At 65.0% G+C, this 56,332-nt stretch carries 56 protein-coding genes (2 of these 56 running past the window's edge); 27 read left to right on the top strand and 29 right to left on the bottom strand.

Annotation, left to right across the window (positions count from 1 at the left end; genetic code table 11):
- Both F2P44_RS11800 and F2P44_RS11795 read right to left on the bottom strand, forming a co-directional pair.
- A protein-coding gene (locus tag F2P44_RS11800; RefSeq protein WP_229423505.1) for a DUF1289 domain-containing protein crosses the window boundary here: on the bottom strand, positions 1-130 show its 5' portion. 56 nt of this gene lie to the left of the window's left edge; only the first 130 of its 186 coding nucleotides appear in the window; it begins with the start codon at positions 128-130; the stop codon falls past the left edge of the window.
- Positions 131-137: 7 nt separating this feature from the next.
- Positions 138-707, bottom strand: coding sequence for a DUF1415 domain-containing protein (locus tag F2P44_RS11795; protein ID WP_167086887.1), 570 nt, complete (start codon positions 705-707; stop codon positions 138-140).
- A gap of 471 nt (positions 708-1,178) precedes the next feature.
- Between F2P44_RS11795 and F2P44_RS11790 the strand changes: the two genes are divergently transcribed.
- The 6 genes from F2P44_RS11790 (at position 1,179) to F2P44_RS11765 (ending at position 11,296) form a co-directional block, all read left to right on the top strand.
- A complete protein-coding gene (locus F2P44_RS11790; protein WP_167086886.1) occupies positions 1,179-2,546 on the top strand; it encodes a transglycosylase SLT domain-containing protein in 1,368 nt (455 codons plus the stop codon).
- A 415-nt stretch (positions 2,547-2,961) separates the two neighbouring features.
- Entirely contained in the window at positions 2,962-4,368 is a 1,407-nt protein-coding gene (locus F2P44_RS11785; RefSeq protein WP_167086885.1) for a DEAD/DEAH box helicase, read from the top strand.
- Between the two features lie 451 nt (positions 4,369-4,819).
- Positions 4,820-7,648, top strand: coding sequence for a PAS domain S-box protein (locus tag F2P44_RS35460; protein WP_229423504.1), 2,829 nt, complete (start codon positions 4,820-4,822; stop codon positions 7,646-7,648).
- Between the two features lie 12 nt (positions 7,649-7,660).
- Positions 7,661-8,038 (top strand): response regulator, encoded by a 378-nt coding sequence (locus F2P44_RS11775; protein WP_167086883.1) that lies wholly within the window; start codon positions 7,661-7,663, stop codon positions 8,036-8,038.
- Positions 8,035-10,545 (top strand): EAL domain-containing protein, encoded by a 2,511-nt coding sequence (locus tag F2P44_RS11770; RefSeq protein ID WP_167086882.1) that lies wholly within the window; start codon positions 8,035-8,037, stop codon positions 10,543-10,545. The genes F2P44_RS11775 and F2P44_RS11770 overlap by 4 nt, the downstream gene beginning before the upstream one ends.
- A gap of 202 nt (positions 10,546-10,747) precedes the next feature.
- Positions 10,748-11,296: a DUF2867 domain-containing protein gene (locus F2P44_RS11765; RefSeq protein WP_167086881.1), complete on the top strand. Its 549-nt coding sequence runs from the start codon at positions 10,748-10,750 to the stop codon at positions 11,294-11,296.
- On the opposite strand, the gene senA is transcribed toward F2P44_RS11765, so the two are convergent.
- Positions 11,290-12,486, bottom strand: coding sequence for a selenoneine synthase SenA (gene senA, locus F2P44_RS11760; protein ID WP_229423503.1), 1,197 nt, complete (start codon positions 12,484-12,486; stop codon positions 11,290-11,292). The genes F2P44_RS11765 and senA overlap by 7 nt on opposite strands.
- Positions 12,487-12,522: 36 nt before the next feature.
- Between senA and senB the strand changes: the two genes are divergently transcribed.
- Both senB and selD read left to right on the top strand, forming a co-directional pair.
- Complete coding sequence (gene senB / locus F2P44_RS11755) at positions 12,523-13,485, top strand: selenoneine biosynthesis selenosugar synthase SenB (protein ID WP_167086880.1); 963 nt, start codon at positions 12,523-12,525, stop codon at positions 13,483-13,485.
- A gap of 29 nt (positions 13,486-13,514) precedes the next feature.
- Positions 13,515-14,573, top strand: coding sequence for a selenide, water dikinase SelD (gene selD, locus F2P44_RS11750; protein ID WP_167086879.1), 1,059 nt, complete (start codon positions 13,515-13,517; stop codon positions 14,571-14,573).
- Between the two features lie 38 nt (positions 14,574-14,611).
- Here the strand turns inward: selD and F2P44_RS11745 are convergent, their stop codons facing one another.
- On the bottom strand, positions 14,612-15,337 hold the full coding sequence (locus F2P44_RS11745; protein WP_167086878.1) for a PEP-CTERM sorting domain-containing protein: 726 nt from the start codon (positions 15,335-15,337) through the stop codon (positions 14,612-14,614).
- Positions 15,338-15,631: 294 nt separating this feature from the next.
- On the opposite strand from F2P44_RS11745, the gene F2P44_RS11740 reads away from it, so the two are divergent.
- On the top strand, positions 15,632-15,994 hold the full coding sequence (locus F2P44_RS11740) for a DUF1428 domain-containing protein (RefSeq protein WP_223165024.1): 363 nt from the start codon (positions 15,632-15,634) through the stop codon (positions 15,992-15,994).
- A 385-nt stretch (positions 15,995-16,379) separates the two neighbouring features.
- A complete protein-coding gene (gene leuA / locus F2P44_RS11735; RefSeq protein WP_167086877.1) occupies positions 16,380-18,071 on the top strand; it encodes a 2-isopropylmalate synthase in 1,692 nt (563 codons plus the stop codon).
- An 81-nt stretch (positions 18,072-18,152) separates the two neighbouring features.
- Here the strand turns inward: leuA and F2P44_RS11730 are convergent, their stop codons facing one another.
- From F2P44_RS11730 to F2P44_RS11710, 5 genes are all read right to left on the bottom strand, one after another.
- On the bottom strand, positions 18,153-19,385 hold the full coding sequence (locus F2P44_RS11730; protein WP_167086876.1) for an ATP-binding protein: 1,233 nt from the start codon (positions 19,383-19,385) through the stop codon (positions 18,153-18,155).
- On the bottom strand, positions 19,385-20,278 hold the full coding sequence (locus tag F2P44_RS11725; RefSeq protein WP_167086875.1) for a tetratricopeptide repeat protein: 894 nt from the start codon (positions 20,276-20,278) through the stop codon (positions 19,385-19,387). The genes F2P44_RS11730 and F2P44_RS11725 overlap by 1 nt, the downstream gene beginning before the upstream one ends.
- Complete coding sequence (locus F2P44_RS11720) at positions 20,275-20,739, bottom strand: hypothetical protein (RefSeq protein ID WP_167086874.1); 465 nt, start codon at positions 20,737-20,739, stop codon at positions 20,275-20,277. Before F2P44_RS11720 ends, F2P44_RS11725 begins: the two co-directional genes overlap by 4 nt.
- Positions 20,740-20,839: 100 nt before the next feature.
- A complete protein-coding gene (locus tag F2P44_RS11715; RefSeq protein ID WP_167086873.1) occupies positions 20,840-21,520 on the bottom strand; it encodes a haloacid dehalogenase type II in 681 nt (226 codons plus the stop codon).
- A gap of 99 nt (positions 21,521-21,619) precedes the next feature.
- A complete protein-coding gene (locus F2P44_RS11710; protein WP_229423512.1) occupies positions 21,620-22,072 on the bottom strand; it encodes an SUKH-3 domain-containing protein in 453 nt (150 codons plus the stop codon).
- Between the two features lie 428 nt (positions 22,073-22,500).
- Here F2P44_RS11710 and F2P44_RS11705 point away from each other — a divergent pair, with 428 nt between their 5' ends.
- Both F2P44_RS11705 and F2P44_RS11700 read left to right on the top strand, forming a co-directional pair.
- On the top strand, positions 22,501-23,562 hold the full coding sequence (locus F2P44_RS11705; RefSeq protein WP_167086871.1) for a hypothetical protein: 1,062 nt from the start codon (positions 22,501-22,503) through the stop codon (positions 23,560-23,562).
- A gap of 91 nt (positions 23,563-23,653) precedes the next feature.
- A complete protein-coding gene (locus tag F2P44_RS11700; protein ID WP_167086870.1) occupies positions 23,654-24,547 on the top strand; it encodes a DUF6242 domain-containing protein in 894 nt (297 codons plus the stop codon).
- Here the strand turns inward: F2P44_RS11700 and F2P44_RS11695 are convergent.
- From F2P44_RS11695 to egtD, 6 genes are all read right to left on the bottom strand, one after another.
- On the bottom strand, positions 24,517-24,765 hold the full coding sequence (locus tag F2P44_RS11695) for a hypothetical protein (RefSeq protein ID WP_167086869.1): 249 nt from the start codon (positions 24,763-24,765) through the stop codon (positions 24,517-24,519). The two genes, F2P44_RS11700 and F2P44_RS11695, sit on opposite strands and share 31 nt — an antisense overlap.
- 286 nt (positions 24,766-25,051) lie before the next feature.
- Positions 25,052-25,213 (bottom strand): hypothetical protein, encoded by a 162-nt coding sequence (locus tag F2P44_RS11690; RefSeq protein WP_167086868.1) that lies wholly within the window; start codon positions 25,211-25,213, stop codon positions 25,052-25,054.
- Between the two features lie 37 nt (positions 25,214-25,250).
- A complete protein-coding gene (locus F2P44_RS11685; protein ID WP_167086867.1) occupies positions 25,251-25,511 on the bottom strand; it encodes a hypothetical protein in 261 nt (86 codons plus the stop codon).
- A 309-nt stretch (positions 25,512-25,820) separates the two neighbouring features.
- On the bottom strand, positions 25,821-26,756 hold the full coding sequence (locus F2P44_RS11680) for a YihY/virulence factor BrkB family protein (RefSeq protein WP_167086866.1): 936 nt from the start codon (positions 26,754-26,756) through the stop codon (positions 25,821-25,823).
- Positions 26,753-27,958: an ergothioneine biosynthesis protein EgtB gene (gene egtB / locus F2P44_RS11675; protein ID WP_370662677.1), complete on the bottom strand. Its 1,206-nt coding sequence runs from the start codon at positions 27,956-27,958 to the stop codon at positions 26,753-26,755. The genes F2P44_RS11680 and egtB overlap by 4 nt, the downstream gene beginning before the upstream one ends.
- 2 nt (positions 27,959-27,960) lie before the next feature.
- On the bottom strand, positions 27,961-28,926 hold the full coding sequence (gene egtD, locus F2P44_RS11670) for an L-histidine N(alpha)-methyltransferase (protein ID WP_167086864.1): 966 nt from the start codon (positions 28,924-28,926) through the stop codon (positions 27,961-27,963).
- Between the two features lie 132 nt (positions 28,927-29,058).
- Between egtD and F2P44_RS11665 the strand changes: the two genes are divergently transcribed.
- From F2P44_RS11665 to F2P44_RS11640, 6 genes are all read left to right on the top strand, one after another.
- A complete protein-coding gene (locus tag F2P44_RS11665; protein ID WP_167086863.1) occupies positions 29,059-29,943 on the top strand; it encodes a putative selenate ABC transporter substrate-binding protein in 885 nt (294 codons plus the stop codon).
- 14 nt (positions 29,944-29,957) lie between these two features.
- On the top strand, positions 29,958-30,773 hold the full coding sequence (locus tag F2P44_RS11660; RefSeq protein ID WP_167086862.1) for a phosphonate ABC transporter ATP-binding protein: 816 nt from the start codon (positions 29,958-29,960) through the stop codon (positions 30,771-30,773).
- Between the two features lie 3 nt (positions 30,774-30,776).
- Positions 30,777-31,607 carry a PhnE/PtxC family ABC transporter permease gene (locus F2P44_RS11655; protein WP_167086861.1) on the top strand — a complete coding sequence of 277 codons (831 nt, stop codon included), beginning with the start codon at positions 30,777-30,779 and terminating at the stop codon, positions 31,605-31,607.
- Positions 31,604-32,398 (top strand): phosphonate ABC transporter, permease protein PhnE, encoded by a 795-nt coding sequence (gene phnE, locus F2P44_RS11650; protein WP_167086860.1) that lies wholly within the window; start codon positions 31,604-31,606, stop codon positions 32,396-32,398. Before F2P44_RS11655 ends, phnE begins: the two co-directional genes overlap by 4 nt.
- 40 nt (positions 32,399-32,438) lie before the next feature.
- Positions 32,439-33,095 carry an ABC transporter ATP-binding protein gene (locus F2P44_RS11645; RefSeq protein ID WP_167086859.1) on the top strand — a complete coding sequence of 219 codons (657 nt, stop codon included), beginning with the start codon at positions 32,439-32,441 and terminating at the stop codon, positions 33,093-33,095.
- Positions 33,096-33,270: 175 nt separating this feature from the next.
- Positions 33,271-33,558 carry a hypothetical protein gene (locus F2P44_RS11640; RefSeq protein WP_054263205.1) on the top strand — a complete coding sequence of 96 codons (288 nt, stop codon included), beginning with the start codon at positions 33,271-33,273 and terminating at the stop codon, positions 33,556-33,558.
- 149 nt (positions 33,559-33,707) lie between these two features.
- Here the strand turns inward: F2P44_RS11640 and F2P44_RS11635 are convergent, their stop codons facing one another.
- The 6 genes from F2P44_RS11635 to F2P44_RS11610 form a co-directional block, all read right to left on the bottom strand.
- Positions 33,708-34,463, bottom strand: a complete 756-nt coding sequence (locus tag F2P44_RS11635) for a GNAT family N-acetyltransferase (protein WP_167086858.1) — start codon at positions 34,461-34,463, stop codon at positions 33,708-33,710.
- A gap of 97 nt (positions 34,464-34,560) precedes the next feature.
- On the bottom strand, positions 34,561-35,256 hold the full coding sequence (locus tag F2P44_RS11630) for a hypothetical protein (RefSeq protein ID WP_187363290.1): 696 nt from the start codon (positions 35,254-35,256) through the stop codon (positions 34,561-34,563).
- Positions 35,257-35,480: 224 nt separating this feature from the next.
- Complete coding sequence (locus F2P44_RS11625) at positions 35,481-39,194, bottom strand: ATP-binding protein (protein WP_167086857.1); 3,714 nt, start codon at positions 39,192-39,194, stop codon at positions 35,481-35,483.
- A 116-nt stretch (positions 39,195-39,310) separates the two neighbouring features.
- On the bottom strand, positions 39,311-40,768 hold the full coding sequence (locus tag F2P44_RS11620) for a Ppx/GppA phosphatase family protein (RefSeq protein WP_167086856.1): 1,458 nt from the start codon (positions 40,766-40,768) through the stop codon (positions 39,311-39,313).
- Positions 40,769-40,889: 121 nt separating this feature from the next.
- Positions 40,890-42,131 carry a GGDEF domain-containing protein gene (locus F2P44_RS11615; protein WP_167086855.1) on the bottom strand — a complete coding sequence of 414 codons (1,242 nt, stop codon included), beginning with the start codon at positions 42,129-42,131 and terminating at the stop codon, positions 40,890-40,892.
- 17 nt (positions 42,132-42,148) lie between these two features.
- Entirely contained in the window at positions 42,149-42,424 is a 276-nt protein-coding gene (locus F2P44_RS11610) for a hypothetical protein (protein WP_167086854.1), read from the bottom strand.
- Positions 42,425-42,594: 170 nt separating this feature from the next.
- Between F2P44_RS11610 and F2P44_RS11605 the strand changes: the two genes are divergently transcribed.
- Positions 42,595-43,407 (top strand): fused MFS/spermidine synthase, encoded by an 813-nt coding sequence (locus F2P44_RS11605; RefSeq protein WP_167086853.1) that lies wholly within the window; start codon positions 42,595-42,597, stop codon positions 43,405-43,407.
- A gap of 35 nt (positions 43,408-43,442) precedes the next feature.
- Here F2P44_RS11605 and F2P44_RS36865 read toward each other — a convergent pair whose 3' ends face one another.
- Positions 43,443-43,955 (bottom strand): hypothetical protein, encoded by a 513-nt coding sequence (locus F2P44_RS36865; protein ID WP_308610102.1) that lies wholly within the window; start codon positions 43,953-43,955, stop codon positions 43,443-43,445.
- Between the two features lie 25 nt (positions 43,956-43,980).
- On the opposite strand from F2P44_RS36865, the gene F2P44_RS11600 reads away from it, so the two are divergent.
- Both F2P44_RS11600 and F2P44_RS11595 read left to right on the top strand, forming a co-directional pair.
- Entirely contained in the window at positions 43,981-46,437 is a 2,457-nt protein-coding gene (locus F2P44_RS11600) for a bifunctional diguanylate cyclase/phosphodiesterase (protein ID WP_370662676.1), read from the top strand.
- A 91-nt stretch (positions 46,438-46,528) separates the two neighbouring features.
- On the top strand, positions 46,529-46,750 hold the full coding sequence (locus tag F2P44_RS11595; protein ID WP_167086852.1) for a hypothetical protein: 222 nt from the start codon (positions 46,529-46,531) through the stop codon (positions 46,748-46,750).
- Positions 46,751-47,070: 320 nt separating this feature from the next.
- Here the strand turns inward: F2P44_RS11595 and F2P44_RS11590 are convergent, their stop codons facing one another.
- Both F2P44_RS11590 and F2P44_RS11585 read right to left on the bottom strand, forming a co-directional pair.
- The gene (locus tag F2P44_RS11590; protein ID WP_167086851.1) at positions 47,071-47,436 is read right to left on the bottom strand and encodes a hypothetical protein; all 366 of its coding nucleotides are present in this window, start codon (positions 47,434-47,436) and stop codon (positions 47,071-47,073) included.
- An 82-nt stretch (positions 47,437-47,518) separates the two neighbouring features.
- Positions 47,519-47,656: a hypothetical protein gene (locus F2P44_RS11585; RefSeq protein WP_167086850.1), complete on the bottom strand. Its 138-nt coding sequence runs from the start codon at positions 47,654-47,656 to the stop codon at positions 47,519-47,521.
- Between the two features lie 222 nt (positions 47,657-47,878).
- Between F2P44_RS11585 and F2P44_RS11580 the strand changes: the two genes are divergently transcribed.
- Positions 47,879-48,181, top strand: coding sequence for a hypothetical protein (locus F2P44_RS11580; protein ID WP_167086849.1), 303 nt, complete (start codon positions 47,879-47,881; stop codon positions 48,179-48,181).
- Positions 48,182-48,208: 27 nt separating this feature from the next.
- On the opposite strand, the gene F2P44_RS11575 is transcribed toward F2P44_RS11580, so the two are convergent.
- On the bottom strand, positions 48,209-48,382 hold the full coding sequence (locus tag F2P44_RS11575) for a hypothetical protein (protein ID WP_167086848.1): 174 nt from the start codon (positions 48,380-48,382) through the stop codon (positions 48,209-48,211).
- Positions 48,383-48,535: 153 nt separating this feature from the next.
- Here F2P44_RS11575 and F2P44_RS11570 point away from each other — a divergent pair, with 153 nt between their 5' ends.
- Entirely contained in the window at positions 48,536-49,219 is a 684-nt protein-coding gene (locus F2P44_RS11570; protein ID WP_167086847.1) for an SOS response-associated peptidase family protein, read from the top strand.
- Between the two features lie 28 nt (positions 49,220-49,247).
- Here the strand turns inward: F2P44_RS11570 and F2P44_RS11565 are convergent, their stop codons facing one another.
- Positions 49,248-49,514, bottom strand: a complete 267-nt coding sequence (locus tag F2P44_RS11565) for a hypothetical protein (protein ID WP_167086846.1) — start codon at positions 49,512-49,514, stop codon at positions 49,248-49,250.
- Positions 49,515-49,654: 140 nt separating this feature from the next.
- Between F2P44_RS11565 and F2P44_RS11560 the strand changes: the two genes are divergently transcribed.
- Together F2P44_RS11560 and F2P44_RS36350 are read left to right on the top strand one after the other, a co-directional pair.
- The gene (locus F2P44_RS11560) at positions 49,655-50,563 is read left to right on the top strand and encodes an alpha/beta hydrolase family protein (protein ID WP_229423502.1); all 909 of its coding nucleotides are present in this window, start codon (positions 49,655-49,657) and stop codon (positions 50,561-50,563) included.
- Between the two features lie 224 nt (positions 50,564-50,787).
- Complete coding sequence (locus F2P44_RS36350; RefSeq protein ID WP_167086845.1) at positions 50,788-52,407, top strand: methyl-accepting chemotaxis protein; 1,620 nt, start codon at positions 50,788-50,790, stop codon at positions 52,405-52,407.
- On the opposite strand, the gene F2P44_RS11550 is transcribed toward F2P44_RS36350, so the two are convergent.
- Positions 52,397-52,690 (bottom strand): 2Fe-2S iron-sulfur cluster-binding protein, encoded by a 294-nt coding sequence (locus tag F2P44_RS11550; RefSeq protein WP_167086844.1) that lies wholly within the window; start codon positions 52,688-52,690, stop codon positions 52,397-52,399. The two genes, F2P44_RS36350 and F2P44_RS11550, sit on opposite strands and share 11 nt — an antisense overlap.
- A gap of 101 nt (positions 52,691-52,791) precedes the next feature.
- On the opposite strand from F2P44_RS11550, the gene F2P44_RS11545 reads away from it, so the two are divergent.
- Both F2P44_RS11545 and F2P44_RS11540 read left to right on the top strand, forming a co-directional pair.
- Entirely contained in the window at positions 52,792-53,808 is a 1,017-nt protein-coding gene (locus tag F2P44_RS11545; protein ID WP_229423501.1) for a L,D-transpeptidase family protein, read from the top strand.
- A gap of 52 nt (positions 53,809-53,860) precedes the next feature.
- The gene (locus F2P44_RS11540; RefSeq protein WP_167086843.1) at positions 53,861-54,592 is read left to right on the top strand and encodes a M23 family metallopeptidase; all 732 of its coding nucleotides are present in this window, start codon (positions 53,861-53,863) and stop codon (positions 54,590-54,592) included.
- On the opposite strand, the gene F2P44_RS11535 is transcribed toward F2P44_RS11540, so the two are convergent.
- On the bottom strand, positions 54,593-55,720 hold the full coding sequence (locus tag F2P44_RS11535; RefSeq protein WP_167086842.1) for an HAF repeat-containing protein: 1,128 nt from the start codon (positions 55,718-55,720) through the stop codon (positions 54,593-54,595).
- A gap of 140 nt (positions 55,721-55,860) precedes the next feature.
- Positions 55,861-56,332, bottom strand: partial view of a M4 family metallopeptidase gene (locus F2P44_RS11530; RefSeq protein WP_167086841.1) — the 3' portion only. It continues 1,277 nt past the right edge of the window; the window shows 472 of its 1,749 coding nt (coding positions 1,278-1,749); its start codon lies off the right edge, out of view; its stop codon occupies positions 55,861-55,863.

The raw sequence follows: 56,332 nt of genomic DNA, 5'->3' as shown, positions 1-56,332 counted from the left end.
TGTCGGCGTCGCTCATCGACACCCAGTGCGCCACTTCCACCACGCTGCGTCCGCAGCCGCGGCAAATCTCGTCGAAGGTGGTCGAGCAGACCGCGACACAGGGCGTGTCCGGCCGTTCAGGCGGCTTCATGGCATCCTCACTTGGCGGGGCCGACATCGAGCGCATCCCAGCCGTCATGGCCGAGTTTTTCCATGGTTTCAATATTCTTGTCGAAGATCTCAGATGCTTCCGGGAAAGCCTCGACCGCCCGTTCGATACTGTCTTCGCGCAGCAGGTGCAGGATGGGATAGGGTGCGCGGTTGGTAAAGTTGCTGATATCGTTGATATCGGTGTCCGCGAACTGGTATTGCGGATGGAAACTGGCCACCTGCAATTCGCCGTCGAGCTGCATGTCTTCCAGCGCGGCATCGGCGACGTCGAGAAATTCGTTGTAGTCGAGGAAATCGCCCAGCACGAAGGGATGGATCAGCAGGGTGGTGTCGACCTCTTCCGGGTCGGTATCGGACAGCAGTTGCAATTCATTCATCAGGGTTTCGAGCAAGACTTCCGGCGTGGTCGCGCTCGACACGACGTAGCGTACTTGCTTTTTCACATGAACGGCCTTGGCGAACGGGCACAGATTGAGCCCGATGACCGCTTTTTCCAGCCATTTTTGGGTAGCGGCAATGATCTGCTCATCGTCGGCGTTCAGATTGGGGGTGCTCATGGTGATGCTTTCACTAATAGAAGAAACGCGGAACGCGAAACCCAAATTGTACGCACTCTTTGCGCCACCTCATAGCTGCGCCCGCGCGCGGGCGTAGTTTAGAGGCCGGCACAAGGAACGCGGCCCACGCCGGCAGCGCCCCGGTTTTGGTATTGTTCCCGCGCCCGTCGCGCCCGCCCCTGCCGGCCGCGCGCGGCGCTCTCCGGCGTATCCCTGCCATAGGAGAAAATCATGCATACCCCCGGGGAGTACCTGAAGCAAACCCGTCCATACACTGATGGCATCCTGGCACTTTCAAGGCATACTCCCGGCAATTGGTCTTTTCCGATGCAACAATATTGGCCGAAAGTGTTATCAAGATATTTGCCGCGCACACAGACATTTGACTTGACTCAAACGATAAGTGGTACGTACACTCCGACCTTATCTATTCGTCTGTCCGGCTGTTTTCGGACCCAACAATGGAACGCTATGCAAAAAACGATACGCAATACCGCTTCACTTGCCACCCTCGTTCTGATGCTCGCGCCTGCGCTCAGCTACGCGGCCGACTCCGTCTCAAGCAACGTTGCGCCGCTCGCGCCGACGGTCAAGCCCGCGCCAGCCCCGCTCCAGCCCTTCCCCGCCGTCAAGGCAGATGAATACAAGGAAGCCGACGTCTGGGGCCGTATCCGCACCGGCTACGCCATTCCCGACATCGAAAACGAGCTGGTAAGCAAGCACGTCAAGTGGTACAGCACCCGTCCCGACTATATTGCCCGCACCTCGGCGCGCGCCTCGCGCTACCTGTTCCACGTGGTCCAGGAACTCGAGAAGCGCAATATGCCGACCGAGCTGGCCTTGCTGCCGATTATCGAATCGGCCTTCAATCCGCAAGCGTATTCCAAGGCCAACGCCGCCGGCATGTGGCAGTTCGTGCCCGGTACCGGCAAGGATTTCAATCTCAAGCAAGACATGTTCAAGGATGAGCGGCGCGGCGTGCTGGCCTCGACCGATGCCGCGCTGAGCTATCTGCAGCGCCTGTACGGCATGTTCGGCGACTGGCCGCTGGCCCTGGCCGCCTACAACTGGGGCGAAGGCAATGTCCAGCGCGCCATCAAGAAGAACCAGGCACTCGGCAAGCCGACCGACTACGAAAGCCTGTACGAACACATGCCGGCCGAAACGCGCGAATACGTGCCGAAACTGCAGGCGGTCAAGAACATCATCGCCAATCCAGCCCAGTACCACGTATCGCTGCCGATCATCAACAACACGCCCTACTTCACGACGGTCGACAAGACCAGCGACATCGACCTGACCATCGCGGCCCAGCTGGCCGAACTGTCGGTCGAGGAATTCAAGGCGCTCAATCCGCAATTCAACCGTCCGGTCATCACCGGCGGCGAGCAGACCAAGATTCTGTTGCCACAGGAGAATGCGGAAAAATTCCATCTGAACCTGGCGCAATGGGGCCGCGCCCTGTCGACCTGGACCACGCACAAGATTACCGGCGCCAAGGACAGCATCGCGTCGCTGGCCTCGCGCTTCGGCACCACGCCGGAAGTGATTCGCCAGGCTAACAATATTCCGGCGGCAACCCGCCTGAAGGCCGGTTCCACCATCCTGGTGCCGAAAATCTCGACCTCGGTGCAGTCCGATATCGCCGAGCACGTCGTCGACAACGCGGTGATGGCCTTTGAAGCCGAACGCGCCGGCCGCCGCGCCGGCCACGCCGAAAAGCAGACCAACGCCCAGCGCCTCAAGGGCAAGGTCGCCGAACTGAAAACGCGCGTCTCCGGCCGCAACGCCAAGAGCGCAGCCAACGACACCCCGCGCTACAAACGGCGCGGCGGCTGAGCCGCACTGGCGGGCGCCTGTGGTGCGCCCGCCATGCCGGTTTATCTACCAAGACTTCCCCGGTAAATCCAGCGTTTTGATACACACTATTCGGATTTACCTATACAACTACAGTGAAACTACTGTATAGTGTTGTTTGTGCGCTGCAATACGTTTCTCGCAATCAGTCTGAAGCGATGGCCCTTGGCAGTAACAAAGAAGTAAAACTAGCAGCTTCGCAAGCCTAGGCGTATCCCACGGATACCCTCAATAAAGCCCTCCCGCCTTGTGTGTCGCACCTGACACCGTCCCGGCGCAAAGCTTTTGTGCCGAAATTTCTTTCATCCTGAGTCATTTCGTTGTGTTGGTTGGCGTTGCTATTTTGCGCTCGGAGCATGTGCTCGGGCGCTGATCTATACCGAAAGAAAAGAACATAATGAGTTTTGAAGCATTAGGCCTCCACGCGTCTATCGTAAAAGCAGTAACCGATGCCGGTTACACCGTTCCGACCCCAGTTCAAGAGCAGGCTGTTCCTGCCGCCATCAGCGGCCGCGACCTGCTGGTATCGTCGCAGACCGGTTCCGGCAAGACCGCAGCATTCATGCTGCCAGCACTCCACAAATTCGCCGTTGCCGAGCAATCGCAGGCGTCCAAGAACGCAGCCCAGGAAGCGCAAAATGCGCGTGCCCGCGGCGAGCGTCCACGTTTCAAAGCTGCACAGCCTAAAATGCTGGTGCTGACCCCGACCCGCGAACTGGCACTGCAAGTGACCAGCGCGACCGAAAAATACGGCACCCAGATCCGCCGTATCAAGGCCGTCTCGATCCTGGGCGGCATGCCTTATCCTAAACAGATGCAATTGCTGGCCCGCAACCCGGAAATCCTGGTCGCCACCCCCGGCCGTCTGATCGACCATATGGAATCGGGCAAGATCGATTTCTCGGAACTCGAAATCCTGGTGCTGGACGAAGCCGACCGCATGCTGGACATGGGTTTCATCGACGACATCGAAAAAATCATTGCCGCCACCCCGGCCAACCGACAGACGATGCTGTTCTCGGCCACGCTCGATGGCATGGTCGGCAACATGGCGCGCCGCATCACGACCGACCCGATGATCATCCAGATCGCCGGTTCGGCATCGAAGCACGAAAACATCGTGCAGCGCGTGCACTTCGTGGATGACCTGTCGCACAAGAACCGCCTGCTCGACCATCTGCTGCGCGACGAAACGCTGGACCAGGCCGTTGTGTTTACCGCCACCAAGCGTGACGCCGACACCATCGCCGACCGCCTCAACATCGCCGGTTTCTCGGCAGCCGCACTGCATGGCGACATGCACCAGGGCGCGCGTAACCGCACCCTGGACGGCCTGCGCCGCGGCCAGGTCCGCGTGCTGGTCGCGACCGACGTTGCCGCCCGTGGTATCGATGTCCCGAACATCACCCACGTGTTCAACTACGACTTGCCGAAGTTCCCTGAAGACTATGTGCACCGTATCGGCCGTACCGGCCGTGCCGGCCGCAATGGCCTGGCGATCTCGCTGGTGAACCATGCCGAAGGCATGAACGTCAAGCGCATCGAGCGCTTCACCAAGCAGCTCATTCCGGTCAACGTGATCGAAGGCTTCGAGCCGAAGAAAACCGCGTCGGCGCCACGTTCGGCAGCCCGTCCAGGCAGCTGGAAACCAGGCGACAACCGCGGCGGCGCCAAGCCAGGCCAGCGCACCTTCAGCAAGCCGGGCGCAGCACCCCGCAAGGAAGGCGCCACCGGCGGCGGCTACAAGGGTTCCAACCCGCGTCCCGCTTCCGAGCGCACCCGCAGCTCGTATGGCGACCGTTAATGGCCGGCCCGGGCGGCGTGTAGCCCCCGGGTAAGCAGCGTCCGCCCTTGTCGATGCCGGCCAGGCCGGACAGTCGCACACAACAGCCTCCGCTCGCGGAGGCTGTTGTTTTTTCAGCGGCGTCAAAACGCCCCTCTCCGGCATCCGGACCTGATAGCTGGCGACGCAACGAAACTTTTTCTATATTGCTACTCAGCTAGAACTTTGATGAGTGTGACGATAGGTTACTGCTATACTTTTACTGTACGTACATTTCTCGCCGTGCTGGCAAGCTCCTTCCTCAGCCCTTCGGCAAGCCTGTTTCGCAGTTGCGAGTGCGCCATTTCGTGCCACAGACTGAGCAAAAGTCGTTCACGCGAAAGCGCATATGCATACGCCAGGGTTTGAGATTGGCACGATCGAGCACAAATTAATCACAGAAGGCAATATTGAATTCCGGCGCCAGGAAAGCTTGCTCAAGACGGGCGCTTTACAGAATGCCATTTTCAACAGCGCCTATTTCTCCAGTATTGCCACCGATGAAAAGGGGGTGATCCAGATTTTCAACGTGGGCGCCGAGCGCATGCTGGGCTATGCGGCGCTGGACGTCGTCAACCGGATCACCCCGGCCGACATTTCCGATCCGCTGGAAGTGATCGCGCGCGCCAAGGCCCTCAGCGAGGAACTGGACACGCCCATCACGCCGGGCTTCGAGGCGCTGGTCTTCAAGGCTTCGCGCGGCATCGAAGATATCTATGAACTGACCTACTTCCGCAAGGATGGCAGCCGTTTTCCGGCGGTGGTCTCGGTGACGGCGCTACGCGACGATCACAACGCCATCATCGGTTATCTGCTCATCGGCACCGACAATACCGCGCGCAAGCGGGCCGAAGAAGCGCTGCTCAAGGCCGGCGCGCTGCAAAGCGCGATTTTCAACAGCGCCAATTTTTCGAGCATCGCCACCGATGCCAAGGGAGTGATCCAGATCTTCAATGTCGGCGCCCAGCGCATGCTGGGCTACACGGCGCTGGAAGTGATGAACACCATCACGCCGGCCGATATTTCCGATCCCCAGGAAGTGATCGCGCGCGCCAAGGCGCTCAGCCTGGAACTGGAGACGCCGATCACGCCGGGCTTTGAAGCGCTGGTGTTCAAGGCCTCGCGCGGCATTGAAGATATTTACGAGCTCACCTATGTGCGCAAGGATGGCAGCCGCTTTCCGGCCATCGTCTCGGTCACCGCCCTGCGCGATGCGCACGACGATATCATCGGCTACCTGCTGATCGGTACCGACAATACTGCCCGCAAGCAAGTCGAAGCTGCGCAGGCGCTGCTCGACCAGCGCCTGCGCGACCAGCAGTTCTACACCCGCTCACTGATCGAGTCCAATCTCGACGCCCTGATGATGACCGACCCGCAAGGCATCATTTCGGACGTGAACCAGCAGATGGTCGCCCTCACCGGGCGCACCCGCGACGAGCTGATCGGCGCTCCCAGCAAGAAGTTCTTTACCGACCAGACCCAGGCCGACGCGGCCATCAAGCGCGTACTCCAGGAAAACAAGGTGACCGATTACGAGCTCACCGTGCGCGCCCTCAACGGGGTCGAAACCGTGGTGTCGTACAACGCCGCCACCTTCCACGACCGCGACCGCAAGCTGCAAGGCGTGTTCGCCGCCGCGCGCGACGTCACCGAGCGCAAGCGCTTCGAGCACACGCTGGAAGTGAAAAATATTCAGCTGGAACGGGCCAGCCGCATGAAGTCCGAATTCCTGGCCACCATGTCGCACGAGTTGCGTACGCCGCTCAACGCCATCATCGGCTTTTCCGAAGCACTCAAGGACGGGTTCCTGGGCCAGACCAGCGCACTGCAACACGAATGCGCCGGCGATATTTTCAGCAGCGGCCTGCACTTGCTTTCGCTGATCAACGACATCCTGGACTTGTCGAAAGTCGAAGCCGGCATGATGGCGCTCGAACTCGATGCCGTCGACCTGCACGCCCTCCTGCCGGACAGCCTGACCATCGTACGCGAAAAAGCGGCGGCCCAGAACATCGCGCTGAGCCTGGAGGTCGGCGCCGACCTGGGCATGCCGCAACTGGACATCCGCAAGACCAAGCAGATTGTCTACAACCTGCTCTCGAATGCCGTCAAATTCAGCGCCCATGGCGGCGCCGTCACCTTGCACGCGCGCCGCGTGCCGCGCCGTGCGGTCGGCCAGCTTGCCGGGCGCTGGCCGGTGCACAGCTTCCCCCTTGCCGACAACGAGTACAAGGACTTTCTGGAACTGTGCGTCAGCGACAGCGGCATCGGCATCTCGGAGCCGGACATGGCGACCCTGTTCCAGGCCTTCAGCCAGATCGACAGCAGCCTGGCGCGCAAATTCGAAGGTACCGGCCTCGGCCTGGCGATGGTCAGGCAGCTGGCCGAGCTGCAGGGCGGCACGGTAGCGGTCGCCAGCTGCGCGGGAGAAGGATCGCGCTTCGCCGTCTGGTTGCCGCTGCGCGCGCTGGTGCCGGGAGCGCGCCCTGCGCTGCACGGCGGCGCCGCCCCGCCAGCGAGCATCCCGGCCGCGCCGCCGCTCCAGGCAGAACGGGTCGCCCTGGTGGTCGAAGACAACGACCAGGCCGCGGCGCTGGCGCGCCTGCTGCTCGAAGCGGAAGGCTTTACCGTGCTGTGCGCGGCGAGCGCCGAGCAAGCGCTGGAGCTGGCGCCACGCCAGGTGCTGAGCCTGATCACGCTCGACATCGGCTTGCCGGGCATGGATGGCTGGCAGTTGCTCCAGCGCCTGCGCGAGAACCCGGCGCTGGCGCGGGTGCCGGTGGTGGTCATTTCCGGTATCGCCGATACCAGCCTGGCCCTGTCCGGGGGCGCCGCCGCCATGTTGCAAAAGCCGGTCAACCGTGCCCAGTTGCAAGCCTCGCTGAGCGGCCTGGGCTTGCAGCCATCGCTGGAACGGACCCACACCGTGCTGGTGGCCGAGCACGACCCCAGGGCGGTCGAAGCCATCGCCGGCTTGCTGCCCAGTCCCGCGTATGCGATCGTGCGCGCTTACACCGGGAGCGAGGCCATTTTCCTGGCCCGGCATATGCGTCCGGACCTGATCCTGCTTGACCTGATGCTGCCGGATATGAGCGGGGTCGATGTGGCCGAGGCGCTGCAGCGCGATCCGGCCACGGCGCGCATTCCGATCCTGGTCGGCGCGGCGGCGCAGGCAGGCGAGCCGCCGCGCGCCGAAAAGCGCGGCCTCGACCAGGCCCGCTTCGTCGTCGAAGTGCGGCGCGCGCTGCTTTCGCAGTAAAGAGGACCGGTCATGGCAAGGATCCTCATCATTGAAGACAACGCGGCCAACATGAAGCTGGCATCGCTGCTGCTGGGCCATGCCGGGCATGCGGTGTTGTGCGCCCCCGACGCCGAAAGCGGCTTGACGATGGCGCGTACCGAAAGACCCGACCTGATCCTGATGGACGTGCAATTGCCCGGCATGGATGGACTGGCGGCGACCGCCCTGCTGAAACAGGATGCCGGCACCGGCGCCATTCCCGTGATCGCCCTGACCGCGATGGCGATGAAGGAAGACCGGGCAAAAAGCGAAAGCGCCGGCTGCGATGCGTATATCGCCAAGCCGCTGCGCCATCAGGAATTGTATGCGGCGATCAACGCCTTGCTGCCCCCCGGAGAAGTCACATGACGCTGCGCGCACCCACCATCCTGATCGTCGACGACGAAGCACAGAACCGGCGCCTGCTGGCGGTCCTGTTGCAGCCCGAGGGCTACAGCACCCGCGCTGCGGCCAGCGGCGAGGAAGCGCTGGCCGCCATCGGCGCGTCGGCACCGGACCTGATCCTGCTCGACATTACCATGCCGGGCATGGATGGCTATCGGGTCGCCAGCATCCTCAAGGCCGATCCGGCCACCGCCAACATTCCCATCATCATGGTCACCGCGCACATGGAGCGCACCGCGCGCCTGGCCGGCCTCGATGCCGGGGCCGAAGACTTCCTGACCAAACCGGTCGACCGCGCCGAACTATGGTTAAGGGTGCGCAACCTGCTGCGCCTGAAAGCGTACGGCGACCTGCAGGACCACAGTGCCAAGCTGGAACGCCAGGTACTGGCGCGCACGGTCGACCTGCAGCGCTTTCGCACGGCGATGGATGCCACCGCCGATGCCATCATGCTGATCAGCCGCAACAGCATGCGGTTTACCGAGGTCAATGAGACCGCTTGCACTTTGCTCGGCTACACGCGCGCGGACATGCTGGGCATGGGCCCTACCGAGCTGGTCCAGGCGAGCCGCGCCACGCTGGAATACCTGTATGACGCGCTCATCGTCGACGGCGCCAGCCGCGACCAGCGGGAAACAAAGATGACGTGCAAGGATGGCGCGACCGTGCAGGTGGAAATGCACAGCCAGGCGATGCGCTCCGGTACCGACTGGACCATTGTGGTGGTGGTGCGCGACATTACCGAGCGCAAGCAAGCGGAAACGCGCCTGACCCACCTGGCCCATCACGATCCCCTGACGGGCCTGCCCAACCGGACACTGTTTTATGATACCTTGCAGCGCACCCTGGCGCTGGCGCGCGGGAACGGCGCGCTGGTCGCGGTCATGTTCCTCGACCTCGACAATTTCAAGAGTATCAACGACACCCTGGGGCACGCGATCGGCGACGAGCTGCTGCTGCAGTTCAGCAACCGCCTGGTGCAATGCGTGCGCATGCGCGACACGGTCGGCCGCCTGGGCGGCGACGAATTCGCCCTGATCCTGATCATGCAGGATGGCCAGCAGGGCGCGGTACTGATCGCCGAAAAGATCCGCGCCGTCTTGCGCGCACCGTTTATCCTGCGCGGGCACGAAGTCACTATCACCGCCAGCATCGGCATCACGGTCCATCCGGACGACGCCTCCGATCCGGACACCTTGATCAAGTACGCCGATACGGCGATGTACCAGGCCAAGCACGCCGGGCGCGACACTTACCGCTTCTTCACCGCCCAGATGAACGCCAACGTGCTGGCCCGCCTGGCCCTCGAGACGGCATTGCGCAAGGCGATTGAAAACGAAGAATTCGTGCTGGATTACCAGCCCAAGGCGCATCTCAACAGCGGGCGCATCGCGGGTCTGGAAGCGCTGCTGCGCTGGCACCGCCCCGGCCATGGCATGGTCGCGCCGAATGAATTCATTTCAGTGCTGGAAGAGACGGGGATGATCGTGCAAGTGGGCAGTTGGGTGGTGGCAGAGGCGTGCCGGCAGATCGGCTTGTGGCTGCGCTCGCCGGTGGGCCCGATCCAGGTGTCGGTCAACGTCTCGGGGAGGCAATTTGCGGAAGGCGACCTGGACGGAGATATCATCAAGGGGCTGGCCCGGCACGGCATCCCGGCCGACCTGCTCGACCTGGAGCTGACCGAAACCTCGCTGATGGCCAATACCGAGCGCACCACCGATATCTTGCACAGGCTCAAACAGCACGGGGTGCAGATTTCCATCGACGATTTCGGCACCGGCTATTCGAGCCTGGCTTACCTGCGCCGCTTTCCGATCGATAAACTGAAGATCGACATCGCCTTCATCCGCGACGTCACCACCAATCCCGATGACGCCGCCATCGTGCTGGCCATCATCAGCATGGCCCACAGTCTCAAGCTCGACGTGATTGCCGAAGGCGTCGAGACTGCCGCCCAGCTCAATTATCTGCGGCGCCACCATTGCGACCAGATCCAGGGCTTTTACTTCAGCCGTCCCCTGCCCGCCGATCAGGTCGCCGAGATGCTGCTGCAAGACCAAGGCCTGCCGCCGCCGGAGGGCAGCGAGCAAGCCCAAAAGAGCTTGCTGATCATTGACGACGACCCATTCATGCTCGACGTACTGGTCAATCTGTTCGGCCGCGACGGCTACCACATCCTGTCCGCGCGCTCGGCGGCCGAAGGCTTCGACGTCCTGGCCTTGAACGAGGTGCAGGTGATCTTGTGCGACCAGTGCATGCCGGCCATGAGTGGAACGGAGTTCCTGGACAAGGTCAAGGAACTCTATCCGAAGACGTTTCGCATCGTCCTGTCCGGACAAACCGATCTGGAATCGATCATGAAGGCAGTCAACTGCGGCGCGATTTTTCGTTTTTATACCAAGCCGTGGGACAACAACCTGCTGCGCGATAATGTGCGCGATGCCTTCCGCCAGTTCATGGCGATCGAATGACAGCGCACAGCCCAGTCGACGCACGCCGTTGGTGGCCGTGGTATCGATGTTGCGGACCTCGCAGCAGCGAGGACGAACGAGACGCGGCGTGCAGGGAGCGCGGCGCGGCATAGCACCCGAATCACGTAAACGCGGTACACTTGCCTGGACAAAACGTCAACCTGGATGTTTAGTTAACGCGTTCAACCACGGGAGTATCCGAATGCCGAATGAATTCACGCTCGCAACTGCCGTTGCGCTCCCCGCGCACTGCGGCGTCAACAACGTCTTTGCATCGGTGAACCTGGCGGATGCATTTGCGATCCGGCTGCCGCCGGGCGCATCGGCCGACCCGGATGTGCTGGCCCGTTTCATCTTTGCGCACCAGCCTGCGTGGATCGGACACCTCCTGCGTGTGCGCGACATGATCGTCGTCGGCCTGGGCCTGAAAACGGCCACGCAACTGGCGAAAATCGCCAGTGAAACGGAGCCTTCCCGGGTTGGCATCTTCAAAGTCTACAGCACGAACGAGAGCGAGATCGTGGTCGGGGAAGACGACAAGCACCTCGATTTCCGGATCTCGATCCTGTGCGCGGGCGGACCAGCGCCGGACAACAGGCGCGAGCTGACCATGACAACGGTGGTTCACTGCCACAACCTGCTGGGACGAACCTACCTGCGCGTCATTGCGCCCTTTCACCGCGCCGTCGTCAAAGCCAGTTTGCGCAGCGCGGCGCGCGCCGGATGGCCCGAGGCTGGCGCGCATCAATAGGCGCAGGTACGCAATCCGCAGAAAATATCATCCCGCTCGGGCATGAAGAAATTGCGGAAGCGCGCCGAGCCAAAGCGCGACGGCGTGGCGAACGAGGCCCCGCGCAGCACTTGATGGGTCATGAACCACGGCTGCGAATACTCGCGGTAGCGCTCCGGCGCGAACCCCGGATACGGCTCGAACGGCGTGGCCGTCCACTCCCATAGCTGGCCCCAGCGGAACCCCGCCTGCCCCGACAGCGCCGCGTACTCCCATTCCGCTTCGCTGGGCAAGCGCCGCTGCGCCCACGCGCAATACGCCTGGGCCTCGAACAGGCACACATGGCGCACCGGCTCGGACGGCGACAGCGTCGCCAGGCGCCCGAAGCGCACCGTGCGCCACTGGTCGGCGTCGCGCTGCCAGTAGCGCGGCGACGAGCGCTCCTGGCGCATCAGCCACGCGCTGCCGGCCGCGCTCCAGTACTGGCGGTTCTGGTAACCGCCATCGGCCACGAAGTCGGCAAACTGCGCATTCGTCACCAATCCCGCATCGATGCGAAACGGCGCCACGTAGACCGGGTGCGCCGCTTTCTCGTTGTCGAACACGAAGCCACCCTCCCGCCCTCCCCCCAGCACGATGGTCCCGCCGGGATAGGCGATCTGCGCTCCCTGCGAATGCACCGCCGCGTCGCGCGTGAGCTGCGCGGGCGCCGCCACGCCCAGGGTCTGCATCGAATACAGATAGGCTTCGCCGTGCATGTCCTCGTGCGCCAGCGCCAGCCGGTACGGGTACAGGGCCTCGTCCGTGCCCGCCTCGCGCGACAGCTTGTCGAGGGTTCGGTCCAGCACTTCATGGCAGTAGGTCTTGAGCGCGCCGGGGCTGGGCAGGTCGAGCGTCCAGCGCGAGCGGTGCGGCACCAGGCTGGAATCGAACCAGTCGTCGCCGCGCGTGAGCAGCGAGCCGCGCTGGGCATCGGCCGGATGGCTGGACGCCGCCTCGCGCAGGATGAACCATTCGGCGAACCACGCCGTATGCCCCAGTTCCCACAGCGGCGGGTTGATCGTGGCAATATGGGGCACGCGCGACAGGCTGTCGAAGCCCATGCCGGCAAAGCAGTCGAACAGGCTGAGCGTATAATGGCGCGCACTTTGCAGCGCCTCGGCCAATTGCTGCGGCTTGGCGTGCCGGAAGGATGCGGTGATTGAACTCATAGCAGCCAATTGTAACGACTTTTTCAAGGAGCCGCGGTGCAGCGACCACGCGTGCTGATCGTCAGCCCCGCATCGCAGCGGGAGAACAACGGCAACTGGCAAACCGCCAGCCGCTGGGCGCATTTCCTGCGCGCGCGCTGGCGCGTGACGATCGCCCCCGGCTGGGACGCCAGCGCGCCCCCGCCCGACCTGATGATCGCCCTGCATGCGCGCCGCTCGGCGGCCCCCCTGGCCGCTTTTGCCGCCGCTTTCCCCGACCGTGCGCGCGTGCTGGTACTGACCGGCACCGACCTGTATCGCGACATCGCCACCGATGCCGCAGCCCAGGCATCGCTGGCCCACGCCCGCAGGCTGGTGCTGCTGCAGGCCGACGGGCTGGCCCTGCTGGCGCCCGATGCGCGCGCCAGGGCCTGCGTGATCCACCAGTCGGCGCCCTCGCTCACGCCCTTCCGCCATGCGGCGGCGCGGCGCTTCATCGACATCGTCATGATCGGCCATCTGCGCGAAGAAAAAGATCCGCGCACCTTCATGGGCGCGGCGGCGCTGGTGACGGCCCCCAAGGCGCGCCTGCTGCATATCGGCGGCGCGCTCGACCCCATCCTGGGCGAGCTTGCCGTGGCCACCCAGGCCGCCACCCCGCGTTATCGCTGGCTGGGCGCCATGCCGCATGCCGCCACGCGCCAGCGCCTGCGGCGCAGCCACGCCATGGTGATCGCCTCGCACATGGAAGGCGGCGCCAACGTCATTATCGAAGCGCTCACCTGCGGCGTGCCGGTGCTGGCCAGCGATATCAGCGGCAACCGCGGCATGCTGGGCGACGGCTACGCGGGCTATTTCGCGCCCGGCGACGCGCCGGCGCTGGCGCGCCTGATCGAGCGCTGCATCGGCGACGCTTCCTTCCATGCGCTGCTGCGGCGCCAGTGCGACGCGCGCGCCCCCTTGTTCGCGCCAGAGCACGAGCGTGCCAGTGTGCGCGACTTGGTGGATAATCTGCTCTGACCTGCCTTTTACCGAAACGGACACCGACCATGAGCAATGCCCCAGAAACGCCCATCAAACTCACCTCGTTCTCGCATGGCGGCGGCTGCGGCTGCAAAATCGCGCCCGGCGTGCTGTCCGAGATCCTCAAGAACTCGACCGGCTTCCCGGTCCCCAAGGAATTGATGGTCGGTATCGAAACCGCCGACGACGCCGCCGTCTACAAGCTCAATGACGAACAGGCGCTGATCGCCACCACCGATTTCTTCATGCCGATCGTCGACGATCCCTTCGATTTCGGCCGCATCGCCGCCACCAATGCGATTTCGGACGTGTATGCGATGGGCGGCACGCCGATCATGGCACTGGCGCTGGTGGGCATGCCGATCAATAAACTGCCGCTGGAAACCATCGGCCAGATCATCCGCGGCGGTGAAACCATGTGCGCCGAAGCGGGCATTCCGATCGCCGGCGGCCACACGATCGATTCGGTCGAGCCGATCTACGGGCTGGTGGTGCTGGGCCTCGTGCATCCGTCCAAGGTCAAGCGCAATGCCGACGCGCGTGCCGGCGATGTGCTCATTCTCGGCAAGCCGCTGGGCGTGGGCGTACTCTCGGCCGCGCTGAAAAAAGACGTGCTCGGACCCGAAGGCTACGCCGCCATGATCGCCAATACCACCAAACTGAATAAGCCGGGCAAGGCGCTGTCGGAGATGGAAGGGGTGCATGCGCTGACCGACGTCACCGGCTTCGGCCTGCTGGGCCACCTGCTGGAACTGGCGCGCGGCTCGCAATTGACGGCGCAGCTGAGCATGTCGCAGATTCCGCTGCTGCCGGGCGTGGAACAGCTGGCGCACGACGGTTATTTTACCGGCGCGTCGGGCCGCAACTGGGATGCCTACGGCAAGGATGTCACGCTCTCGCCGGGCATCAGCAAGGCGCAGCACATGCTGCTGACCGATCCGCAAACCTCGGGCGGGCTGCTGGTATCATGCGATCCGGGCAGCGTGGACGAGATCCTGGCGCTATTCGCGCGCGAAGGTTTCGAGAGCGCCGCCGTCATCGGCGAGATGACGGCGGGCGCGCCGCGCGTCCAGGTCGCTCAATAAGGCTGCCCGGGCGCGGCCCGGGCAGCCTCGGTAAGGCATCAGGCGGCCGAGGCACGGCGCTTGCGCGCCGCGAAGCCCAGCATGACCAGGCCGGCGCTCAGCATGGCCCAGCTACCTGGTTCCGGCACGGCGGTGACCGAGAACGACAGGTTGTCGGCGTAGCCATCGTTATAGCTGCCTTCGACGCGGCGCATGTCGAGCACGATGTCGACCAGTGCGGTGCCGACCGGAATGAGGCCATGGCTGTCGCGATACGCGAAGCCGGTCAGGCCGCCACGCTCGCTCGCGCTGACCGGCGCCAGGCTGGTGCTGAACAGGCTTTGGCCGGTGCTGTCGCGGAAGACGGCGGTCAGGGTCGCGTTATCGTTCTGGGTGGCATAGCCGCCCAGCCAGCCGGACAGGTCGAATTGCGACTGTCCGGCATTGATGGCACCGCTCAACGCGCTCAGGTCGATCACCTGGACCGCGCGCGAGGCCGCCGTATTGACGCCACCGCCAAAGAAATTCTTGCCGCGGTTTTGCGGACCGGCGTCGCTTGGCGACGGGAAGCCGCCGCTGGCACCGTACTGGACCGAGGTCAAGCCACCCGTGACATTCCAGCCGGGTACCGGCACCGTGCCGCCATCGGTCGAGCCCGCGCCCGCTTCAGCGTCGCCATTGACGATCAGATTCTGGCCCAATGCGGCCGTGCCGGCGCTTGCCGGGGCGGCGCAAGCGAGCGCGCCCGCCATCGTTAAAGCCGTTGCAATAGTTACAAAACGCATAAACATTCCTTGATTGATTAAAAGCGCCGCCTTGGCCAACCCGCGCCCCTGCGGCAGATCGGCGGGGCGTGAGTAAATAACGTGCAATTTTACAAGATTTCCGCACGTATTTATTCAAACAACAAGATATTTACTGCACTGCTGGCATCAGAAAGGCAATCCGATTCAGCGCGAAGCCTGCATTCATGGGTGAAATGCAACACAGGTAATATAATTTGGGTATGGTGCGGGCCTGCGAATACGGGACGGGTATGATCAATTGTGCGGTTCCACCTTGTGCATCTCCAGGAGAACATGATGGCGTATGTCGACGGTTTCGTCCTTCCCCTCCCTACCAGCAACATCGAAAGTTATCGCGCCATGGCAACGACCTGCGGCGCCATCTGGCGCGAACACGGCGCGCTGCAATACCGCGAATGCATCGCCGATGACGTCAAGCCCGGTAAACTCACCTCTTTTCCCCAAAGCGTCAACTTGCAGCCCGGCGAGACGGTGGTGTTTTCCTGGATCGTGTACGCATCGCGCGCCCACCGCGACGAAGTCAACGACAAGGTCATGAAAGACCCGCGCATGGCCGACTTCATGAAAGGGACCGACATGCCCTTCGACGGCAAGCGCATGATTTACGGCGGTTTCGACATGTTCCTCGATCTGTAGCGTCGTCACGGCATTGCGGAGGCGGCTCGCAAGCGTTGCACATCAGCGCTTGACAAGCCGGAGCGGCCTGACGTACAGTGAACTCATGTCTTCCTCCCTGCATCTGTCGTCTTTCCCCCTGCTCGCTGGCGCGCTATCGCTAGCGACGCTACTAGCTGCACGCGCGTAATCCACCCGCAGTGCGCCGCCCGGCTCCTCGCCGGCGTTTGTAAGCCAGTAAAACCCCAGGAAAGTCCGACCCGATGTTCGCACCCGTCTCCATCATCTTGTTCCTACTGCTAAAGCTACCGATCGGTTGCCTGGCCTAGCGTATTCGTGGCCGCCCGGCAGCCTGTCGCCACACCGCCGCCCGGCCCCCGATCCGCTGTAGTCCCAGGAGAACACCATGATGTTGCAAAACCCGTCGTCGAAATACCGCGCCTTCCCTCCAGTCAATTTGTCCGACCGCCAGTGGCCGGACCGCGCCATTACCCATCCGCCGATCTGGATGAGCACCGACCTGCGCGACGGCAACCAGGCCTTGATCGAGCCGATGAGCCACGACAAAAAGCTGCGCTTTTTCGAGATGCTGGTCCAGATTGGCCTCAAGGAAATCGAAGTCGGCTTTCCATCCGCCTCGCAGACCGACTTCGATTTCGTGCGCAAGCTGATCGACGAAGACCGCATCCCCGCCGACGTCACCATCATCGTGCTGACCCAGTCGCGCGAGGAACTGATACGCCGTACGGTCGACTCTTGCGTGGGTGCGCGGCGCGCCATCGTACACCTGTACAACTCGGTCGCTCCCGTGTTCCGCAAGGTGGTGTTCGGCATGACGCGCGAGCAAATCACCGAGATTGCCGTCAGCGGCACCAAACTGGTCAAGCAGCTGGTCAAGCAGCATCCGCAGACGGAATGGGCATTCGAGTACACGCCGGAATCGTTCTCGACCACGGAACTCGATTTCTCCAAGCATATCTGCGACGCCGTCAGCGAGGTCTGGCAGCCGACCCCGCATAACAAGATGATCGTCAACCTGCCATCCACCGTTGAATGCAGCACGCCGAATGTGTATGCCGACCAGATCGAATGGATGTCGCGCAAGCTGGCACGGCGCGACTCGCTGATCATCAGCGTGCACCCGCACAATGACCGCGGCACGGCGGTGGCCTCGGCCGAGCTGGCCATCATGGCGGGCGCCGACCGGGTTGAAGGCTGCCTGTTCGGCAACGGCGAGCGCACCGGCAATGTCGACCTGGTGACCCTGGCGATGAATTTGTACACCCAGGGCGTGCATCCGGGGCTGGATTTCTCCGACATCGATGCCGTGCGCCAAGTGGTGGTGGAATGCAACCAGTTGCCGGTGCATCCGCGTCATCCGTATGCGGGCGATCTGGTGTTTACGGCGTTTTCCGGTTCGCACCAGGATGCGATCAAAAAAGGATTTGCCCAGCAAAAGCCGAATAGCTTGTGGGAAGTGCCGTATTTGCCGATCGACCCGGCCGACCTGGGACGCAGCTACGATGCGGTGATTCGCGTCAACAGCCAGTCCGGCAAGGGCGGGATGGCGTATTTGCTGGAACAGGAATTCGGCTTGAGCTTGCCGCGCCGCTTGCAGATCGAGTTCAGCCGCGCGGTGCAGGCGGTGGCCGATGCCAGCGGCCGCGAGATTGCCGCGAAAGAGATTCATGCGATTTTCTGCAGCGAATATTTCGACCAGACCAGCCCGTACGCGTACAGCGCGCACAAGATGGTGGAGGATAGCAGCAGCGATGAGCCGGTGCAGATCGACATCACCCTGGCGCACCGCCAGGCGAGCCTGAGCTTGCAGGGTGGCGGGAATGGGCCGATCGATGCGTTCGTGAACGCGCTGGGACTGGATATCAAGCTGATGGATTACCACGAGCATGCGATTGGCTCAGGCGCGAATGCCAAGGCGGCGTGTTATGTGGAGTTGCGGCTGGCGAATGGCCCGACCATGTTTGGGGCCGGGATTGACAGCAATATCGTGACGGCCTCGTTCAAGGCGGTGCTGAGCGCGGTGAACCGGCAACTGGTGAGGACGGAGCGGGAAGTGGCGGTGGCAGTGCCGGGCTAAACCGACGCATGCTTCACCGTCGCCCCCGCAAACTTCCCGCTTCGTCGTTCCTGGCACTGCCAGAAACGACGAGGGGCGGGATCAAATAAACTTGGTCTTCTTCAAATACTTCTCCACATCGCGATAACTGTCATCGCTGCCGGCATAGCGCACCAGATTGCGGGCCGTTTTGAGCCACTCCACCGTCGATGGCTGCATCGTGTCGAGCGCATACGCAATATCGCCCGGCCCGATCGGCCGCTCCGGGTTCCCGGCCAGAATGTCGTGAATCGCGCTTTCCTTGGCCAGGTCGATCACCCCATCGATATCGGCGCCGGAAAAATGCGGCGTCGCCGCCACCAGCGCATCCACATCCACACCCTCCACCGGCACATCGCGCAGCTTGATGTTGATGATGTGCTTGCGCGCTTCCGCATCCGGCGGCGGCACGAACAACTGGCGCGCGAAGCGCCCGGTGCGCTTCATGGCCTGGTCCACATCCCACGGCATATTGGTCGCCGCCAGGAACAGCACGTCGCGGTTGTCGCGCTCGAAGCCATCGAGCTGCGACAGGAATTCATTGACGATTGTGCGGCTGTGCTCGCTCTGCGCCTTGGAACGCGAAAACGCCAGCGCATCGAGCTCGTCGAAAAACAGCACGCAGGGCTTTTGCGCCCTCGCCTTCTCGAACAATTGCGCCAAGTTGCGCTCGCTTTCGCCCATCCACATATTCAGCACTTCGCTGATGCCGACCGACACGAACGACGCATTGCACTCGTTGGCAATCGCGCGCGCGATCATGGTCTTGCCGCAGCCCGGCGGACCGTACAGCAAAATCCCGCCGCCGCCCTGCTTCTTGAATTTGGCGAACAGCGAAGGCCGCAGGAAAGGCTCGATGATATGCAGGCGCAGCATCTTCTTCAGCTCTTCCATGCCGCCCACATCGGAAAAACGCACCAGGTCGGGCGCCTGCGGCTTGAGCGGCACAACGTTGGCGCTCTGCCCCACCAGCGACAGCGCCGGGCCGGACGCCGGCCGCGCACTCTGCTGCAACTGCTCCAGCGCAGGCACCGGCGCAAAGCCATCCTGCTGGCGCGCGCGGCCGTACGCGGCCAGCGCATCGCTGTTGCGCTCCAGCGCCAGCAAGGCCTGCGCCTTGCCGCTCAGCGCCGCCGCGCCGGGCGACTGCCGCTCCGCCAGCTCGAATTGTACCAGCGCGGCGGCGGCATCGTTTTCTTCCAGCAGCAGCCGGGCATAACCGAGCCGGGTGGCACTATTAAAGGGATCGCTTACCAGCGAGGCTTCGTATTGTTCACGCGACATTGTCATGGTCATCAAATTCCTGCGCGGCGTTTCAGCCAGCGCTTGAGCAAAGAGGGAAAAATCCAGGAGTACACACAATAACCGATCAGTCCGGCACTGAGCGGGCCGACCGCATGCGGGGCGACCCGGCCGGCGCCATTGATCACGATCACGGTCAGCACCCACAGGCCGATCGTGGCGCCCCAGCCCCAGCGGTTAAGCGGCCACAGCGGCAACATGCTCCAGTGGCTCAGCGCATCGAGTTCCACCACCAGCGTGAGGATCTCGTGCGAATCCGGATGCTGCTTGAGCAGTTCGATGGCGATGCGCTTGGCGGCGCGGTACTTGCCGCGCTGGACCAGGTGCGTGATCAGCATGCGGGCCGTGCTCAGGCTTTCCGGATGGCGGCTCATCATCACCGACAGCCGTTCCTGCCCGGCACTGCGGCGTCCTTCGATCAGGTCGCCCATCATGCAAGCGATCAGCGCGAGCTCATCGTCCGGTTCGAGGCGCAGCGCCTCGTGCGCGAGCGCTTGCGCCTTGTCGAGGTGCATGGTGCGGTACATCAGCATGGCATAGCGCGCGTACAGATGGCCGGACTCGGGATACTCCTTGAGCAGGTCGAGCAGCATCGCTTCAGCTGCGGGCAGTTCCTCGCTGTCTTGGTATAAGGTGGCGAGCAGCGAGCGCGCCGCGACATGGCCGGGGGAACTACCGAGCACGCTGTGGAGGGTGGCGCGCGCGGCATCGCGCCGGTCCGTCAGGTAATCGAGCAGGGCCGAGCCGTACAACAGATCGCTATCGTCCGGATACTGGGCCAGGGCCTCGGCCAGCACATCGCGCGCCTGGGCATACCGTTTGCGTTCGATCAGCCCAAGCAGGCGCGCGCTCAATTCGCGCGCCGTCAACACGACATGGTCGTTCATACCAGATAAGCCTTAGCGTAATACAGCACACCCAACTTCATGCCGTGGGCCAGCACCGCGAAGGCAATAGCGGGAATCCAGGGCGACGGCGCCTTCGCGCCGAACAGGACGGCGGAGCGGTGCTGCTTGCGGTGCATGAGGTAAAACAGCGCGAACAGCACCATCGACAGCGCGCGCCATAACAGCTCGGCGGCACTGGCGCCAATAGCAAGCATCAGTCCGGCAAGGGGCGCATAGCGCGTCTTGACGGCGACGATGAAAGCAACGCTGAGCAGCAGCGCGGCCAGATAGACCAGCCCATCGAGCGGGCGCCTGAGCTTCCACGAATTGAGCGCTGAATACAGGATGATGGCAAACGGCCCGCCGAAAAATGCCAGCAGGAAGCTCGATTCCACCGAATACAGGATCGCCGCAGGCGCCCGGGAGGGCGAGAGCGACGGAGTGAGCAGGCTTTCGCGCATAGCGTGTTGTCTGGAATAAGTAAAAAGTGGTGGCGCGAAACAGAAACCGCATCATACGCAAGTTTCACGCCGCCTTCCAGTTGCACGGACAAGGCGCGTATCAGCGCCGTGCGAGCATCCAGTCGGCCATCGCGCCCAGGTCCGGCACGACCACGGCGGGTGTGGCGCCGAGTTCGTCGAATGGCGCGCCATCGCGGTTGACCCAGCATACCGGAAAGCCGAACAAACTGGCCGCACTCGCGTCCCAGCCGCTGGCGGAGACGTACAGGATGTGTTCGCGCGGGTGGCCGGCGCGCTGCTCGGCCAGCAGGTAAATCTTGCGGTGCGGCTTGAAGACCTCGACGTCGTCGACGCTGACAATCTGGTCGAAGGCCCATTTCATGCCCGAGTTCGACACCACCTGGTTGATGGTGTGGCGCGAGCCGTTCGAGGCGATCAGCAGGGGCACGCCAGCGTCGCGCAGGCGGCGCAGGGTGGCGGGCGTGTCGGGATGCGGGTCCAGCCGCAGGTAATGGTCGCACAGCTGGCGCGCGGTGCCGGGCAGCAGTGGCAGGCCCAGCTTAGCGCAGGTGAAGCGCAAGGCGTCTCCGGTGACCGTCTCGAAATCGGCGTAGCGCTCCATCAGGCTGCGCAGCCAGGTGTAGTCCATCTGGGTCTGGCGCCATAGATGGGTGATGGCGGTGCCGTGGCCGGGATAGGCTTCCTCGCAGGCGTGCGCCACCGAGTGCACATCGTACAAGGTACCGTACAGGTCAAAGATAATGGCATGGATTTTTTGCATGGGCGCTCCTCGTCTGTAGCGTCAATGTAGCATTTTCGGAGAAAAATCCACACGTACGCGACAAACGCGGTGGTTCGAATCGAGCAGCCGCGCTACCGGCTACGACACTTCGGGCATGTCGCGCCGCTCGAACAGATTGCTCATCGCCTCCTGCACATCGTTTCCGATGAGGCAGAGAAAATCGTCGTAGCCGCCGAACAAGCGCCCCGTCTGGGACAGGAGCAGGGTCATGTACCGGTTATAAGCCATTCCGACCGGAAGCAATTTTTCGTGCACGCGCGCTTCATACGCTGTCACCTGTTCGCGGCATGTGCAGCTGATCGCGTGCGCGGGGTGAAAATCGATGCGATCGAACGCACCCGCGACCCGGTAGGCAGGCATATCGCCACTGAGTCCGCCAAAACGCTGTAAAAACGGCTTTATCTTCGGAAAAGGTTCATAGCCATCCGCGAGCAGGCATGCGAGAAAAGGCGCCGGGTCGACTGCGCGATGCTCAGTCCATCCCATTTTTCTCAGCAAATCAAAGGTCGGTTTTTCAAATCTCATATTCATGTTCGACAACCCGTTTTCCTCCCGTCCGTCCAACAGTGAGCAATGCATAGACGGACGGTGACGGCGCATCGGAAGGAACAAACAGTATACGCGAGATCGCGTAGCGCTCACCCAACGCATGGTTCACGGTTTGCAAGCCCGCCATGACCTGACCGAGGACGTCATTCCGGTCGACGCGGGCATAGCGCAGCCGCAAGCATTGTCTGGTCGCGTCAATTCGACTTCTGCGAACCCTGGTCGAGCGCCCTGCAGGAGCTGCTGGCGGCCGAGATCTGCTCGGGCGCGCGTCAGCATGTCGACGGTGCTGGCCAGTTACCGTAGCAAGGCCACTGTAACGGTAAAGATACTTATCGCGCAGACAAGAGACGGCCACACTGGATACATCCGCTCACGACCGAGCACCCAATGCCCACCACCAGGAGAGCAGCATGATCATCCCGTCCAATCTCGAAATGCATGATGTGCTGGCGGCCTTCCATGCAGTTCCCGACGCCGCCACGCGCAACTACTACGCCTGCCCGGTCGATCCCACCTCACCCGGGGGCATGGTGCTCTCGCATTTCAAGGGCATTGCCGCCTACGCCGACAAGCTCATTTTCACCCACACCGACCTGGAAGCCGGGGCGACCAGCGGCAGATACCTGATCGCAGACCGCCTCAGTGCCGGCGCCGAGGGCACGATCGCCGCCACCTACGACACCGACGAGAAAGGCTGGTGCCATCCCTGCTCGTCCCAGGCCTGCGGCAGCTTCATGGCCATGGGCATCCAGCCGACCGAGACCAGCGGCGACCAGTCCATGATCCAGATATGCGACCTGCAAGCGACCCTGCGCAACGAGCCGATGCGGGTTCTGGGCAGCATCGCGCGCACCGAAGGCATCAATGGCGTGGGCATGACCAAGGAAGCGGGGCCCGGCGGGCGCTACATCGTCGCTGGCGTCAATGGCAACAGCCTGACCCTGTACCGCTCCCGCAGCGATACCCTGCAGCAAGGACAGATTCTGTTCGACCCGGTCTATCACACATGCGAGTTTGCCGAGTCCGGTGCCGGCCTGGCGCTGGTCACCCAGACGGATGGCCGCATGTTCATGTTCACCCTGAACGCCGATGACGACGGCAGCAACAACCTCATGTGCCTGTACAGCATCGACCTGGCAGCCGGCTTGCCCTTGTCCAGGGTGGGTCATCGCATCATGCCGGTGCCGGGCGTGAGCCAGTCGCTGACCGACTTGCTGAGCTACATGCTGAACAACCAGACGCCGCTGGCCAATGCGATTGTCCTGATCCTGTGGGCGCTTGCGGAAACCTATATGAATAGCAGTTTTCGATGGGGCAAGGGGCTCGCCATTACCTCGCCCGACACGGTGACCGTGTATGCGAGCGACCGCAACGTGCTGCCCCTGTCGCAGCTGACTCCCACGCGCCAGGATTTTTCGCTGGTGGTGTGGGGTCCGGCTGGAGGCGAGCCGGTCCCGCTTTCCCGGTCATGAAGCCGACCACGAATTTGCCCTTCGCAAGGGCCAAGCGCCAGCTGGCGCACTTACGTAGCACCACTGTGTCACAACCAACCGGAGAATCGCCATGAACAAGCCTGAGAAAATTCCACAACGCAGCGCCAACAATGTCATCCAGTTTACCAACCCGGTCGCCATTCCCGGCCAATTTACCTCGATTCCCGCGCTGTCGGCGGCGCCGCAAGGCGGCTTTTGCATGGCTTACAGCGACGCCAGCGGTGACGGGCAGATCTGGACCACGCTGTCGGCAGACGGGGTCAACTGGTCACAGGCCACGGAAATCGGCCAGCAGACGAATGTGCCGGCGCTGGCCCTGCTGGGCGACACCCTGTGCATGATGTATGCCGGCTTCGGCGACGACTTTCCGCAGCTGTATCAAACGCAGTCCCTGGACGGCACCAACTGGACTCAAGCAAATCAGATCGGACAACAAACCTCGATCCCGGCGATCGCAACACTCGGGGAAACGCTGTGCATGGTGTACTCCGATGCGAACAGCTCCCAGCTCTGGGCCAGCACCTCGCCCGATGGGATCACCTGGACACAAGCGGTGCAAATCCCCAACCAGTACACTTCGGTGCCGGCGCTCGCTGCCATGGGCGACACGCTGTACATGGTGTACTCCAGTTCTGACGGCTCACAGTTGTACTGGGCCACGTCGACTGACGGGCTGAACTGGAGCGACGCACAACCCATTGATGGACAATTCACGTCCATTCCGGCGCTGGCTTGCTTCCAGGACTGTCTGTACATGGTGTATTCCGATACCAATAGTTCGCGATTGTGGGGCAGCACCTTCTCCGACGGCACCGGTTGGAGTGCTGCCCAGCAAATTCCTGATCAGGAAACCTCAGTCCCCGCGCTCGCCGCCACCGATACCCAGTTGTGCATGGTCTATTCCGGCTCGTCCAGTTCGCAACTGTACGCGACTTACCTCGTCACCAACCAGCCCGACGCGTAGCGGCAAGCGCTGGCCCTGCCGGCGCAGACAACAGGGGCCCGGCGCTTGCGCGCACGGGCCCCTGTTCGGCCGGCGTCGGGATCAGGCAGCTGCTTCGCCGCCAGCACGTCCACCGGATCGGCCATCAGCCTGGACCGCCCGCCCGGTATCAGCATCATGTCGTTGCTGAAGCGCTCTTCACCGTCGCGCGTGCTGGCATCGTTTTCCTTGATCACCATGGGGAAAGAAAATGCAGACGAAAAAAAAGCCCGCCGAAGCGAGCTCTAATCCAATGTATTACCAATGCTTTAATCGTGTCCCAGGCGCCCATGCTATCTGCGTGGTGCCCTGACGTGTAAATCGACTACCGTATTCGGAATTACAAATCCATGCTGTTGCTACCATTTACCTTTGCGACATTACACATATTGCGCGGCGGTGCAGGCCTTGGACAGGGTTTCGGTTCGTTTGAACCTCACCACTGAACGTAGTGTAACACAGGATTGTGCGGCGCAGCAAACATTATCACCGTGATCCGGGAAGCGCGCCGCCGGCGCCGGCAACGCAGGTCATGACCGGGCTCTCGCCAGCCCTCTCCAGTAATCGCTTGAGCCACAGGCATTCGTGCACGGTGCCGGTCAACACGATGCCCGATTCATGCTTGAGCGCGGCATATGCCGTCATCATATCGAGGTCAAGCGCATTGCGTAGGACCTTGACGGCATTAAACGCCGACTTTGCGCCCCCCTATCCTGACGGTCCACTCGCCGTGCGCCTCCAGCATCCGGGTACGTGGCTCCGGTTGAAGGAAACCGATATCGTCGCTTTCCCATGTCAAACGGCAGTGGGGGCAAAAGAACGACTCCCAGCTTCGCAACGCGCCGTTGACATCGCCATAGCCAAGTGTGATCGACGCCGTTTGAAAGCACTGGCGACAGACGACTTGCTCCGTCAATGTGACGTCAGATCCGGCGTCTGGGTTCATTCGGAATTCTCTTTTCATTCAATAGCGCCGCACAGACGAAAAAAAAGCCCGCCGAAGCGAGCTCTAATCCAATGTATTACCAATGCTTTAATCGTGTCCCAGGCGCCCATGCTATCTGCGTGGTGCCCTGACGTGTAAATCGACTACCGTATTCGGAATTACAAATCCAGGCTGTTGCAACCATCTACCTTTGCGACATTACACATATTGCGCGGCGGTGCAGGCTCTGGATAGGGTTTCGGTTCGTTTGAACCTCACCACTGAACGTAGTGTAGCACATGTTTGTGCGATGCAGCAAACTTTATCGCATTATTGCGCCGGGCGTGTGGTCAGCGGGGTCGGTTCCTTGTGCTGCTCATTGCGCCCTGCCCGTTCATATTCGGAAATCACCTGCGCGCCGAACAGCAGCAAGGTCGCGCCGATCTCCAGGCTGAACATGACCACGATGGCGGTGGTCATCGAGCCGTACACCATATTCACCTGCGACAAGGTCGAAAAGTACCAGACCAGCACATGGCGCGCGATTTCCCACAGCAGCGCCGCCGTCACCCCGCCAATGAGCGCGTGCGACAGCGACAGCCGCCCCACCGGCATCACCAGATAGATGGAGCTGAGCACCAGGATCTCGCCGGTCAACCCCAGGCAATACAGCAGCACGCCGGAAACGCCGTTGAGCGACCACTCATACCCCAGGAAAACCACGCTCTCCTCGCCCATCACTTGCAGCGTGCCCGCCACCAGGGTAACGATCATGATGCCCGCGCCGAGCGCCAGGATATAACAGTAAGGCAGGATCGCCGAGATCAAAAAGTGCCGGCGCCGGATCGCCACCCGGTGATGAAAGATCACGCTCATCGCATTTTCCAGCGCCGTGAACGCGAGCGAACTGAAAAACAGCATGCTGGCGAACAGCACCCAGGTGACCAGGTCACGGTCGTCCATGAAGTGCGACAGTTCTTTCACGATGGCCGTGGACTGCCCCGGCACCAGCCACTCCAGATAGCGCCCCAGCGTCGACAGCAGCTCGGCCTGGTCGATGAAGTGCGACAGCGCCACCACCACCAGCATCAGGAACGGCACGATCGACAGCAGCGCGTAATACGCCACCGCGCCCGCCAGCAGCAAGCCCTGGTTGGCCTTGAAGCCCTTGAGCGTCTGCCACGCAAAGGCGAGTGGATGACCAAGCACGTACGCGTTGGCGCGGCGGTTCAAGATACGCAAGCGCAGACCCTTCGTCCCTTTCATCGCGCCAGCCTGATGCCGGTGAACTGCCAGCGCGCGCCGGCCGGGAAGAAGTTGCGGTAGCTGGCGCGCGCATGGCCGGGCGGCGTGGCGCACGAGGAACCGCGCAGAACATACTGGTTTAACATGAATTTTCCGTTGTATTCGCCCAGCGCGCCGGGCGCGCAGGCATAGCCGGGATACGGCGCGTAGCTGCTGCTGGTCCACTGCCAGCACTCCCCGAACATTTGCGTCAGCCCCCCGCCCTGCGGCGCGGCGGCCGGATGCAGGCCGCCAGACGCGGTCGCGATGCCGGCGGCGGCCACTTCCCACTCCGCCTCGGTCGGCAGGCGCGCATCCATCCAGCGCGCGAACGCGTCCGCCTCGTACAGCGACAGATGCGTCACCGGCCGCGCCGCATCGAGCATCTGCAAGCCGTGCAAGGTAAATTCGTGCCACTGCCCGTGCGCGTCGCGCTGCCAGTACAGCGGATGCGCCAGTTTCAGCTCGCCCACCCGGTCCCAGCCCTCCGACAGCCACAAAGACGGTTCGCGATAACCGCCCGCCTCGATGAACGCCAGGTACTCGCCATTGCTCACCAGGCGCGACGCCAGCGCGAACGGCGCCACATACTGGCGATGGCGTGGCAGCTCGTTGTCGAAACCGAAGCTGTCATCCCCATGGCCGATCTCGGCCAGGCCGCCGTCGAAACCAATCCACGCCAGCGCCGCGCCGCCCTGCGCGCGCGGCAGCGCACTATCCATATAGGCGGGCCACATGGCGTTTTGCGCCAGCAGGTGCTTGACATCGGTAAGCATCAATTCCTGGTGCTGCTGCTCATGCTGCAAGCCCAGTTCCAGCAACCCGAGGAGCTCGTCGCCGCCCTGCTGCGCCAGCAGGCGCCCCATGCGCGCATCGACATTGGCGCGGTAGGCACGCACCTCGCGCATGGCGGGACGCGTCAGGGCGCCACGCTGGGCGCGCGGATGGCGCTCGCCAATGCCGTTGTAATAGGAGTTGAACAGCACCCGGAAGGCCGGATGAAACGGCGCGAAGCCTTCCTCGAAGCGTTCCAGGATAAACGTCTCGAAAAACCAGGTGGTATGCGCCAGGTGCCATTTGATGGGACTGGCGTCGGGCATCGACTGCGCGCCGCAGTCTTCGTCCGACAGCGGTTCGGCCAGCATCAGCGAACGCTTGCGCACGCCGTCATAAAGGTCGCGCATGCTCATCGGGCAATGGCGCGCGCGTAGATGACCGCGAACCACTGGTCCGGATCGGTCCACACATGCACGCTCTGAAAGCCCGATTGTTCCAGCAAGCCCACCGCCGCGCTCTGGCGGTACTTGTAGCTGTTCTCGGTATGAATCCGCTCGCCCGCCGCGAAACGGCGTTCCCCGCCCGGCCAGCGCACGGTGAGCGCTGCGCGCGCTTCCAGGTGCATCTCGACCCGGCTTTCATCGGCGTTGAAAAAGCCGCGGTGGCGCCACTGCGCCACGTTGAAGTCGGCGCCCAGCAACTGGTTCACATGGCGCAGGAGATTCAGGTTGAAGGCGGCCGTGACGCCGATGGCGTCGTCATAGGCCGCGTCGAGCGTGGCGGCATCCTTGACCAGGTCGATCCCGATCAGCAGCGCGCCATCGTCGTCGCACTCGTCGCGCACGCGGCCGAGAAAGGCGCGTGCCTGGTCCGGCGTGTAATTGCCGATCGACGAACCCGGGTAAAAGAACAGGCGCTTGCCGGGCCGTACCACACCCGGCAAATCGAGATGCGCCGAAAAATCCAGTCCCAGCCCGGTCATCTCGATATGCGGAAAGCGCTGCTGCAAGCGTTCGATGGATTCGCGCAGGAAATCGTAGGAAATGTCGACCGCCACATACTGGGCCGGATGCAGCAGCGGGAACAGGCGCGCCGCCTTGGCGCAATTACCCGCACCCAGGTCGATCAGCGTGCTGCCCACGCCCACGGCGCGCGCGATGTCGGCGCCGTGGCGCGCCACGATCGCCGCTTCGGTGCGGGTGGGATAATATTCGGGCAACTCGCAAATCGCCTCGAACAGCCGGGAACCGAGCGCGTCGTAGAGGAACTTGGGCGAGATGGCCGCGCTCCCGCCGAGCAGGCCGGCAGTCAGTTCGGACACGATGGCGCCACTGGCGCGCCCATCGCGCGCGTCGGCAAAGCTGGAAGTGGGCATAGGAGTACTCAATCGAAATCGCTGCGTAGGTGTTTTTGTTATCATAGCTGAATATCCCGTATTAAACGGTCCGCCCGGCGTTCAAGCGTGCTCGCTGGCCGGCATCCATCCCGACCTCCCTACAAGGCTACCATGACCCACTTCTCCGCGCCGCGCACCCTCAAGTCCATGCTGGCTGCATCATTGGCCGCCACCGCACTGCTGGCCAGCAGCGCCATCGCCCAGGTCACGCCGGGCGTGCTGCGCGTATCGGCCATTCCCGACGAAGCACCGACCGAGTTGCAGCGCAAGTTCAAGCCGCTGGGCGACTACCTGGCCAAGGCCACCGGCCTGAAAGTCGAATTCACGCCGGTGACCGATTACCCGGCCGCGGTCGAGGGACTGGTCAACAAGCGCCTCGACCTGGTCTGGTTCGGCGGCTTTACCTTTGTGCAGGCCAATGTGCGCAGCAAGGGCCAGGTCACCCCGCTCGTGCAGCGCCAGGAAGACACCGCCTTCCGCTCGGTGTTCGTCACCACCAAGGCCGATATCAACAAGCTCGATGACCTCAAGGGCAAGACCCTCAGCTTCGGCTCCGAGTCGTCCACGTCGGGCCACCTGATGCCGCGTTCCTACCTGCTGGCCGCGAAAATCGATCCGGACGCGGATCTCAAGCGCGTGGCCTACTCCGGCGCGCACGACGCCACCGTGGCCGCTGTCGCCGGCGGCAAGGTCGATGCCGGCGCACTGAATATCTCGGTATGGGAAAAACTGGTCGCCGAGAAGAAGGTCGATCCGGCCGCCGTGCGCGTGTTCTACACCACCCCGGGTTACTTCGATTACAACTGGACCGTGCGCGCCGACATGCCGGCGCCAATGAAGAAAAAGCTGACCGACGCTTTCCTCGCCCTCGACAAGTCCACCCCGGAAGGCAAGGAAATCCTCGACTTGCAAAAAGCCAGCAAGTTCGTGCCGACCAAGCCGGAAAACTACAGCGCCATCGAAGCGGCCGCGCGCAGCGCCAAGCTGCTCAAGTAAGCAGGTACGCGCGCATGGACTCCTACCGCCTCGGCAAGCTCACCGTGCGTCACCTGGCCGGCGCGCAGGCGAGCGCCTTGCACGAGATCGACCTGGCGGTGGCGCAGGGCGAGCAGCTGGCCGTGATCGGCCCGTCCGGGGCCGGCAAGACCACCTTGCTGGCCACCCTCGCCTGCGCCCACGCGCCGACCGGCGGCACCCTGCGCGTGCTCGGCCAGGATCCGTGGACCCTGCCCGGCGCGGCGCGCCACAAGCTGCGCGCCAGCCTGTTCCTGGCGCCGCAAACGCCGCCCCTGCCGCCGCGCCAGCGCGTGGTCACGGCGGTGCTGGCGGCGCGCCTGCCCGAATGGACCCTGGGCCAGGCGCTCGCCTCCCTGTTCAAGCCGGCCGATCCCGACGCCGCCCACGCGGCGCTGGTGCGCTTCGGCCTGGGCGACAAACTGTACGCGCGCGTCGACCGCCTCTCCGGCGGCGAGCGCCAGCGCTGCGGCCTGGCGCGCCTGCTGCTCTCGTCGGCCCGCGTGTTCCTGGTCGACGAGCCGCTCTCCGCGCTCGACCCGGCGCTGTCGCAGATGACCCTGGCCACCCTGCAGCAGGAAGCGGTGCGCCGCAACGCCACGCTGATATGCAGCCTGCACCAGGTCGACATGGCGCGCGCCCATTTTCCGCGCATCGTCGGCCTGCGCGACGGGCGCATCGTGTTCGACGCCGCCCGCGAGGACGTCAGCGACGAGATGATCGCGGCGCTCTACCAGAATGAAGCCATGGTGCAGCACACGCCCGAGGCGCACGAAACGCCCGAACGGCTGGCCGTCGGCGCCTGCTTCTGACGCATGCCAGCGGCAACCGTCCACCATCCCGACCCGGCCTGGCGCGCGCGCCTGGCGATCCTCGCCATCGGCGCGGCCCTGCTGTGGCCAGCCCTGGTGTTCAGCGAATTCAAGCCCTGGATCCTGTTCGACCTGCAAAGCCTGGGCGCGGCCAGCCAGTTCCTGGCCGGCTTCCTGAAACCCGCCCACGCGCCCGAGTTCCTGGCGATGGTGCTGCGCGAAACCTGGCAGACGGTGGCCATCGCCACCGCCGGCCTGACCCTGGCCCTGCTCGGCGCCATACCAGCCACCCTGATCATCACCGAACGCCTGTCCATCTCGCGCCTGGGCACGCGGCGCATGCACTGGGCCGCCCGCCTGCTGCGCCAGCTGGTGCGCTGGGTGCTGGTGCTGCTGCGCAGCGTGCCCGAACTGGTGTGGGCCATCCTGTTCGTGCGCGTGGCCGGCCTCGGTCCGACCGCCGGCGTGCTGGCCATTGCGCTCACCTACAGCGGCATGCTGGGCAAGGTGTACGCGGAAATCCTCGAATCGACCGACGCCCATGCCACCGGCGCGCTGCTGGCCAACGGCAGTTCGCGCCTGGCCGCGCTCCTGTATGGGGCGCTGCCCGAATCGGCCTCCGAACTGGTCTCGTACACCGTCTACCGCTGGGAATGCGCCATCCGCGGCTCGGCGGTGATCGGCTTTGTCGGCGCCGGCGGGCTCGGCCAGCGCATGGATGAATCGACCCGCATGATGGCCGGCGGCGAAGTGTGCACCATGCTGATCATGTTCGTGCTGCTGGTCGCGCTGGCCGATGCGGTGTCCAAGCTGCTGCGCCGGCGGCTCGGATGAGCGCGCGCGAGCTGCCGGCCGCGCCACCGCGCCGCCTCTCCACCTGGCTGCTGGCGGCGGCCATCGTGGCGCTCATCGTCGCCAGCTTCGCCTCGCTGCCGCTGCAATGGTCGGCCTTCTTCTCGCCCGACGCGGTCGCGGTGACCAGCGAATTTTTGGCCGGCTTCACCCCGCCCGAAACTTCTCCGGCCTTCCTGCGCAAGACCGCGCTGGCCGCCGCCGAGACGCTCTCGATGTCGGCCATCGGCACCTTGCTGGCGGTGGCCGGCGGCATGGCGCTGGCCATGGCCGGCGCCGGGCGCCTGGGCAAAGTGCAGCGCGCCCTCGCGCGCGGCCTGCTCAACGTGCTGCGCTCGATTCCGGAACTGGTGTGGGCCTCGCTGCTGCTGGTGGCGGCCGGCCTGGGGCCGTTCGCCGGCACCCTGGCGCTGGCCGCGCACACCAGCGGCGTGCTCGGACGCCTGTTCGCCGACGCCCTCGAAAACGCCGACCCGCATCCCGAAACCACCCTGCTCACCAACGGCGCCGCCCCGGCGGCGGCCTTTTTGTACGCCACCATGCCGCAAACGCTGCCCCAGATGCTGTCGTACACCCTGTACCGCTGGGAGAACAATATCCGCGCCGCCGCGGTGCTCGGGGTGGTCGGCGCCGGCGGACTCGGCCAGATGCTCAAGTTCCACCTGTCGCTATTCCAGATGCAAAACGCGGCCACCGTCATCATCGCCATGCTGCTGCTGGTCGCCCTGGTCGATGCCGCCAGCTTTGCGCTGCGGCGCGCCCTTACCCGCTAGGCCCCCGGGCCAGCCCCACCTCCATCACCAGGTACTCCTCATGCTCGAACTGCGCGATCTCGCCAAAAACTACAACGGCCGTCCGGTGCTCAACCGCCTCTCGTACCAATTCAAGGCCGGCGAATTCGTCGCCATCATGGGCGAATCGGGGGTCGGCAAGTCGACCCTGCTGAACCTCATCGCCGGCCTCGATGCGCCCGACAGCGGCGACATCGTGATCGACGGCCAGCCCATGTCGGCGCTCGACGACAATGCCGCCACCAGCCTGCGCCGCACCCGCATGGGTTTCATCTTCCAGGCCTTCCACGTGCTGCCGCACCTGACCCTGGAGCAGAACGTGGCCCTGCCCCTGCTATTGAATGGCCAGAGCCAGGAACGCGCCGGCGCCATGCTGGCGGCGGTCGGCCTCGGTGGCCGGGGCGGCGATTTTCCACGCCAGCTGTCCGGCGGCGAAATGCAGCGCGTGGCGATCGCGCGCGCGCTGGTGCACCGCCCGGCCCTGGTGCTGGCCGATGAACCGACCGGAAACCTCGATCCGGAGACCGCCGACAGCATTTTGGCCTTGCTCCGGGACGAAGTAAAAGCGAGCGGCGCCAGTGCAATAATGGTCACACATTCTCACGCGGCGGCCGCGCAAGCCGACAAAACCCTCATTTTGACCCGCTCGGGATTGCAAATTGTGCAAGATGTGCGCTAAAAGCCGCATTTCCATCGTTTAATTTATCAACTTTGCTGCGAGTATATTCTTTCGGTAGTATCATCGGAACAAACCCGACGTGCATGAAATATATCAGAATGTAACAAACGGGTTGAAGTTGACCAACAGTCGATCAGTCCCCCATCAATGAAAAAATAATCTTTGGAGGAGTACGATGAACGTACGGCAAAAGAAACTGGAAATGATCGAGGCGATGAACCGCGCTCGAGCGCTCGAACCATCGAGCTTTGTGCCGAACAAGCTGCTCGACACCTTGATCGAAAAGATGAACCTCAAGAACGATGCGGAGTTGTGCCGCGTGCTGGAAGTCCAGCCGCCAATCATCAGCAAGATCCGCCATCGAAAACTGGCCGTGGGTGCAACGATTCTGCTGCGCATGCACGAAAAGTCGGATATGAGTATCCGCGACTTGAAGGATTTGTCCAACGCGTCAATGCACTAGGCAGTTCTGCACAGCTGCCTGGCGCCGGCAGCGCATGTCCGGCGCCCGTCGTACCGCTGCGTGCCGCATGGCGCAGATGTCGATACCGGGCAAGGCTTCACCTTCCGCAGTCCAGCTGCATCCTCACCGAACCCCCGTGCGGACGCCAGCTACTCCATCCCGTAGTGCTTCGCGTAGCGGCTGTCCAGGTTCGCCAGCGGCAGCAGCAGGAACAAATCCGCACACTCGAAATCAGGATCCCAGGCCGGCTCGCCGCACAGCCACGCGCCCGAGCGCACATAGCCCTTGACCAGCGCCGGCACCTGCACCTTGGCGGACGCTTCCAGCGTGCCCACCGGAAACGGCAGGTGCGGCGTAACCCGGTATTCGGCCGGCGCGGCGTGCTTGCCGATCAGCGCGCGGTACACGGCGGCCGCGTGATGGCCGCCGTCGGCCACGCTCATGCTGGCGCAGCCGGCCAGGAAATCGCAGCGCTCGCGCCGCATGCACTCGGCCAGGCCGGCCCACAGCAGCATGATCACGCTGCCGCCGCGGTATTTGGGATGGATGCAGGCGCGCCCCGCTTCGATGATGCGCTGGCGCAGGTGATTCAGGCGGCCCAGGTCGAATTCCTTGTCGGCATACAGGCGGCCGGTCCGGCGCGCCCGCGATGGACTCAGTACGCGGTAGGTGCCCACCACCTTGAGGGTGGAGGCGTCGCGCACGATCAGGTGCTCGCAGTGCTCGTCGAATTCGTCGCGGTCGAGCCGCTCGGCATTGGCCAGCGCGGACAAGCCCATCGTTTCGATGAACACCTTGTAGCGCAGGCGCTGCACTTCGCGCACGTCGGCCGGCGTCGACGCCAGGCTCAGGACCAGCCGCGGCGCGGCCGGTTTCGTATCCAGGCAGGGATGGAGGTTTTGCATGCTTCGTCCTTTCAGTGGCGACGAAGCACAGCCTAACTGCGTAATTTGTCAGGCCAGTGACAGCCGCGTGTCATCCGGATGACACGCGGCGTACGGCTTATTCGCTTTTCGGGCGGCCGGTTTTCAGCTGCGGAAGGCTGGACAACACCTTTTGCAGGGTGGCGATATCGAGGTCGCTGATCAGCGCCACGCCGATGCGCAGCAATTCGCTTTTCTTGATCTCGAAGCCGGCTTTCAGGCAGGCTTTCTTGACCTGGCCGAGCACCGCGTATTCCTGCTCCGGCATGGTGAAGCTGTCGCGCACCAGCTTGGCCTTGCGCGCCTTGTCGCGCGTGCCGCTGTCGGCATCGCTGTCCGGCGTGGCGGGCGCTGCCAGCTTGGGCGCCGGCTTGGCCGCTTTGCCGGTGCCGCTTTTCGCTACCGGCTTGGCGGCCGGCTTGGCCAGCGCTTTTGCCGGCGCAGCCGCTGGCGCCTTCATTGCGATCTTCGGTGCCGCCGCTGGTGCGGCTTTCGCTACCGCCTTCGGTGCCGCCTTGGGTGCCGCCTTCGGTGTCGCCTTCGGTGCCGCCTTGGCGCGCACCGGCGCGATCGCCTTGACCGTCTCCTTTGGCGCGCTGGCCGCCGCGCTCTTGCGCACGGCTGGCTTGAGCGCGGCCTTGGCCGGTACCGCCTTCTTCGCAGCGGCGCCAGTTGTCTTTTTCGGCGCCGCCTTGGCAGCGCGCGTTGCCGATGCGGCAGTTTTCAGTTCCGCGATCGTGTGTCCGTTGGTTTTTTCGCTTGCAGTCTTGGCCATTGAGTAACTCCGTCTTGATATCGATTTAAACAGTATATACGATTTACTCAATTGCCGACGCGCAGCACTTTTCTTGAGTTCGTACAACCTTACGGCAACTTGGCAGCGAATATCGCACCAGCGGCCGCGCCAAGCCCCGGATATTGAGGTGGATCACATTCCATACGGAAATATTTGCGCGTTGACGTCAGATTCGCCACGCGCCCGCATGGCGTTTCGCCAACTCATGCGTCCGCCGCCAGTTCCGGAAAGCGCCGCAGCAGGTCGCGCACCTTGGCCTGGGCGCCCCAGGCATCCCAGGCGTGCAGCGCGCGCCGGCCGTAGTCGATGGCAAGGACGGCGGCCCCGCGTTCGCGGCAGCAGGCCGCCGCCAGTTCGCAGGCCAGCGCCGCGTTCTGCACGAAGCCGCCCTCCATGGCGGCCGCGATCGCATCCTCGTAGCCGCGCATGGCGCCGTCCGGATTGCCGTCGATGCGCGCCAGCTCGGCGCCGACCAGCAAATAGCGGTTGGCGAAATTGACGGGGCACGACGCGGCCCAGCTTCCCAGCAGCGCGTGCTTGTCGCACACCGCTTCGAGCAGGCGCCGGCGCCGCGCCGGCGATGCCGTGCGGTACACCGCCGTCATCGCCAGCGCATGGTAAAAATGGTGCGTGGTCTCGTTGAGCGAGGCCAGGAAGAAATGCAGGTTGTTGGCCGCCGCTTCGGAAGCGGCCAGCGCCTCGTCGTAGCGCCCGAAGGTGAACGCCAGCACCTGCTGCATCAGCAGATAGCGTGCGCGCGCCGCGCCAAAACTGCCCTGGCCGAAACCGTCGATGGCGCCGGCCGCGCCATCGTCGCCGTGGCCATCCTCGCCCATCAGGGTCAGCGCCAATTGTTCATAGCCGCGCAGCAGGCGCACCAGCGCGTGGTTGCCGTGGCGCCGCGCGAAGCCCTGGTAGTGCTCCGCCATCTGGCGCACGTTCGCCAGCGGCAGTCCCGCCTCGAACGCATTCCAGGTGGCGACGTGGGCCGAATAACCGGCGTGCGGCAGGTCGCCGGCCCGTTCGCAGCTGGCAAAGGCCAGCTCCAGCGACGCCACGCTGGCGGCGATCGGGTCGCGCCACGGGTGAATGTAGGCCGCATGCACGAAGCGCAGGCGCCCGATGCGCTTGGACGGCGGTGCATTGAACTGCACCTGTTCGATGGCCAGCGCCGAAAACGCAAACGCATCCTCGATCGCGCCCAGCGACACCAGCAGGATCGCGTAGCGCGAATAGATCATGCAGCTCGACTCGGTGCGTCCGTGCGTGAGTGTGTAATTGAGCGCCTTGGCGGCCAGCAGGAAATACAGTTCCGGACGCACCGCGAACACGGGCGAACCGATATCGGACAGCAGTTCGGCCACGATCGCCACTTCCGGGTCGGTGCTCGCCGGCAGGGCGCGCAGGCTGTCGATGCTGCGCCCGGCCATGCGCGCGTCGATGGCGCTGCGTTCTTCGCGCAAGGCCCAGTCGATTTCGGCGCGCGTGGCCGGAAAGGTCACGCCGAACAGGGCCAGCGCGTCGAGGGCCACCGCCACCGCCTGGTCGAAGCGTTCGCGCAGCTGGTACACGGCCACCCGCAGCAGCGCCACGCGCGCCAGGTCGATGCGCGAACGGGACTGCTCGACCAGCAGCTCGAACAGGCGCCCGGCGCGCTCCAGGTGGCCGCACAGGTATTCGCATTCGGCCAGCGCCGCGTACATGGCGTACGTGGCGTCGAGGTCATCTTTCCATGCCCGTGCCGGCGTCAGCGCGGCCGCCAGCGAGAAATAATTGCGCGCCGAATCATAGGCGATCGCGTTGCGCGCGCGCGTGCCGGCCAGCGCGTTCAGGCGCGCCAGCTCGCGCAGTTCGGCCGTGTCGCGCATGGCCGCGCGCGCGCGGTTCAGGTGGTGCACGATGTCGAAGACATGCTTGTCGAGCGATCCGGGCGCCACGTTTTCCAGCAGCAGGCGCCCGATATGCAGGTGGCGCTCGGGCAGCGAGGACCCGGCGATCATCGAATACGCGCCCTCCTGCACGCGGTCGTGGGCGAAGCGGTAATTGCCCGGCTCGCGCACGATCAACCCGAGGCGCGCGGCCGGCCACAGGTATTCGTCGGTTTCCAGCAGCGACATGCCCGACACCAGCGCGATCGTATCGAGCCCGCAATCGGGCCCCAGGCAAGCGAGCAGCTTGACCAGGTCCAGGGTGCAGCCGGGCAGCTGGCCCAGGCGCTTTACCATCAGCTCGACCACGTTGTCGGAAAACTCCCTGGCCTGGATCGCCTGCGCATCCCACTCCCAGCACGCGGCGTCGTCGTTGAAGCGCAGCAGGCGGTTTTCGCCCAGCCGGGTCAGGAACTGCAAGGTAAAAAACGGATTGCCGGCCGTCTTGGGGAACACCAGCGCCGCCAGCGGGGCCGCTTCGGCGCTGGCGCAATCGAGCGCCGCGGCCACCAGCTCGCAGGCCTGGGCGCGGTCGAGCGCTTCGAGCACCACCTCGCGCACCTGGGCGCCGCTGGCCAGCATGGCGTCGCGCGGCAGCGCCATCGGATGCGCACCGCTCTCCTCGCGCGTGCGCCAGGCACAGATCGCCAGCATGTGGTCCATGCCACGGTGGGTCAGCAGGTGCGACAGCAGTTTCAGGCTGGCCGGATCGATCCACTGGACGTCGTCGAGGCACACCAGCAGCGCCGTGCCGGGACGGCGGCAAGCTTGCAGGAAGCGCCGGAACACGCCATCGAAGCGGCTCTGCGCTTCCGGCGGCGCCAGCGGCGCCGGGCTGGCGTGCTCGCCGATCACCAGCGCCAGCTCGGGAATGAGGTCGAGCATCAGGCGCGCGTTGGGACCGAGCGCCTCCTGCAGGTCGGCGCGCCAGGCGGCCAGCGCGGCCGGCTCCTCGCGCAGGCGCTCGCGCACCAGCCCCTGGAAAGCCTGGGCCAGCGTGGCGTACGGGATGTCGCGCTGGCGCTGGTCGAATTTGCCGGCGATGATGGTCGCGCCCAGCGCCGTTTCAGAGCGGCGCAGCGCCGCCACCAGGGCCGACTTTCCGGTGCCGGCACGCCCCGACACCAGCACCAGTTGCGGCGCGCCGCCGGCGGCCGCGTGGCGCAGGGCATCGTCGAGCAGCGCCAGTTGCGGCGCGCGCCCGACCAGCGAGCCCGGAATGCGCACGCGCAGGGCGCCGTCGTGGCAGCCCAGTACGAAGGGTTCGACCCGGCCCTGCGCTTCGAGCATCGAGCGGCAGTGCTGCAGGTCGGCGTACAGTCCGGCCGCGCTCTGGTAGCGCTGCCCCGGGTCGGCGGCCAGCAGCCGCGCGACGATGGAAGAACAGATGCGGTCCACGCCCGGACGGCGCCGGTGCGGCGCCAGCGGCTCGGGCGCGCCCGCCTCGCCGCCCTGCGCCTCTGCGCCGCACAGCATGTGATACAGGACCAGGCCGAGGCGAACCAGGTCGGCCTGGGGGTCGTCCGGACCGTTCAGCGGCGTGGCCATGCCGAAGCCGGTCAGGCGCACGCCGGCGGTGGCCGGATCGAACAGGATATGCCGGGCGGCGAGGTCGCGGTGGACCAGGCGACTGTGGTGCGCATACGACACTGCCAGCGTGATCGCGGCCGCCTGTGCCAGGAAATCGGGCAGGTCGAGGGGACTGGCGGACAGGTCAAGCGGCGCGCCGCCGCTGTCGGCCAGCACCAGGGTGGCGCCGCCGGCGCCGGGCAGCAGCGCCAGCGGGGTGGCGGCCCAGGCGCCGTCGAGCAGCTCGCGCAAGGCGTATTCGTGCTCAAGGAAGGCGCTGGAATGGGGGGCCGCGCCGTGCGCCGCCAGCAGCAGCAGCACCGGCAAGCGGTCGGCGTCGCGCATCGCGCGCAACAGGACCAGCTGCTGGTCCGCGCGCAGGGTATCGATCACGGTGTATCCGTCCGGGGCCTGGGTCAAGGTCACCTCTTGTTTTTGTCGTACAAACGCCGTTCTCCGTTCAGGCGTTGGCAATTATGCCACTACTGATGGTCGTTTGATACAAAAATCAAGCGCCGGGCGCCCCGCCGTGCCCGCTAAGCCACGCTGCGCACGCTGAAATCGGTGCCCACCTCGTCCCACCATTCCTGCTCTTTTTCGATCCAGTACGACACGGTCGGGTGGCTGCCCACCCACTCGCGCCGGATCTCGAGGTCGATGCGGTTCTTCATGCGCAGCTTGAGTTCACCGGCGTCGGCGTCGATGCGCGCATGCATCAGCAGGATCGCCACGCGCAGCGCCAGCACCGCCTTGGCGAAGTCAAGGTCGGTGAGCGCATCGGCCACCTTGCGCAGGTTGCCCTTCTGCGCCAGGATCAGTTTGCCCATCACGCGCTGCTCGCGCGTGGTGAACCCGGGCAGGTCGGCGTTCTCGATCATGTAGGCCGCATGCTTGTGGTAACCGGTCTGCGACACCACCATCCCCATTTCGTGCAGCAGCGCGCTCCAGCGCAGCAGCTTGGCGCAGCCGTCGCCGGCCGGCTTGAGCTGGGTGTACAGGGCGCCCGCCAGCGCCGCCACGCGCCCTGCGCGTTCATCGTCGACATGGAATTTGCGCGCCAGCGCCACCACCGATTCCTCGCGCCGGTCGCGCTGCATCGAGCGCAGGTACAGGTCCCACATGACGCCCATGCGCAGGCCCGCCTCGATCGACTGCATGACCTCGATATCGAGTTCGCGCACCAGCGCGATCAGGATCGCCAGGCCGCCGATGATGGTGCCGGCGCGGTCCGGGCGCAGGCCCGGCATGTCGATGCGCGCCACCTGGCCGAAGTCGATGAAGCGCAGCTTGAGCGCATCGAGTCCGGCGGCGGACAGTTTGCCGTCGCCCAGATTGTTCTTGGCGATGATGTCGGCAATCGCCCGGATCGTGCCCGAGGAGCCGTAGGCCTGCTTCCAGAACTGCGGATGATAGGGTGGCGCGGCATCCTCGAAGTGGCTGCGCGCCGACAGGATGGCCGCCTCGAACGAGACCGCGTCGATCCGCCCGCCGACGAAAAACGACAGGCTTTGCTTGACCGTGCCGATGCTGAACGACTCGACCCGCTCGATGTCCGGGCCGTGCCCGAGAATGATTTCGGTGGAACCGCCGCCGATGTCGATCACCAGGCGCCGCTCGGCGGCGTCAGGCAGGGTGCTGGCCACGCCCATGTAGATCAGGCGCCCCTCTTCCTCGCCCGAGATGATCTCGATCGGATAGCCGATGGCTTGCTCGGCGGCCGGCAGGAATGCCGCGCCGTTGCGCGCCACGCGCAGGGTGGACGTGGCCACCACGCGCACCGCGTCGAGCCGGTAGCCGGCCAGCACCGCCTGGAAATTGCGCAGGCAGGCCAGGGCCGACTGCATGGCCGCCTCGGTCAGATTGCCCTTGGCGTCGAGCCCGGCGGCCAGGCGGATCGGCTCGCGCACGCTCTTTAACACGCGGATCGCATCGCCATCGTGCTTGCCGATATGCAGGCGAAAACTGTTGGAACCCAAATCTACGGCAGCGTACATCGAAGCCTCTTTCTGTATTGTTGTCATCCAGGCTCACCCGCTGCAAAACCAGTCACGGTAACGGAGTTTTATGACGTGCTCATGACGGCGGACCGGGCCGCCATCCTTGTGTTGCCGCGCGCTACACGGGCGGCGAGTCCACGCCGGGCGCATCCACGCCGGGCGCATCCACGCGGGGCGCATCCACGCCGGGCGAATCCACGCCGGGCGGGTCCCCTATGGGCGCGGCCGCCACCTTGTTGCGCCCGCCCTGCTTGGCCGCGCGCAGGGCTTCGTCGGCGCGCTTGAACAGGCTCACCGTGCTGTCGTCCGGGCGGATCACGGTCACGCCGAAACTGGCGGTCATCGAAATCATCGCCCGTTCGGTCTTGACCGGACTGGCCTCGACCGCCGCGCGGATGCGCTCGGCCACCATCAGCGCCTCGTCCAGGCCGGTGCGCGGCAGCAGCAGGGCGAATTCCACCCCCACCAGGCGGCCCAGCTGGTCGCTGTCGCGCAACTGGCGCTTGCACACCTCGGCCACGCTGCGCAGCACCGTGTCGCCGGCCGGATGGCCATAACTGTCATTGACCCGCTTGAACTGGTCGAAGTCAAGCATCACCAGCGCGCTCGGCTGGCCGGGCCGGCGCGCCAGCGCCATCCACGGCGCCAGGGCGGCGAAAAAGCTGCGCCGGTTGGGCAGGTCGGTGAGCGGATCGACCAGCGCCAGACGCTCCAGTTCGAGCCGCTGCTGCTCGCGCGCCAGCAGCAGGAAGCCGTAACCGTTGAACAGCATCAGCAAGTACAGCGCGCCCGAGGTCAGCACCTGCAGCAAGCCCTTGCTCAGCCAGCCCCAGCCGCCCGGCATGGTCAGCACCAGGATGCCGCGCGCCGCCACCAGCAGCGCCAGCGCGGCGATGGCGATCACCAGGAAGCGGTGCAGCATGGTGCCGCCGCGCCAGCCGCGCGCCAGGGCCGCCGCGCTGGCCAGGTGCAGAACGCCCAGGATCAGCGCCCCGGCCACCACCCGCATGCCGGCTTCGTCGATCACATAGCACGCCAGGAACAGCGCCACCGAGACGGCGATGACGGGATAGGCGACGCGGCGCCACGCCAGGCGCCCGGCCGCTTCCCACAGCGCGCCCGCTTCCAGGCCGACCCCGGCAAACAGCACCGCGTAGCCGGCCGGGACCGACACCGCATCGGGCATCACGCCGCTACCGTTGAAATACAACAGCAGCCACGCCACCGCCTGGCACTGCTTGGCGATGGCCCAGGTCGACCAGCTGAGCGGCTTGCCGCGTTCGTGTTCGTAGAAAAACAGCGTCGCCGCCAGGCTCAGGTTGCCCAGCGCGAGCGCAAACAACATCGTGGTGATGTCCATCGCCGCGCCTGGGGGCGTCAGATTTCGTGCTCGACGTTGCTGCTGCCGTCGCCGATCTTGCTGGCCCAGGCTTGCGCGAAGAATTGCTTTTCTATCTCATTGGGCAAGTCGTTCCAGAACACGATCAGGGTGCCCTTGTGGTCGTGGATCTGGGTGAACTTCTCGATGAAGCCCTCGACACCGGCAAGATCGGCCAGCGCCACCACATAGCCGTACACCCGGGTCAGCCGCTCGATGCGGTCCGGCTCGGTGAAGCTGTTGGTCGCGGTGATGGTGGGGTGGTCTAAAAACATAGTCTCTCCGGGTTGGCCGCGCCGCAGGCCGGCCGCTTGAAGCCGGCCACACACAGCCGGGGCAGGATCAGCTTATCAGAAACCGATGGGGCGCAACAGGGGCGCGCGGGAGCGCGCGCCGGCGCCGCGCTCCGCTATACTGGCGCCAGCCCAGCCTGCCCCGGACCGCCATGCCGCCACTGACCGACCAACCACTGCCGCCGTCGCCCGCCTCCGCCCCGGCGCGCGGCGCACCCCTGGTGCAGACCTGCGGCGACCGCCGCACCCTCGAATTCCTGCCCGGCGACGTGCAGTCCGAAATGCGCCTCTCGCGTCCGGAAGCGCTGGTGCTGGCCTACTGCCGCGCCATCATGTGCTTCGCCCTGTTCGTGCCGCGCCCGCGCGCCATCGTCATGGTCGGGCTGGGCGGCGGCTCGCTGGCCAAATTCTGCTACCGCCACTTTCCGCAGGCGCGCATCACCGTGATCGAGCTGCGCGCCGACGTGATCGCCCTGCGCGAACAATTCTGCGTGCCGCCCGACGATGCGCGCTTCAGCGTGGTCCATGCCGACGCGGTCGACTGGCTGGCCGCCGCGCCGGCCTGCGCCGACGTGCTGCTGATCGACGGCTTCGACACCGCCGGCCTGCCGCCGGCGCTGGGCACGGCCCGCTTCTACGGCGACTGCCGCGCCGCCCTGCGCGATGGCGGCGTGCTGGTGGCCAATATCTTCAGCTACGACCCGCGCTACGCCGGCATGCTGGCGCGCCTGCGCCTGATGTTCAACGAGCGCGTCTGCTGGTTCGAGCGCAGCGCCGGCAACAACCGCATCCTGTTCGCCGTCAAGGCCCCGGCCCGGCTCGATCCCGCCCAGCCGCTGCCGCGCGCCCTGCGCCTGCAGCGCTGGGTGGCGCGGCGCCAGGGCCTGGGCAGCAGCCTGCTCAACCGCCTGCTGGCGCGCGCCGTCGTGGCATGGCTGCAACATCCATTCAAGCCCTCCAAATGAATGCCGCCCCGGCGCGCCACCTCGCTTTTTTGTTGCTACCGATCAATCGCGTTACCGATTTTCATCATTTTGTGACAAACTAAAGCCGCAATCGGAGCGGCGCGCGGGCGCCGCCGTCTTCTATTAGGAAACAGGAAATGTTGCGTCGTCGCTTGCCGTTCTCGCTCTCCGTCGCGGCGGCGCTCACCCTCGGCGCTGGCCTGGGCGCCACCGCGCTGCTGGCGCTGGCCGTGGCCCGGCTCGAAGACGACAAACACGCGCTCGCCTTCCAGCAGCGCGCCACGGTGCGCGTGGCCGCCATCCGCCAGGGGCTCGACGAAGCGGTCGAAGTGGTCACCGTCACCAACCAGCTGTTTGCCACGGTGCACCCGGTCACGCGCCGCCAATTCCACGACTTCACCCAACCGCTGCTGCAGCGCTACCCCTTCATCCAGGCCTTCAACTTTCACCGGCTGGTCAGCGGCGCCGAACGCGAAGCGGCCGAGGCCGAGCTGGGGCAGGTGGTGCCGGGCACCCGCATCACCGAAATGGGGCCGCAGGGACGCCACCTGGCGCCGCCGCGCGCGCTACAGCGTGGTCGACTACCTGGAACCGATGCAAGGCAACGAAGCGGCCTTCGGCCTGTCCGTCAGCCCGAATGCGCAAGTCATGAACGCGCTCGACCAGGCCACCGCCAGCGGACGCGCCGCCGCCACCGGCCTGCTCAGCCTGGCGCAAGACAAGCGCCCGCAAGGCGGCTTCGAAGTCATCATGCCGGTGTACCGGCCCGGCGCCGCGCTCGGCAGCGCCGACCAACGGCGCGCCGCCCTGATCGGCGACACCGCCGCCATCATCCGCGCGCGCGACCTGGTCGACAAGATCCTGCGCGGCGCCGACCTGCACGCCGACCAGGGCGTGCACCTGGCGGTCTACGCCACTGCCGGCACCGACCCGGCCCACCTGGTGTACGCCAGCGTCGGGCTGGACGTGGCCATGCGCGAGCACGCCGCCCTCGGCCCGCTGCGCCGCTGGGCCACCGCGCGCCACCGCGAACGCCACAGCGCCGCGCTCGACGTCGCCGGCCAGCCCTGGACCGTGGTGGTCAGCGCCACCCCGCGCCCGGTCTTGCACAACCATCCCGGCTGGGCATTCACCCTGGCCGGCGGCCTGCTGTTTACCTTGCTGATGGCCGCCTTCGTGCAAACCCTGGTGCAGCGCTCGCGCCGCGTCCAGTTGCTGGTCGACGAACGCACCGCCGACCTGAAACTGTCCAACCAGCGCCTGATCGACGACGTGCTGGCGCGGCGCCGCACCGAAGCGGCGCTGCAGGAAAGCGAACAGCGCTTCCGCCAGCTGGTCACCATGTCCTCCGACTGGTACTGGGAACAGGACGCCGACCTGCGCTTTATCGACATCACCGGCGGGCTCGGCGAAAAAGGCGGGGTCGCGGCCGGGCGCCTGATCGGCCGCACGCGCTGGGAAACCGTGACCGGCATGCAAGAGAGCGACTGGGGCAAGGCCCACATGGCGCAACTGCTGGCGCGCGAAGCGTTCACCGACCTCGCCTACGAAACCGTCGACGAACACGGCGAGACGCGCTGGTTCAGCATCAACGGCGAACCGGTGTTCGACGCCGGCGGCGTATTCCGCGGCTACCGCGGCACCGGCACCGACATCACCGCCCGCAAGCTGACCGAGCAACGTATCCGGCACATCGCCCAGCACGACGTGCTCACCGGCCTGCCCAACCGCAGCCTGCTGCAGGACCGCCTGGGCCAGGCGGTGGCGTATTCGCAGCGCTGCGAGCGGCCGGTGTGGGTCTTGCTGATCGACCTGGACCGTTTCAAATTCGTCAACGACAGCATGGGCCACAAGGCCGGCGACGTGCTGCTGATGACGATCGCGGCGCGCCTGCGCGCGGCCCTGCGCGACACCGACACCGTGGCGCGCCTGTCGGGCGACGAATTCGTCGCCATCCTCACCGAACACGCCGACGAACGCCTGCAAGCCGACGTGGTACAGCGCCTGATGGACGCGGTGGCGCAGCCGGTGCCGCTCGGGACCAAGGAATTTTTCGTCACCTGCAGCATCGGCGTGGCCGTGTTCCCCACCGACGGCACCCCGGCCGACAGCCTGATCGAACACGCCGACATCGCCATGTACCGCGCCAAGAAACTGGGCCGCAACAACTTCCAGTTCTACACCCCGGCCATGAACGAGGAAGCGCAAGAACGGGTACGCATCGAAAGCGCGCTGCGCAGCGCGCTGGAACGCAAGGAATTCGTGCTGCACTACCAGCCCCAGGTCAACCTGGCCAGCGGCCAGATCGTCGGCATGGAAGCGCTGATCCGCTGGCAGCATCCCGAACTGGGCGTGGTGGCGCCCAACCGCTTTATTTCGGTGGCCGAGGAAACCGGGCTGATCGTGCCGATCGGCGCCTGGGTGATGCGCACCGCCTGCGCCCAGAACAAAGCCTGGCAGGATGCCGGGCTGGGCATGCTGCGGGTGGCCGTGAACCTGTCGGCGCGCCAGTTCGGCGCCCCCGACCTGCTGGCCGAGATCCGCGACGTGCTGGCCCAGACCGGGCTGGCGCCGGCGCTGCTGGAGATCGAACTGACCGAAAGCCTGTTCATGAGCGACGTCACGCTCGCGGTCGAACTGCTGCACAGCATGAAGTCGCTCGGCGTGAACCTGTCGATCGACGACTTCGGCACGGGGTATTCGAGCCTGTCGTATCTGTCGCGTTTTCCGATCGACGTGCTCAAGATCGACCGCTCGTTCGTGTCCGACATCACGCGCGACGCCAACGATGCCGCGATCGTGGCCTCGATCATCGCGCTGGCGCATAACCTGAAGCTGTCGGTGATTGCCGAAGGGGTGGAGACGGCCGAGCAGCTCGACTACCTGCGGCGCCATGGCTGCGACGAAATGCAGGGCTACTTTTTCAGCCGTCCGCTGGCCGCGCCGGCCTTTGAGGCACTGCTGCGCGAGCGCGCCAGCCTGGCGCCGGCGATGGCCGGGGAGCAGCGGGCGGCGGCCGAAATGTCATAGCGTGCTGGTTGCTGTGGTCAGATCGACATCTTTGTTCAAAAATAGACTATCATCCTCGGCTGACAGCCATTTTAGAGCCAAGCGACCCACCATGAGTGAAGAATTCCAGCGCCAGCGGGCCGATGCGCACGGCAGCGAAGCGACCAGTCCGCGCACCGATTTCCGCACGCGGGACGTGGTCAACCAGGCGATTGCCGCGATACCCACGCTGGGCGTGCAGCAGGCGGCCGAATATCTGGCGGCGATGAAGGTGCCGCCCGAAGTGGCGATCCGCACGCTGATCTACAAAGGCACGCGCCGCGACGAACCGTAGCGCCCGCACCCCGGCTCACGACTCCCACAACCGGGGTCTGACCTCTGACTCGAAATATTGTTAAATCCCCGCCCAATTTCGCTGCACATCAAACAACTATTTCCTACCCGGGGTCAGACCTCGGTTAGGAAACACCCTTGCGCACAGGTGCATGCATCGATGCCCAGAGGCAACCCACTGCGGAAGATTACTGTGCTTGTGGTGCGATGATCCGTGGACAAGGCACTTGGGAGCAGAAAAGTTGCACAACCGAGGTCTGCCCCCCGGTTGTGCAAGAATGTGAAATATTGCTAATCAGAGGTCAGACCCCGGTGGTGGGCTTAGATGTTCTGGGCGTCGATGTCGGCCAGCGATTCGCGGCCTTTGTCGGTGACGCCGTGGCCGCCCGCTTCGAGCGGGGCGATGTGGGATTTTTTGCCGAGGAACACCAGCACGTCGGCGTCAACCACCGCCGCCGGGTCGGCCAGCAGCGCACGCAGGCCGGCGATGCAGCGGCGCAGGAACAAGACTTGCTGTCCCTTGTCCGTCAACGCAAGCTTGCCGTCCTTGCTGTACTGGATCATTTTCAGGCCCGCCAGACGCTTGGCGTTGCGCCCGACGCAGGCGTTGAAGCGGTCATGCTTCGCCCCACCCAGGATATGCCCGAGCGCGTCGTATTCGTCTGTGGTCAATTTCTCGTTCTTCATTGCTGATTTCCATGTGGCCAATTTTCGGCCCCCATGGTAACCGCGCAGGCTGCCCGCGGCAACCTGCATTCGCTGCCCACTGTTACTTTACTGTGCGGAACAGGAACCAGACAACGCCAATACTGATCAAGGCGCTGACCAGCAGCACCACTTGCAGCGGACGCGAGCGCAGTACCGAGGAGCGCCCAAGGTAGATCTTGTTGTGTAAGGAATTGCCCATCATGTTCTCCTGGAACAAAACAACGGTCGATGGATTAATTATAGAAAACCGCGGCCGTTCCGGGTGTGATCGCGAACACAAATAATAACAAATGTAGACTTAAAGCAACAGCACTCAGCGTCCGGCCGCGCCCTACTGCGCGCCAGCCGATGCCTTGCACTGTTAGCATCGTTGCGAGAGCGCCGCGCCAGTGCGGCACCTCCTAACTGATTGGAGAATCCCATGCATGCCACCAAACCGTTCCCCGACCCGGCCGACGCCAAGTCGCTGCTCGACGAAGCCGATATCGGCAGCGGCGAAAAACCGCCTTCCCAGCGCGACACCGAGGCCCTGATCCGCCAGATCCCGCCCCTGCCGCCATCGGACCTGAACGATGCCGACAGCGACAATGGCAGCGCGGCCGCCGCCAACCAGTTCGATGGCGGCGAGAATCGCGACAGGCGCGAGCATGACGCTTCGCTCGAACGCGATGAGCCGAGCGAACAGCTCGACCAGCTCGATCCGGTCCCGCCCAAGGGCCAGTAAGCGTCCGGGCAGGCCGCGACGTATCCCTTAGGCCTTGATCGGCGGCACCGGCATGGCCGGCTCTTCGACCGGCGCGTTGACCGGCGGCGGCACGTCGTCCGGTACCGGCGCAGGTGTCGGATCGGTGGGCGGCAGGCCGTCCGGATCGGGAGTCGAGTGGGCGCGCTGCGGCGATGTGAACTGGTTCTCGTTGCTGGTCATGGAATGCCTTTCCTCAAGTGTGAATGCAAATATCAAACATCGCGATGTCCGCCGCGGCGCACGTCCTGCGCGCCGCAAACCTGCCTTTCCGGTATTGTTGATCCTTCCGGGCGCCACGTCCGGGACCACCACCCCGGCAAAAAGGCATAGCGCATGTGCGGACGTCTCGATCAAAACCATACCGCCATTGAATACATCGCGGCGCTGCATTGGCGCGGCGCCGCCCCGCGCGTGGCCAGCCAGGCCTCGCCCAGCTACAACGCGCCACCCGGCACCTGGCGCCCGCTGATGCGCATCGCCGGCGGCCAGCTGCACATCGAGGATGCCTTCTGGGGCTACCGCGCCTCCTGGGCTGCGGACAAGCTGCCCATCTCCATCAATGCGCGCCTCGAAAAACTCGGCAACCGTTACTGGACGCCCCTGCTCAAGGCCGGCCGCGCCATCGTCCCGGCCGACGGCTGGTACGAATGGACCGGCGAGAAGGGCAGGAAGCAGCCCTGGCACATCCACCTCAAGACGCGCGAACCGCTGTTCATCGCCGCCATCGGCGCCTGCGGCAGCGCGCGCGAACAGGCCGCCGAGTCGGGCTTCGTGATCGTCACCGCCGATGCCGAGGGCGGCATGGTCGATGTGCACGACCGCCGTCCGGTCGTCTTCAGCGCCGCGGATGCCGCCCTGTGGCTGGACCCGGACCTGTCCGCCCAGCAAGCCGAACAGCTGGCACGCTCGGTGGCGCTCGGCCCCGACGCTTTCGAATGGCATCCGGTCGCCAAGGACGTGGGCCGCGCCGGCAACGCTGGGCCGCACCTGGCAGCCGAGCGCGATCTGCTGGACTGAATCCGGCCCCGGCCGGCGGCGCGCCAGTTCAGCGCTCGGGTTCGCGCTCGCGCGACAAGGCCAGCAGGTTGTCGATCTCGATGCGCGCCACTTCCACGCCGGCCAGGCAAGCCACCTCCGCGGTGGCGTGGCCGCCGGCCGTCTGGCTGCGCGTGAGCGCTGGCGCGGGATCGGTATCCTGTCCGCCCTCCCCGGTCTTGGTGATGCGGTATTCGAAGTCCCACTGGTCGCCGCAATCCTTGATCGGCGTGACCGAGATGGTAAATCCTTTGTATTCGTACGTTGTGATTTGCATATCATTCCTTATGGTTGTCCGCAGCCTAGCATGGAAGGCCGCCGGCCTGCCGCAGGCGCGCCAATCGTGCGCCCCGTCCCCGCCCCGGCACGCACCGAACCCGGTATAGTGGCAGTTCCCTCCGCTCCCACCCGACCACGATGAAGACTGTCCTGCCTGTGATGGCCCCGGCCCTGCTGGTACCCGCCCTGCTCGCGTCCGGCGCCGCCCTGGCCGCGCCGATGACCCTGGCCGATTACCTGGCCCTCTCCGGCCCGCCGCCGACCGCGACAATCGCCTATGGCGGCGCGCCATCGCAGTTCGCCGAATTGTTCCGTCCGGCCGGCCCCGGGCCGTTTCCGGTGGTGGTGCTGGTGCACGGCGGCTGCTGGACGGTGGAGTACGGCGGCATCAGCCAGATGCACAATGTGGCCGGCGCGCTGGCCGCGCGCGGCATCGCCGTGTGGAACGTGGAGTACCGCCGCGTCGACGAGGAAGGCGGCGGCTATCCCGGCACCTACCTCGACATGAACGCCGCGCTCGACAAGCTGGCCGCCGAAGCGCCCGCCCACCAGCTCGATACCGGCCGCATCGTCGCGGTCGGCCATTCGGCCGGCGGCCAGCTGGTGCAGTGGATCGCGGGGCGCAGCCGGATTGCGGCGACCAGTCCCCTGTTCCACCCCAACCCCTTGCCGGTGCGCGAGGTGATCAGCCTGGGCGGCCTGGCCGACCTGCGCCATGAACAGGCCCTGATCAAGACCAGCTGCGGACGCGACCTGGCGCAACTGGCGGGCACCCCCAGCGCCAGCCGGCCCGACATCTTTGCCGACACCAACGCCGCCGAGCTGATGCCCAACGGCAGCCGCACGATGCTGGTCACGGGCGAACTCGACACCATCTCGCCGCCGCGCGCGGCGCACGACTATGCGGCGCGGGCGCGCGCCGCCGGCGACCGCGCCGAGGTGCTGATCTTGCCGGGCGCCAGCCACTACGATGAAATCGCGGCCAGCTCGCCCGCATGGAAACTGGTCCTGCCCCTGATCGAACGCGCGCTCGGCATGGCCGAATAAGCGCGTGCGCCCGGGCGGCCTACGTTGCCGGGCAACGACGCCGGCCGCCACACTGTGTCGAAAACCAGGTTCTCGACGAATAACGATTAACAGTTACACGCGCTTGGCGTAGCGTATTCATCAGGGCGGCCCGAGCGGCGCCGATTCCAGCACCGGCAGCCCCATGCCCGCGCCACCGCAGCCGGTAGCGCCCGACCTGGCCGGCACGTTTTTCGGAGACCCGCATGCTCGACAATCTGAAAGTAGGTACGCGCCTGCTGTCCGCTTTCCTGACGGTCGCGGTCCTCGGCGCCATCGTGGCCGCCATCGGCATCGTCAACATGGCCATCATGACCGAGCAGGCCAAGCGCGCCTACAAGCTGGAACTGCTCGGCCTGTCTCATTCCAAGCAAGCGAACATCGACCTGGTCTATATCGGGCGCGCCGCGCGCGGGATGCTGGTTGCCACCACGCCGGACCAGGTGGGCCGCTTCCGCGGCCAGATCGACAGCGCGCGCGGCCAGTTGCACCAGAACCTGGAACAGGCGCGCCCGCGCTTCACGCTCGATAGCGGTAAACAGATACTGGCCGACATCGACCGCGGCCTGCTGGAGTACGAGGGCATGCTGCCGGAATTGCTGAAACGGGCGCAGGACCTCACCCCCGCGGGCAAAACGGCCGCCGCCGAATTCGCTCTCGGCCCCCTGGCGGCCAAGGCCGGCATCGTGGACCAGCTGCTCTCCGCACTGGTCGCCCAGAAAGAGAAAAAATCGGCCGAGGTGGCCGCCGCATCGGGCCAGCGCTACCAGAGCAGCCGGTTCCTGATGCTGGCGCTCGCCATCGGCAGCCTGGGCGCCGGCGTAGGGCTGGGCTTGTGGATCACGCGCGGCCTGACGCGCCAGCTCGGCGGCGAAGCGGCTTATGCGGTGCGCGTGGCCGGCGCGATCGCCGCCGGGGAATTGTCGACCGTGATCCAGACCCGACCGGGCGACACCGGCAGCCTGCTGTACGCCATGGAAACCATGCGCGCGGCCCTGGTCAGCATCGTGGCCCAGGTGCGCAGCGGCACCGATCCCATCGCTACCGCATCCGGCCAGATCGCGGCCGGCAACCTGGACCTGTCCGCGCGCACCGAGCAACAGGCCAGCTCGCTGGAAGAAACGGCATCCTCGATGGAAGAGCTGACCAGTACCGTCAAGCAGAATGCCGACAATGCCCGCCAGGCCAATGTGCTGGCGGCAAACGCTTCCGAGGTGGCCGGGCGCGGCGGCGCCGTGGTGACCGAGGTGGTGCACACCATGAACTCGGTCAACGAGTCCTCGCGCAAGATCGTCGACATCATCGGCGTGATCGATAGCATCGCGTTCCAGACCAATATCCTGGCGCTGAACGCGGCGGTGGAAGCGGCGCGCGCCGGCGAGCAGGGGCGCGGCTTCGCGGTGGTGGCCAGCGAGGTGCGCAACCTGGCGCAGCGCGCGGCCGCCGCCGCCAGGGAAATCAAGACCCTGATCAACGATTCGGTCGACCAGGTCGATACGGGCGGCAAGCTGGTCGACCAGGCGGGCCGGACCATGGCCGACATCGTCGAATCGATCACGCGCGTGACGGCCATCATGTCCGGCATTGCCTTGGCCAGCATGGAGCAGACCGCCGGCATCGAACAGGTCAACATGGCGATTACCCAGATGGATGAGGTGACCGAGCAAAACGCGGCGCTGGTCGAACAGGCGGCCGCGGCGGCCGGATCGATGCGGGAACAGGCGGCTGCGCTGGCCCAGGTGGTCAGCGTGTTCAAGCTGGGCAACGACAAGCCGGTGCGCCCGGCCTTGCCGCCGCCGGTGCGTCCGCGCGCGCTTATCGCGTGACGCGCCGCGCCGCCGGCGCCCACAGGGTCAGGTCCGAGCGCGCCACCGCCACGCACGGCAAGGTATCGCCAGCGCGTTTTTCGTCGGCACTGATGCCCGGCCAGTCGATCAGGTAAGCCAGCTCGCCCGCCGCCACCTGGCACAGGCAGGTGCGGCAGCTGCCATTGCGGCAGGAAGCGGGCAGCATGATGCCGGCGTCCTCGGCCGCCAGCAGCAGCGCGCGCCCCGGCGCCGCCTCGAAGCGCCAGCCGGCTGGCTGCACGGTAATCAGATAAGTGCTCATGTGCGTATTTTACCCGGCCGGCTGACCCTTAGTACGCTGCCGCACAGACTGTATATCCGAGAGGAATTAATCTCAGGTATCCGATTCTCAAGGGGCTTTCATTGAAACCATCTTCGCTTTGCCTGATCGCCGCCATGTTCGCGGGCGCGGCCACCGTTCCAACCGCCATGGCCGCCAGCGCGCCGTCCGCCCTGACGATCGACGCCGTTAACGCGGCGGGCAAGACGGCGGCCGCGCCCGCCAAGCCGGCCAAGGGCGCGAAAGCGGGCAAAGTGGCCGCGCCAGCCCTGCTGCGCGCCCAGGTCCTGCTCGACCGCGCGCGCTTTTCCAGTGGCGAGATCGATGCCGCCTCGGGCTCGAACATGCGCCTGGCGCTGGCCGGCTTCCAGAAAAAAGCCGGCCTGGAACCCTCCGGCACGCTCGACGAGGCGACCTGGGCCGCGCTGAACGCCGACCAGGCCGACGCCCTGGTCAGCTACACCCTGACCGATGCCGACGTGGCCGGTCCGTTCGAAGCGATCCCCGAGAGCATGGCCGAGAAAGCCAAGCTGGCCACGCTCGGCTACAGCAGCGCACTGGAAGCGCTGGGCGAAAAATTCCACCTCAGCCCGACCCTGCTGGCGCGCCTGAACCCGGGCAAGGATGCCGGCCGCGCCGGCGAGACCATCGTCGTCCCGAACGTGCTCGACATCGAGCCACTGCCGAAGGCCGCAAAGATCGTGGTGGACCGCTCGGACCGCTCGCTGACCCTGCTCGACGCCGACGGCAAGGTGCTGGCCCAGTTCCCCGCGTCCACCGGCAGCGCGCACGATCCGCTGCCGATCGGCACCTGGAAAGTCAACGGCGTGGCGCGCCACCCGGTCTACCACTACAACCCGAAACTGTTCTGGGACGCCAGCCCCGGCGACAAGAAAGCCAAGCTGCCGGCCGGCCCCAACAACCCGGTGGGGGTGGCCTGGGTCGATCTGTCGAAAGACCATTACGGCATCCACGGCACCCCCCTGCCGGCCTCGATCGGCAAGACCCAGTCGCACGGCTGCATCCGCCTGACCAACTGGGACGTGAGCACGCTGACCGAGTCGGTCGGCTACGGCACCGAAGTGCTATTGCAGGAATGAACAAACAAGAACATCGGCTGGCACACCCTTCACAAGCAAAAAGGATAATTTCATGAAATGGCTACTTACTTTCCTGGCAGGCTTGCTGCTCGGCGCAGGCTCCCTGTTCGTCTACCTGCGCACGGTGCCCGTGCCCAAGCCGGCGCAAGTGGTCGTGGTGGCGCCCGCCGCCCCGGCCACGGCAGCGGTGGCGGCGCCGGCGGCCCCGGGCGGCGTGTCCTTGCCGGTGTCCGAGCTGCCCGGCGTACCGGTGGTGAGCACCGACCTGAGCGAACTGGACTTGCCGCTGCGTCCGGCCATGAGCGAGGTCGCCCTGCCCGCCGCCAACGGCGCCAGCGCGGCCGCGGTGCCGGCCGGCGCCAAGCTGATGGTGCCGGTCGAGGGCGTCAAGCTGGCCAGCCTGCGCGACAATTTCGACCAGCCGCGCGGCGCCGACCGCCACCATGAAGCGCTCGACATCATGGCGCCCAAGGGCACCAAGGTGCTGGCGGTGAGCGATGGCAAACTGGTCAAGCTGTTCAACAGCAAGCCGGGCGGCCTGACGGTGTACCAGTTCGATCCGAGCGAAAAATACGCGTATTACTACGCGCACCTGGACCGTTACGCCGAGGGCGTGAAGGAAGGCATGGATCTCAAGCGGGGCGACCTGGTCGGCTATGTCGGCGTGACCGGCAATTCGGACCCGAACGCACCCCACCTGCACTTTGCCGTGGTCGAACTGACCGCCGAAAAGAAATGGTGGAAAGGCACGCCCATCAATCCCTTCCCGCTGATGGGCGAGTAATCAGTTCTGGCGCAGGGCGCGCACGCGCCGTGCGCGCCCCATTCCGAGCAGCATCATGCCTGCTCCCAGCGCCAGGATGGCCGGCGTGCCCGGCTCATCGACTTTGCCCACGTCACCGTCGGGCGTGAGCAGGAAGCCGCGGCACAGGCCGCTTGTATTGCAGCCGTGCGCGGTAATCTGGCCCAGGTCGTTGATATCGGCCGCGTAGTTGAGGGTCCAGCCGAAGCCCGGCCCCACCAGATCATTCAAATCGCGCATGCTGCCATCCGCATACAGGAAGGCGTGCACCGCCTTGCCACCGGCGATGTCGGAACTGCCCACCGCATGGCCCGCATGATTGATTCCGTAGCTGATGCTGTTGGCGCCGCCCAAGGTGTTCAGGTCGTTCATGATGCCGTTGTCGAAGATGAAGGCGTGCGTGCTGGCGTCGCCCGCCATGTAGGAAAAGCCCGCCACCGCGCCGCGCTCGTTGATCCGGTTCGCTTCGCTGTAGCTGCCGCCCAGGGTGCCGAGGTCGTGCATGCCGCTATCGTCGCTGCGGAAGGCGTGATACTGGCCGTTGGCGAGGTCGGCGCGCCCGACCACCACGCCGCTGTTGTTGATGTCGGCGCCGTGGCTGTTGCTGCCGCCCAGGGTGCCAAGGTCGCGCATCTGGCCGCCGGGCGTGTAGCGGAAGGCGGCCTGGGTGCCGTCGGCGCGGTCGGCGCTGCCGCCCACCTGGCCGGCATTGTTGATGCCCTTGGCGTCGCTGTTTCTGCCGCCCAGGCTGCCGATGGCGTCGATCTTGCCGCCGCTAAAAATCACCGCCTGCGATTCGCCGCTGCTGGACTGCACCTGCCCGGCCGCCACGCCGGCGTCGTTGATGCCGCTGGCATAGCTGCGGGTCGACCTGTCGGGACTGAGGCTGTGCATGGCACCATCGCGCGAGATGTAAGCGCTGCTGATATTGTTGCTGTTGAGCGCGTAGCCGACCACGGCGCCGCTGTTGTTGATGGCGCGCACGTCGCCACTGTCGCCGCCAAGCGTGCCCAGATTCTTGACTGAATATAAAGGCGCGGCCCGGGCGGTGGCCTGAACCAGGAACATGGACAGCAGACCAAGCTGCAGCAGGTGCGGTGTGACAGGCATAAGCGACTCCAGAAAAATAAACAGACGCGCCCGCTTCGGCGCGTGCGTCGATTCTAAACCCGATTTCCGCACGCACATTATGTTGACCCCGAAATAGTTCCGACCATACACACTCAGCCGCGATTTCTATCTCATGGGCACTATTCGTTGATATCCGTACCCACGTTCACGGCGGCGTAGGCGCGCTGCACGGCCACCGCCTCCTTGCTGTTCTTGCCATATAGTTCCTCGGCCGCGGCCAGCACCTTGGCGCGCGCATCCTTGTAGTCGGTACTGGAAGTAAAGCGCGTGGTGGCGGCGTTGAACCAGATGCGGTAGGCCTTGTCCAGGCCGATGCCGCTCATCGCCCCCGGCGTGGCGCTGAGGTAAGTGCTGTGAGCCTCATTGGCCGGGTCGGCGTGCGAGCCCTGCGCCAGGAAATAGAACATGCGGTTGTTCGGGCCGCTGCTGTAATGCACATCCAGGCGCCTGAGCCGGGTCGACCAGGCATCCGGACTGGTGCCGTCCTTGCTCGGGCGAATCACGTAGCGCAAGGGCGTGCCGGTTTTGCTGATGTCCTTGCCAAGCATCCAATCGTTGCCGCCGGCCGGGATCAGCGCGCCGCCGGCGCCG

Origin of the sequence: Massilia frigida (genome assembly GCF_011682175.1) — a bacterium.
GTDB lineage: Bacteria > Pseudomonadota > Gammaproteobacteria > Burkholderiales > Burkholderiaceae_D > Telluria_A > Telluria_A frigida.
The sequence above is the reverse complement of the archived record's forward strand: the minus strand, read 5'-3'. Positions and strand labels throughout refer to the sequence as shown.

Bases quoted from the DNA above. Each gene is read 5' to 3' on its own strand.
- F2P44_RS11695 (WP_167086869.1), bottom strand. From the start codon at position 24,765: ATGGTGATCAAGGAAAACGATGCCAGCACGCGCGACGGTGAAGAGCGC.
- F2P44_RS11795 (WP_167086887.1), bottom strand. From the start codon at position 707: ATGAGCACCCCCAATCTGAACGCCGACGATGAGCAGATCATTGCCGCT.
- F2P44_RS11610 (WP_167086854.1), bottom strand. From the start codon at position 42,424: ATGTTTTTAGACCACCCCACCATCACCGCGACCAACAGCTTCACCGAG.
- F2P44_RS11535 (WP_167086842.1), bottom strand. From the start codon at position 55,720: ATGCCTGTCACACCGCACCTGCTGCAGCTTGGTCTGCTGTCCATGTTC.
- egtB (WP_370662677.1), bottom strand. From the start codon at position 27,958: ATGCGCGACCTTTATGACGGCGTGCGCAAGCGTTCGCTGATGCTGGCC.
- F2P44_RS11605 (WP_167086853.1), top strand. From the start codon at position 42,595: ATGCCGCCACTGACCGACCAACCACTGCCGCCGTCGCCCGCCTCCGCC.
- F2P44_RS11575 (WP_167086848.1), bottom strand. From the start codon at position 48,382: ATGACCAGCAACGAGAACCAGTTCACATCGCCGCAGCGCGCCCACTCG.
- F2P44_RS11685 (WP_167086867.1), bottom strand. From the start codon at position 25,511: ATGAACCCAGACGCCGGATCTGACGTCACATTGACGGAGCAAGTCGTC.
- F2P44_RS11595 (WP_167086852.1), top strand. From the start codon at position 46,529: ATGAGTGAAGAATTCCAGCGCCAGCGGGCCGATGCGCACGGCAGCGAA.
- F2P44_RS11665 (WP_167086863.1), top strand. From the start codon at position 29,059: ATGACCCACTTCTCCGCGCCGCGCACCCTCAAGTCCATGCTGGCTGCA.
- F2P44_RS11730 (WP_167086876.1), bottom strand. From the start codon at position 19,385: ATGACCATGACAATGTCGCGTGAACAATACGAAGCCTCGCTGGTAAGC.
- F2P44_RS11565 (WP_167086846.1), bottom strand. From the start codon at position 49,514: ATGCAAATCACAACGTACGAATACAAAGGATTTACCATCTCGGTCACG.
- F2P44_RS11745 (WP_167086878.1), bottom strand. From the start codon at position 15,337: ATGCGTTTTGTAACTATTGCAACGGCTTTAACGATGGCGGGCGCGCTC.
- F2P44_RS11640 (WP_054263205.1), top strand. From the start codon at position 33,271: ATGAACGTACGGCAAAAGAAACTGGAAATGATCGAGGCGATGAACCGC.
- F2P44_RS11570 (WP_167086847.1), top strand. From the start codon at position 48,536: ATGTGCGGACGTCTCGATCAAAACCATACCGCCATTGAATACATCGCG.
- F2P44_RS11580 (WP_167086849.1), top strand. From the start codon at position 47,879: ATGCATGCCACCAAACCGTTCCCCGACCCGGCCGACGCCAAGTCGCTG.
- F2P44_RS11635 (WP_167086858.1), bottom strand. From the start codon at position 34,463: ATGCAAAACCTCCATCCCTGCCTGGATACGAAACCGGCCGCGCCGCGG.
- F2P44_RS11630 (WP_187363290.1), bottom strand. From the start codon at position 35,256: ATGGCCAAGACTGCAAGCGAAAAAACCAACGGACACACGATCGCGGAA.
- F2P44_RS11720 (WP_167086874.1), bottom strand. From the start codon at position 20,739: ATGCGCGAAAGCCTGCTCACTCCGTCGCTCTCGCCCTCCCGGGCGCCT.
- selD (WP_167086879.1), top strand. From the start codon at position 13,515: ATGAGCAATGCCCCAGAAACGCCCATCAAACTCACCTCGTTCTCGCAT.
- F2P44_RS36350 (WP_167086845.1), top strand. From the start codon at position 50,788: ATGCTCGACAATCTGAAAGTAGGTACGCGCCTGCTGTCCGCTTTCCTG.
- F2P44_RS11775 (WP_167086883.1), top strand. From the start codon at position 7,661: ATGGCAAGGATCCTCATCATTGAAGACAACGCGGCCAACATGAAGCTG.
- F2P44_RS11590 (WP_167086851.1), bottom strand. From the start codon at position 47,436: ATGAAGAACGAGAAATTGACCACAGACGAATACGACGCGCTCGGGCAT.
- F2P44_RS11785 (WP_167086885.1), top strand. From the start codon at position 2,962: ATGAGTTTTGAAGCATTAGGCCTCCACGCGTCTATCGTAAAAGCAGTA.
- F2P44_RS11645 (WP_167086859.1), top strand. From the start codon at position 32,439: ATGCTCGAACTGCGCGATCTCGCCAAAAACTACAACGGCCGTCCGGTG.
- F2P44_RS11560 (WP_229423502.1), top strand. From the start codon at position 49,655: ATGAAGACTGTCCTGCCTGTGATGGCCCCGGCCCTGCTGGTACCCGCC.
- F2P44_RS11715 (WP_167086873.1), bottom strand. From the start codon at position 21,520: ATGCAAAAAATCCATGCCATTATCTTTGACCTGTACGGTACCTTGTAC.
- F2P44_RS11765 (WP_167086881.1), top strand. From the start codon at position 10,748: ATGCCGAATGAATTCACGCTCGCAACTGCCGTTGCGCTCCCCGCGCAC.
- senA (WP_229423503.1), bottom strand. From the start codon at position 12,486: ATGAGTTCAATCACCGCATCCTTCCGGCACGCCAAGCCGCAGCAATTG.
- F2P44_RS11680 (WP_167086866.1), bottom strand. From the start codon at position 26,756: ATGAAAGGGACGAAGGGTCTGCGCTTGCGTATCTTGAACCGCCGCGCC.
- F2P44_RS11710 (WP_229423512.1), bottom strand. From the start codon at position 22,072: ATGAATATGAGATTTGAAAAACCGACCTTTGATTTGCTGAGAAAAATG.
- F2P44_RS11725 (WP_167086875.1), bottom strand. From the start codon at position 20,278: ATGAACGACCATGTCGTGTTGACGGCGCGCGAATTGAGCGCGCGCCTG.
- F2P44_RS11655 (WP_167086861.1), top strand. From the start codon at position 30,777: ATGCCAGCGGCAACCGTCCACCATCCCGACCCGGCCTGGCGCGCGCGC.
- phnE (WP_167086860.1), top strand. From the start codon at position 31,604: ATGAGCGCGCGCGAGCTGCCGGCCGCGCCACCGCGCCGCCTCTCCACC.
- F2P44_RS11660 (WP_167086862.1), top strand. From the start codon at position 29,958: ATGGACTCCTACCGCCTCGGCAAGCTCACCGTGCGTCACCTGGCCGGC.
- F2P44_RS11585 (WP_167086850.1), bottom strand. From the start codon at position 47,656: ATGGGCAATTCCTTACACAACAAGATCTACCTTGGGCGCTCCTCGGTA.
- F2P44_RS11705 (WP_167086871.1), top strand. From the start codon at position 22,501: ATGATCATCCCGTCCAATCTCGAAATGCATGATGTGCTGGCGGCCTTC.
- F2P44_RS11740 (WP_223165024.1), top strand. From the start codon at position 15,632: ATGATGGCGTATGTCGACGGTTTCGTCCTTCCCCTCCCTACCAGCAAC.
- F2P44_RS11690 (WP_167086868.1), bottom strand. From the start codon at position 25,213: ATGATGACGGCATATGCCGCGCTCAAGCATGAATCGGGCATCGTGTTG.
- F2P44_RS11550 (WP_167086844.1), bottom strand. From the start codon at position 52,690: ATGAGCACTTATCTGATTACCGTGCAGCCAGCCGGCTGGCGCTTCGAG.
- F2P44_RS11540 (WP_167086843.1), top strand. From the start codon at position 53,861: ATGAAATGGCTACTTACTTTCCTGGCAGGCTTGCTGCTCGGCGCAGGC.
- F2P44_RS11790 (WP_167086886.1), top strand. From the start codon at position 1,179: ATGCAAAAAACGATACGCAATACCGCTTCACTTGCCACCCTCGTTCTG.
- F2P44_RS11770 (WP_167086882.1), top strand. From the start codon at position 8,035: ATGACGCTGCGCGCACCCACCATCCTGATCGTCGACGACGAAGCACAG.
- F2P44_RS11700 (WP_167086870.1), top strand. From the start codon at position 23,654: ATGAACAAGCCTGAGAAAATTCCACAACGCAGCGCCAACAATGTCATC.
- F2P44_RS11615 (WP_167086855.1), bottom strand. From the start codon at position 42,131: ATGGACATCACCACGATGTTGTTTGCGCTCGCGCTGGGCAACCTGAGC.
- F2P44_RS11620 (WP_167086856.1), bottom strand. From the start codon at position 40,768: ATGTACGCTGCCGTAGATTTGGGTTCCAACAGTTTTCGCCTGCATATC.
- leuA (WP_167086877.1), top strand. From the start codon at position 16,380: ATGATGTTGCAAAACCCGTCGTCGAAATACCGCGCCTTCCCTCCAGTC.
- egtD (WP_167086864.1), bottom strand. From the start codon at position 28,926: ATGCCCACTTCCAGCTTTGCCGACGCGCGCGATGGGCGCGCCAGTGGC.